50 protein-coding genes (2 of these 50 only partly in view) are annotated in these 57671 nt (G+C 57.7%); 19 read left to right on the forward strand and 31 right to left on the reverse strand.

Annotation, left to right across the window (positions count from 1 at the left end; genetic code table 11):
• The 12 genes from MHZ89_RS03340 to serC form a co-directional block, all read right to left on the reverse strand.
• A protein-coding gene (locus tag MHZ89_RS03340) for a phosphotransferase (RefSeq protein ID WP_311781846.1) crosses the window boundary here: on the reverse strand, positions 1-451 show its 5' portion. The gene continues 443 nt to the left of window position 1, outside the view; the window shows 451 of its 894 coding nt (coding positions 1-451); the start codon lies at positions 449-451; the stop codon falls past the left edge of the window.
• Between the two features lie 101 nt (positions 452-552).
• On the reverse strand, positions 553-1302 hold the full coding sequence (gene kdsB / locus MHZ89_RS03345; protein ID WP_311781847.1) for a 3-deoxy-manno-octulosonate cytidylyltransferase: 750 nt from the start codon (positions 1300-1302) through the stop codon (positions 553-555).
• Positions 1299-1481, reverse strand: coding sequence for a Trm112 family protein (locus MHZ89_RS03350; protein ID WP_033751266.1), 183 nt, complete (start codon positions 1479-1481; stop codon positions 1299-1301). The genes kdsB and MHZ89_RS03350 overlap by 4 nt, the downstream gene beginning before the upstream one ends.
• A gap of 106 nt (positions 1482-1587) precedes the next feature.
• A complete protein-coding gene (locus MHZ89_RS03355) occupies positions 1588-2805 on the reverse strand; it encodes a winged helix-turn-helix domain-containing protein (protein ID WP_311781848.1) in 1218 nt (405 codons plus the stop codon).
• Between the two features lie 24 nt (positions 2806-2829).
• Complete coding sequence (gene lpxK, locus MHZ89_RS03360) at positions 2830-3819, reverse strand: tetraacyldisaccharide 4'-kinase (protein WP_311781849.1); 990 nt, start codon at positions 3817-3819, stop codon at positions 2830-2832.
• The gene (msbA, locus tag MHZ89_RS03365; protein ID WP_311782251.1) at positions 3816-5564 is read right to left on the reverse strand and encodes a lipid A ABC transporter ATP-binding protein/permease MsbA; all 1749 of its coding nucleotides are present in this window, start codon (positions 5562-5564) and stop codon (positions 3816-3818) included. Before msbA ends, lpxK begins: the two co-directional genes overlap by 4 nt.
• 43 nt (positions 5565-5607) lie before the next feature.
• Positions 5608-7857 (reverse strand): DNA internalization-related competence protein ComEC/Rec2, encoded by a 2250-nt coding sequence (locus MHZ89_RS03370; protein ID WP_311781850.1) that lies wholly within the window; start codon positions 7855-7857, stop codon positions 5608-5610.
• Between the two features lie 197 nt (positions 7858-8054).
• Positions 8055-8339: an integration host factor subunit beta gene (gene ihfB / locus MHZ89_RS03375; protein ID WP_033751281.1), complete on the reverse strand. Its 285-nt coding sequence runs from the start codon at positions 8337-8339 to the stop codon at positions 8055-8057.
• An 87-nt stretch (positions 8340-8426) separates the two neighbouring features.
• Positions 8427-10100 carry a 30S ribosomal protein S1 gene (gene rpsA / locus MHZ89_RS03380; protein ID WP_081136357.1) on the reverse strand — a complete coding sequence of 558 codons (1674 nt, stop codon included), beginning with the start codon at positions 10098-10100 and terminating at the stop codon, positions 8427-8429.
• A gap of 122 nt (positions 10101-10222) precedes the next feature.
• The gene (gene cmk / locus MHZ89_RS03385) at positions 10223-10903 is read right to left on the reverse strand and encodes a (d)CMP kinase (protein WP_120451805.1); all 681 of its coding nucleotides are present in this window, start codon (positions 10901-10903) and stop codon (positions 10223-10225) included.
• A gap of 200 nt (positions 10904-11103) precedes the next feature.
• Positions 11104-12390, reverse strand: coding sequence for a 3-phosphoshikimate 1-carboxyvinyltransferase (gene aroA, locus MHZ89_RS03390; RefSeq protein ID WP_311781851.1), 1287 nt, complete (start codon positions 12388-12390; stop codon positions 11104-11106).
• A gap of 86 nt (positions 12391-12476) precedes the next feature.
• The gene (gene serC / locus MHZ89_RS03395; protein ID WP_311781852.1) at positions 12477-13562 is read right to left on the reverse strand and encodes a 3-phosphoserine/phosphohydroxythreonine transaminase; all 1086 of its coding nucleotides are present in this window, start codon (positions 13560-13562) and stop codon (positions 12477-12479) included.
• 310 nt (positions 13563-13872) lie between these two features.
• Here serC and ycaO point away from each other — a divergent pair, with 310 nt between their 5' ends.
• From ycaO to pflA, 4 genes are all read left to right on the forward strand, one after another.
• A complete protein-coding gene (gene ycaO / locus MHZ89_RS03400; RefSeq protein ID WP_311781853.1) occupies positions 13873-15633 on the forward strand; it encodes a 30S ribosomal protein S12 methylthiotransferase accessory factor YcaO in 1761 nt (586 codons plus the stop codon).
• Positions 15634-16002: 369 nt separating this feature from the next.
• The gene (gene focA / locus MHZ89_RS03405; RefSeq protein WP_311781854.1) at positions 16003-16863 is read left to right on the forward strand and encodes a formate transporter FocA; all 861 of its coding nucleotides are present in this window, start codon (positions 16003-16005) and stop codon (positions 16861-16863) included.
• A gap of 68 nt (positions 16864-16931) precedes the next feature.
• Positions 16932-19214 (forward strand): formate C-acetyltransferase, encoded by a 2283-nt coding sequence (gene pflB / locus MHZ89_RS03410; protein ID WP_311781855.1) that lies wholly within the window; start codon positions 16932-16934, stop codon positions 19212-19214.
• 159 nt (positions 19215-19373) lie between these two features.
• A complete protein-coding gene (gene pflA, locus MHZ89_RS03415) occupies positions 19374-20114 on the forward strand; it encodes a pyruvate formate lyase 1-activating protein (RefSeq protein WP_311781856.1) in 741 nt (246 codons plus the stop codon).
• 70 nt (positions 20115-20184) lie between these two features.
• Here pflA and MHZ89_RS03420 read toward each other — a convergent pair whose 3' ends face one another.
• The 6 genes from MHZ89_RS03420 to lrp form a co-directional block, all read right to left on the reverse strand.
• Positions 20185-21336 carry an MFS transporter gene (locus tag MHZ89_RS03420; RefSeq protein ID WP_311781857.1) on the reverse strand — a complete coding sequence of 384 codons (1152 nt, stop codon included), beginning with the start codon at positions 21334-21336 and terminating at the stop codon, positions 20185-20187.
• A gap of 304 nt (positions 21337-21640) precedes the next feature.
• Entirely contained in the window at positions 21641-22933 is a 1293-nt protein-coding gene (serS, locus tag MHZ89_RS03425; protein WP_311781858.1) for a serine--tRNA ligase, read from the reverse strand.
• Between the two features lie 98 nt (positions 22934-23031).
• A complete protein-coding gene (locus tag MHZ89_RS03430) occupies positions 23032-24375 on the reverse strand; it encodes a replication-associated recombination protein A (protein WP_311781859.1) in 1344 nt (447 codons plus the stop codon).
• A gap of 7 nt (positions 24376-24382) precedes the next feature.
• Complete coding sequence (gene lolA / locus MHZ89_RS03435; protein WP_311781860.1) at positions 24383-24994, reverse strand: outer membrane lipoprotein chaperone LolA; 612 nt, start codon at positions 24992-24994, stop codon at positions 24383-24385.
• 177 nt (positions 24995-25171) lie between these two features.
• Entirely contained in the window at positions 25172-28702 is a 3531-nt protein-coding gene (locus MHZ89_RS03440) for a DNA translocase FtsK 4TM domain-containing protein (RefSeq protein ID WP_311781861.1), read from the reverse strand.
• Positions 28703-28821: 119 nt separating this feature from the next.
• The gene (gene lrp / locus MHZ89_RS03445; protein WP_006118610.1) at positions 28822-29316 is read right to left on the reverse strand and encodes a leucine-responsive transcriptional regulator Lrp; all 495 of its coding nucleotides are present in this window, start codon (positions 29314-29316) and stop codon (positions 28822-28824) included.
• A 527-nt stretch (positions 29317-29843) separates the two neighbouring features.
• Between lrp and trxB the strand changes: the two genes are divergently transcribed.
• The 5 genes from trxB to infA all read left to right on the forward strand — a co-directional run bounded on the left by trxB (position 29844) and on the right by infA (position 35742).
• On the forward strand, positions 29844-30812 hold the full coding sequence (gene trxB / locus MHZ89_RS03450) for a thioredoxin-disulfide reductase (RefSeq protein WP_311781862.1): 969 nt from the start codon (positions 29844-29846) through the stop codon (positions 30810-30812).
• Between the two features lie 139 nt (positions 30813-30951).
• Complete coding sequence (gene cydD, locus MHZ89_RS03455) at positions 30952-32721, forward strand: heme ABC transporter permease/ATP-binding protein CydD (RefSeq protein WP_311781863.1); 1770 nt, start codon at positions 30952-30954, stop codon at positions 32719-32721.
• Positions 32721-34451 carry a heme ABC transporter ATP-binding protein/permease CydC gene (cydC, locus tag MHZ89_RS03460; RefSeq protein ID WP_311781864.1) on the forward strand — a complete coding sequence of 577 codons (1731 nt, stop codon included), beginning with the start codon at positions 32721-32723 and terminating at the stop codon, positions 34449-34451. Before cydD ends, cydC begins: the two co-directional genes overlap by 1 nt.
• A 31-nt stretch (positions 34452-34482) precedes the next feature.
• On the forward strand, positions 34483-35175 hold the full coding sequence (gene aat, locus MHZ89_RS03465; RefSeq protein WP_311781865.1) for a leucyl/phenylalanyl-tRNA--protein transferase: 693 nt from the start codon (positions 34483-34485) through the stop codon (positions 35173-35175).
• Between the two features lie 348 nt (positions 35176-35523).
• Positions 35524-35742 carry a translation initiation factor IF-1 gene (gene infA / locus MHZ89_RS03470; protein ID WP_002211347.1) on the forward strand — a complete coding sequence of 73 codons (219 nt, stop codon included), beginning with the start codon at positions 35524-35526 and terminating at the stop codon, positions 35740-35742.
• 89 nt (positions 35743-35831) lie between these two features.
• On the opposite strand, the gene clpA is transcribed toward infA, so the two are convergent.
• Positions 35832-38108, reverse strand: coding sequence for an ATP-dependent Clp protease ATP-binding subunit ClpA (clpA, locus tag MHZ89_RS03475; RefSeq protein ID WP_311781866.1), 2277 nt, complete (start codon positions 38106-38108; stop codon positions 35832-35834).
• A 58-nt stretch (positions 38109-38166) separates the two neighbouring features.
• Positions 38167-38487, reverse strand: coding sequence for an ATP-dependent Clp protease adapter ClpS (gene clpS / locus MHZ89_RS03480; RefSeq protein WP_311781867.1), 321 nt, complete (start codon positions 38485-38487; stop codon positions 38167-38169).
• A 320-nt stretch (positions 38488-38807) separates the two neighbouring features.
• Here clpS and cspD point away from each other — a divergent pair, with 320 nt between their 5' ends.
• Positions 38808-39029 carry a cold shock-like protein CspD gene (gene cspD / locus MHZ89_RS03485; RefSeq protein ID WP_103795338.1) on the forward strand — a complete coding sequence of 74 codons (222 nt, stop codon included), beginning with the start codon at positions 38808-38810 and terminating at the stop codon, positions 39027-39029.
• A gap of 81 nt (positions 39030-39110) precedes the next feature.
• Here cspD and MHZ89_RS03490 read toward each other — a convergent pair whose 3' ends face one another.
• Complete coding sequence (locus MHZ89_RS03490) at positions 39111-40760, reverse strand: ATP-dependent endonuclease (protein ID WP_311781868.1); 1650 nt, start codon at positions 40758-40760, stop codon at positions 39111-39113.
• A gap of 105 nt (positions 40761-40865) precedes the next feature.
• Here MHZ89_RS03490 and MHZ89_RS03495 point away from each other — a divergent pair, with 105 nt between their 5' ends.
• The 3 genes from MHZ89_RS03495 (at position 40866) to ltaE (ending at position 44817) form a co-directional block, all read left to right on the forward strand.
• Positions 40866-41765 (forward strand): lysine exporter LysO family protein, encoded by a 900-nt coding sequence (locus MHZ89_RS03495; protein ID WP_311781869.1) that lies wholly within the window; start codon positions 40866-40868, stop codon positions 41763-41765.
• Between the two features lie 124 nt (positions 41766-41889).
• Positions 41890-43611 carry a ubiquinone-dependent pyruvate dehydrogenase gene (poxB, locus tag MHZ89_RS03500; protein WP_311781870.1) on the forward strand — a complete coding sequence of 574 codons (1722 nt, stop codon included), beginning with the start codon at positions 41890-41892 and terminating at the stop codon, positions 43609-43611.
• A gap of 204 nt (positions 43612-43815) precedes the next feature.
• Complete coding sequence (gene ltaE / locus MHZ89_RS03505) at positions 43816-44817, forward strand: low-specificity L-threonine aldolase (RefSeq protein ID WP_311781871.1); 1002 nt, start codon at positions 43816-43818, stop codon at positions 44815-44817.
• Here ltaE and MHZ89_RS03510 read toward each other — a convergent pair.
• Both MHZ89_RS03510 and MHZ89_RS03515 read right to left on the reverse strand, forming a co-directional pair.
• On the reverse strand, positions 44814-45629 hold the full coding sequence (locus MHZ89_RS03510; RefSeq protein ID WP_311781872.1) for an N-acetylmuramoyl-L-alanine amidase: 816 nt from the start codon (positions 45627-45629) through the stop codon (positions 44814-44816). The two genes, ltaE and MHZ89_RS03510, sit on opposite strands and share 4 nt — an antisense overlap.
• The gene (locus MHZ89_RS03515; protein ID WP_120451752.1) at positions 45626-45946 is read right to left on the reverse strand and encodes a heavy metal-binding domain-containing protein; all 321 of its coding nucleotides are present in this window, start codon (positions 45944-45946) and stop codon (positions 45626-45628) included. The genes MHZ89_RS03510 and MHZ89_RS03515 overlap by 4 nt, the downstream gene beginning before the upstream one ends.
• A gap of 106 nt (positions 45947-46052) precedes the next feature.
• On the opposite strand from MHZ89_RS03515, the gene MHZ89_RS03520 reads away from it, so the two are divergent.
• The 6 genes from MHZ89_RS03520 (at position 46053) to MHZ89_RS03545 (ending at position 50522) form a co-directional block, all read left to right on the forward strand.
• Positions 46053-46598, forward strand: a complete 546-nt coding sequence (locus MHZ89_RS03520) for a lipoprotein (protein WP_311781873.1) — start codon at positions 46053-46055, stop codon at positions 46596-46598.
• Between the two features lie 207 nt (positions 46599-46805).
• The gene (gene artP, locus MHZ89_RS03525) at positions 46806-47534 is read left to right on the forward strand and encodes an arginine ABC transporter ATP-binding protein ArtP (RefSeq protein WP_311781874.1); all 729 of its coding nucleotides are present in this window, start codon (positions 46806-46808) and stop codon (positions 47532-47534) included.
• 15 nt (positions 47535-47549) lie between these two features.
• A complete protein-coding gene (gene artJ / locus MHZ89_RS03530; RefSeq protein ID WP_311781875.1) occupies positions 47550-48281 on the forward strand; it encodes an arginine ABC transporter substrate-binding protein in 732 nt (243 codons plus the stop codon).
• Positions 48282-48287: 6 nt separating this feature from the next.
• Entirely contained in the window at positions 48288-49004 is a 717-nt protein-coding gene (gene artQ / locus MHZ89_RS03535; RefSeq protein WP_311781876.1) for an arginine ABC transporter permease ArtQ, read from the forward strand.
• On the forward strand, positions 49004-49672 hold the full coding sequence (gene artM, locus MHZ89_RS03540) for an arginine ABC transporter permease ArtM (protein WP_311781877.1): 669 nt from the start codon (positions 49004-49006) through the stop codon (positions 49670-49672). The genes artQ and artM overlap by 1 nt, the downstream gene beginning before the upstream one ends.
• A 118-nt stretch (positions 49673-49790) precedes the next feature.
• Positions 49791-50522: an arginine ABC transporter substrate-binding protein gene (locus tag MHZ89_RS03545; RefSeq protein WP_311781878.1), complete on the forward strand. Its 732-nt coding sequence runs from the start codon at positions 49791-49793 to the stop codon at positions 50520-50522.
• 63 nt (positions 50523-50585) lie between these two features.
• On the opposite strand, the gene rlmC is transcribed toward MHZ89_RS03545, so the two are convergent.
• The 8 genes from rlmC to rimK all read right to left on the reverse strand — a co-directional run.
• A complete protein-coding gene (gene rlmC, locus MHZ89_RS03550) occupies positions 50586-51737 on the reverse strand; it encodes a 23S rRNA (uracil(747)-C(5))-methyltransferase RlmC (RefSeq protein ID WP_311781879.1) in 1152 nt (383 codons plus the stop codon).
• Positions 51738-51786: 49 nt separating this feature from the next.
• A complete protein-coding gene (locus tag MHZ89_RS03555) occupies positions 51787-52254 on the reverse strand; it encodes a YbjO family protein (RefSeq protein WP_311781880.1) in 468 nt (155 codons plus the stop codon).
• 73 nt (positions 52255-52327) lie between these two features.
• Positions 52328-53173 (reverse strand): putrescine ABC transporter permease PotI, encoded by an 846-nt coding sequence (potI, locus tag MHZ89_RS03560; protein ID WP_311781881.1) that lies wholly within the window; start codon positions 53171-53173, stop codon positions 52328-52330.
• On the reverse strand, positions 53170-54135 hold the full coding sequence (gene potH / locus MHZ89_RS03565; RefSeq protein WP_120451731.1) for a putrescine ABC transporter permease PotH: 966 nt from the start codon (positions 54133-54135) through the stop codon (positions 53170-53172). The genes potI and potH overlap by 4 nt, the downstream gene beginning before the upstream one ends.
• 9 nt (positions 54136-54144) lie before the next feature.
• Positions 54145-55278: a putrescine ABC transporter ATP-binding subunit PotG gene (gene potG / locus MHZ89_RS03570; RefSeq protein WP_158591212.1), complete on the reverse strand. Its 1134-nt coding sequence runs from the start codon at positions 55276-55278 to the stop codon at positions 54145-54147.
• Positions 55279-55395: 117 nt separating this feature from the next.
• Entirely contained in the window at positions 55396-56502 is a 1107-nt protein-coding gene (gene potF, locus MHZ89_RS03575) for a spermidine/putrescine ABC transporter substrate-binding protein PotF (RefSeq protein WP_311781882.1), read from the reverse strand.
• Between the two features lie 383 nt (positions 56503-56885).
• Positions 56886-57365: a YbjN domain-containing protein gene (locus MHZ89_RS03580; RefSeq protein WP_120451725.1), complete on the reverse strand. Its 480-nt coding sequence runs from the start codon at positions 57363-57365 to the stop codon at positions 56886-56888.
• A gap of 87 nt (positions 57366-57452) precedes the next feature.
• Positions 57453-57671 carry the final stretch of a 30S ribosomal protein S6--L-glutamate ligase gene (gene rimK, locus MHZ89_RS03585; protein WP_311782252.1) on the reverse strand. 684 nt of this gene lie beyond the right edge of the window, so only the last 219 of its 903 coding nucleotides appear in the window; its start codon lies off the right edge, out of view; the stop codon is at positions 57453-57455.

A 57671-nucleotide genomic window follows, 5' to 3' on the forward strand; every position in this document is an offset into this window, starting at 1 on the left:
GCTGATGGAACCAGGCTGGCCAGCTGTTTTGCTGCGTGCTGTCGACGGTGCCAACCAGCCCATGGCTGCTGATGCGGTGCCAGGCAAGCAGCCCTTCGACCACCTCTTCGCACAGCTGCCGCCAGCGTTCGGCGTCACGGGTCGGCGCTTCGGCGGAAACGCCGTTGAGACGCGCCATCAGCAGCATTTCATGCACTGGCAACTGCTGACTCAGCACCAGGCCGTAGACCGCAGGTACGGCGACCAGTCCTTCATGGCCCAGCAGCGCCAGCTTTTTTGCCTCCAGCGCGGCGCGTCCCGGATGACGAAAATATTTCGCCACCAGCGGCATCGGTTTATCCTGGCGATCGTAAAGTGCATACAACCGCGTTGGCGGCTGTTCGCTGATAGTTTCGAGTCGGCTGACCGTCTCGCCCAGCACCAGCGACAGTTCAGATTTGAGACTTTCCATGCATCCTCCTCAAGGAACCTGTCACACCATCCTGGAGGCCTCAGCGGGCAAAAATACAGAAACAGATCAATAAAAGCGTCGGGGAGAACTCCCCGACGCTGTCACCCCTGCAGCGCGGCGCGTACGCGCGCCAGATCTTCCGGCGTATCCACGCCTACGCCCGGTACGGTTTCCGCTACGGCAACGTGAATCTTTTCGCCGTACCAGAGCACCCGAAGCTGTTCCAGCAGCTCGATACGCTCCAGCGGGCAAGGCGCCCACGAAACATAACGACGAATAAAACCGGCGCGGTAGGCGTAGATACCGATATGGCGCAACAGCGTATCGCCAGCTTCCTCACGGGAGGCGGCGTAACGCTCGCGATCCCAGGGAATGGTGGCGCGCGAAAAATAGAGCGCATAGCCCTGGGCGTCCATCACTACTTTTACTGCGTTAGGATTAAACGCCTCTTCCGCGTCATGAATCGGCACTGCCAGCGTCGCCATACCCGCCTGCGCGCCTGCCAGGTTTGCCGCCACCTGACGCACGATTTCCGGCGGAATAAGCGGCTCGTCGCCCTGCACGTTGACGATAATCTCATCGTCGGCAAAGCGGCAGGTTTCGATCACTTCTGCCAGACGCTCCGTACCTGACTGATGGTCGGCGCGCGTCATGCAAACTTCGCCACCTGCGGCCTCAACCGCCGCTTTTACGTCCGGGTGATCCGTCGCGACAATCACGCGGCTGGCACCAGAGGCGCGCGCGCGCTCCATCACATGAACGATCATCGGCTTTCCGGCGATATCGACCAGCGGTTTGCCGGGCAGGCGCGTCGAGGCGTAGCGCGCAGGAATAATCGCCGTGAAACTCATGGATGGATCTCTTCAACGGCGAGGGTGCGCGCTTCGTTTTCCAGCAGTACCGGGATACCGTCGCGTACCGGAAAGGCGAGCGCGTCAGGTTTACAAATCAGCTCCTGCTGCGCGTTGTTGTAGTAAAGTTTGCCGTTGCATACCGGGCAGGCAACGATTTCAAGTAAACGGTGATCCATATGTCCTCCATCACGGACCGATTGCATAAGGCGCTAAGGATACCACAGCGCAGTGTTTCAGCGTGCGCGGAAAGCGGCCAGGAAACTGCGGCGCAAACCGCAAAGCTCAGCTATTGAGCGCCCACTCTGCGGGCCAGTGTGGCTGCAGCGCAGCGGGCATTTGCTCAAATATGACGCTCTCCGCATCCTGCCACGCCGCAAAGCGGCTAATCGCCTGGCGAATATCTTTGATAAAAGCGGCGGTCACGCGCGTATCTGGCTCCAGCCAAAAATTTTTAATCACCAGCTGCCGCGCCTGGCGCAGCATACGGGCGTCCAGCCTGGCCTTAATGACGCCGCGGTGCAGCACCGGCAACACAAAGTAGCCATACTTGCGTTTCGCCTCTGGCGTATAGCACTCAATGCGGTAGTCGAACTGGAAAAGCTCCAGCGCCCGACGACGATCCCAGACGACCGGATCAAACGGCGACAGGATAGCGCTGTGCGTGGCGTTAAGCGGCGCGTCAAGCAGCGGCAGCAGATCGTGATGCAGCCACATTTCGCCCAGCCCGGCAACCTCGACCGGAACGATTTCGCCCGCCTGCTGCGCCTTTTCCAGGAAAGGTTTCAGCGCCACCCGTCTGAGACGATAGTAATCAGGCAGCCAGGCGGCGCGGAAAATACCGAGACTGCGTGCGCTGTTGCGCAGCATTTCCCACTGCGCATCCGCTTCGCTAAGGGCATGTAGCGCATCCTGCCATTCCGGCAGCACGCGCGATCGCAGATCGTAAACCCGCTGGAAATTGCGCCGCTCGCTGACCATCAGCTCGCCCGCGCTGAAAAGGTTCTCCAGATGGCGCTTATGCGGCTTCCACGCCCACCAGCCTGGCTTGTGATCGTCGCCGCTGGCGAAGTCAGCGGCGCGCACCGGCCCCTGCTCTGCGATATGCTGCAACAGGTCAGCGATCTCCTGCTGATGATCGCGTACCCACTGGGCATTATATTTCCAGCCAAGGCGCTCAGGCTGAAGCATGCGGTGGCGCAGCAGACGGTAGTCTTCGCGCGGGATAAAGCAGGCTTCGTGCGCCCAGTATTCAAACAGCGCGCCCTGCGCCAGCGCCTCTTCCAGCCAGCGCTGCGGATAGCTGCCGAGGCGGCTAAACAGCACCAGATAAGGGCTGCGCGCGACAACGTGGATGGTATCGATTTGCAGCAGCGACATGCGCCGGACAGCGGCGAGCAGATCGGAAAAGCGCGCGCGTTTGGGTGGCGTACGCAGCAGACCCTGCGCGGCCAGATGAAGATGACGAGCCTGTTGAAGCGAAAGCGAAAGCGTTGTATTCATTCCCTTCCTGCGTTCGGCGTGAAGTTAGTCAGCGCCCTGCCGCGCCAGACGTTCGATATCATCCAGCAGCGGCGCGACCGCGCTGCCGCTCAGCTCTGCCTCGACCGGCAGATACCACCAGTTGGGCTGGGCGAAGCGTCGGCATTTCACCGCGTCTTTTTCGGTCATCAGCAGGATATGGTCCGCGGCCACCAAACCGGCGAGCTCATCTTTGCTGTAGGCATGGTGATCGGCGAAGGCGATCTCGGTTACTGGCGTGACGCCATACTGCTTAAGCGTAGCGAAGAAGCGCGGCGGATGCCCAATCCCCGCCATCGCCACCACCTTTTTCAGGGCGGAAAGCGGTACTGACTGCTGCGTTTGCAGGTTAACCGCTTCGCCAGGCCGCAGCGACATAGCAATTTCACCTGGCTCTGCAGCACCGCCGTTAACGATAACGGCATCGACCTGCCGCAGGCGAGAGGCGCGCTCGCGCATAGGCCCTGCCGGCAGCCACCAGCCGTTGCCGAATCGGCGCACGCCGTCAACCACTACGATTTCGCGATCGCGCTGGAGCGCGTAGTGCTGGAGACCATCGTCAGTAATAATAAGATCAACAGGCTGAGCGGCGAGCAGCGCCTCAACCGCGGCGCGACGTTTTGGCGCCACCGCGACCGGCGCGCCGCTGCGCTGGGCGATTAGCACAGGCTCATCGCCCGCCTGCTCCGTCGGCGTTTCGGCGTTAACCAGCAGCGGATAACGCTCCGCTTTGCCGCCGTAGCCGCGCGACACCACGCCGACCTGCACGCCCCGGCGCTGCAGCTCTTGCACCAGCCAGATCGCAACCGGCGTTTTGCCATTGCCGCCCGCAGTGAGGTTGCCGACCACCACGACCGGTACCGGCGCGCGCCAGCTTTTACGCCAGCCGCGCTGGTAGCTGAGGCGAATCAGAGAGGAGACCGCGCCATAGATCAGGCTGAGCGGCCACAACAGCAGCCACAGCGGCGAGCGTCCACTCCAAATGCGCTCAATCATTGGCCAAACTGCATCTTATGCAGTTGGGCATAGGTGCCCTGCTGAGCCAGCAGAACAGCGTGCGTGCCGCGCTCAACGATACGGCCATCTTCAACGACCACGATTTCATCGGCTTTTTCGATGGTCGACAGGCGGTGAGCAATAACCAGCGAAGTGCGGTTTTTCTGCAGCTCATCCAGCGCCGACTGAATCGCACGCTCGGACTCGGTATCCAGTGCGGAGGTCGCTTCATCCAGAATAAGGATCGGGCAGTCGCGCAGCAGCGCGCGCGCAATCGCGATACGCTGGCGCTGACCGCCGGAGAGCAGCACGCCGTTTTCGCCAATCACCGTATCCAGCCCGTTATCCATCTTGTTGATGAAGTCCATAGCGTGCGCCATGGTAGCGGCTTTCTCGATCTCGGCGCGGCTGTACTGCTCGCTGCGCGCATAGGCGATGTTATTTGCGATGGTGTCGTTGAACAGATGCACGTTCTGCGATACCAGCGCCACCTGATTACGCAGCGAACGCAGCGTATATTCGCGCAGGTCGTGGCCGTCCAGCAGGATTTCGCCCTGCTGAATATCGTAAAAGCGCGTCAGCAAACTGGCCAGCGTTGACTTCCCTGAGCCTGAACGCCCGACCAGCGCAACGGTTTTCCCTTCTGGCAGCGCCAGATTGATATCGCGCAGCGCCGGTATATCGCGTCCGGGATAGGTAAAGGTGACATTGCGGAACTCGACGTCGCCTTTGGCGCGCACTACTTCGCGCGTACCGGTATCGATCTCCTGCTCGCTATCAAGAATGGAGAAGAGGGTCTGGCACGCTGCCATGCCGCGCTGGAACTGCGCGTTGACGTTAGTCAGGGATTTAAGCGGGCGCATCAGCGCGATCATCGATGAGAAGACCACGGTGATGGTACCTGCGGTCAGCGTCTCCATCACGCTAGGGAAACTGGCAGCATAGAGCACGAACGCCAGCGCCAGCGAAGCGATCAACTGGATAACCGGATCGGAGATAGATGAAGCCGATACCAGCTTCATCCCCTGCTGACGCATACGGTTGCTGACGCGGGCGAAACGTTCGGACTCGACTTCCTGACCGCCGAAAATCAGCACTTCTTTATGCCCTTTCAGCATCTGCTCGGCGCTGGTCGTTACCTGCCCCATCGTGTTCTGCATGGTTTTGCTGATGCTGCGGAAGCGCTTAGAGACCGAGCGAATGGCCAGAGAGACAATCGGCGCCAGCACAATCAGGATGAGCGACAGCTGCCAGCTGTAATAGAACATCATGATAAACAGGCCGATAATCGAGGCCCCTTCGCGCACAACGGTAACCAGCGCGCTGGATGAGGAGGAGGCGACCTGCTCAGAATCGTAGGTGATGCGCGACAGCAGCGTGCCTGTTGACTGCTGGTCGAAGAACGAGACCGGCATGCCCATCATGTGGCTAAAGAGACGGCGACGCATATTCATCACGACGTTGCCGGAGACCCAGGAGATGCAGTAGCTGGAAATATAGCTGGTGACGCCGCGGATCAGCATCAGACCGATAACGGCCAGCGGCATCCAGATCAGTACCGATTTATCCGCTTTGCCAAACCCATCATCCAGTAAAGGCTTCAACAGGGAGAGCATGAGCGTGTCGCCCGCGGCGTTAAGTATCAGGGCCACAGCGGCCACGCATAAACCCGCTTTATGGGGCGCGATCATCGGCCAGAGTCGACGAAATGTCTGCCACGTTGAGAGATCTTTATCTTGATGCATCATTTATTCACGTTGTTTGAAATAGCCGCTCATTCTACCTGGATTAGCGTTTGACGCCAAACCACTGATGATACCAACGGGGCAAAATTTGCTCTCTTAACCCGGAAACCGCGATTTTGCGCCCGGCAACCGTGACAGTTATCTGGCCCGATTGCGCGGTGTCATACCAGGCGAAGCCCGCGCGTCGGTAGTTTTCCAGCACGCTTTTGACCGGCATACGCCAGGCGTTGTAGCGCGCCATAGAGGCGATGGCGATACGACCGTCTACGCTGCGCAGCAGCAACGGCGTTGACGAGGTGCGGCTGCCGTGATGCGGAACCTGGATGATATCGGCCTTAAGACGACTTTTTTCCAGCGCGACCAGCTGCCGCTCCGCCGATGCTTCCAGATCGCCCATCAGCAGCAAACGCGTAACGCCGTCATCAATACTCAGCACACAGGAATCATTATTGTTGCTGAGCTTCGAGCGCTTTAACGGCCACAGCGCTTCGACATTTAACGCACCCCAGCGCCAGCGCGTGCCGCGTACGCAGGGCAGATGATCGTCATCCAGCGTCGCGCTGCGTATGGGCACGTCAGGCCAGCGGGTTTTTATGGCATTAAGGCCGCCGCTGTGATCGAGATGACGATGGCTGAGGACTACCGTCTGTAGCTGCAGATGTTTCCGTGACAGCCAGGGGATAACGTGGCGCGTGCCCGCATCCCCGTTTTCCCAGCGCGGGCCGGTATCATAGAGCATTGCTTCTTTACCCTGGCGAATAACCACGCTTAGCCCCTGTCCGACATCCAGCATATCAATACGCCAGCCCGGTTCTTCGCGCGGCCAGCGCCAGACGATAAGCGCCACCACCAGCGCTGTACAGCCGATCGGCGCCGCGTAAAACAGCGCGCAGCGCCAGGCGATCAGTCCGCCCCACAGCAACAGTGCCAGGGTGCCAGCGTCATGGAATGCCCACCATCCATCAGGCAAGGCCTTTAACGCCGCCAGCAGCCAGACCACGGAGGTATCGGCCAGCCGCCACAAAGCGCAGCAGAGCGCGCCAGCCGGCGTCAGTATCGCCAGCAGAATCAGCGGAACGCTGATAAAAGTAATGGCGGGTATCGCCAGCATATTCGCCGCCAGCGCCGAGAAGCTGATTCCCTCAAACAGCATGACCTGGAGCGGAGCCATTAGCAGCGTCATGCCGAGCTGAAGATGCAGCAGCTGAACCGGCAGCCAGCGCCAGCCGTGGCGACATCGCTCAGGTAAAGGAAACCAGTGATACCACGTCAGCAAGATGGCCACCGCCAGCGCCGAGAGCCAGAAACTTTCTGACAGCACGTTCAGAGGATCGAGCAGCAGTAACCCGCCAACGCACAGGCTCCAGACCTGCCAGCCGCCGGGCTGCACCCCTTTGAGGCGAAAGATGACCCACAGCGTCAGGGCAAACAGCGTTCGCTGAGCGGGCGCATAGCTGCCCGAAAGCCAGGTATAGAGCGCCGCCGCCAGCCAGTTCATCAACAGCGGAAACAGATAGCCGATAAGACGCGTCGGCAGAAACAGCTGAACAGCGCGCGCGATAAGCCAGCCGCTGCTGGCGGCCAGCGCGATATGCATGCCTGAAATCGCCATCAGATGCGCCGTTCCGGTTTCCCGCAGCAGCTGGCGCAGCGCATCGTCCATCTCTGCTCGCTCGCCGAAAGCCAGAGCCTGGATAACCGCGCTCTGCTCAAGAGCGCTAATGATCGGCATATCACGCATAATAAGCTGCCAGCGCCAGCTGCAGGTCAGGGATTCAGGCTGTTGCTGTTGAATACGGCCCCGCAGCGCCATATGGTTAGCCAGCGCAAAACGTTGCGCATCGAACTCCCCTTCGTTGAGCTTTGCGTGGACGGGCCTGAGGTTGAGCTTCATCGACCAGCGTTGTCCCGGGCAATAATCCTGCTGGCTTTCTCCCAGCGACAGCCAGGCGAAACGCGGAGGAAAGAGGTAGCGCCCTTCTCGCCTGAGTAGCTGCACCTTGATCTGCTGTCTCTCTTGCCGGACTTCATCAATCCGTACGCTGTACGTTGCAGGCGCGCTGCTGGCTGCTTCTGTTGCGGTGACGTCTGAACGCGCCGCTCCCAGCATCCAGGCAGACATCAGCAGCGCTATCCCTGTGATACGCAGCCAGAACAGGGTTGTCCACCATAATACCAGGCCTGCAAAGGCGATCGCCGTGATGCCTGCCGCCGGTGGAAGCTGGTGAAGAAACAGCAGCGGCAGTGCGGCGAGAATAGCGATTCTGGCAAATATCGTCCCTGTCATTTTCATCTCACTCCTGTTTAACAGGCTGAGTATGCAGACAGAGCGGATCGTAATCAGGCGGGAGTTTTATCTTTTAAGCGCGGCATCGGGAAAATAAGTGAGAATTACATGCAGCATACGCAACAGGCCGGGCAGGCTCGCATAAAAACAGCAGGCAAAAAAAAACGACATCCGGGGATGTCGTTTCTGCGTTCGGTTACGGCTTAGCCGTAGATGTTTGCACGGTCTCGCAGCTCTTTGCCCGGCTTAAAGTGGGGAACGTATTTACCTTCCAGTTCCACTTTATCGCCCGTTTTCGGGTTACGACCCGTACGCGGTGCGCGGTAATGCAAAGAAAAGCTGCCGAATCCCCGGATTTCAATGCGTTCGCCCTGGGCCAGCGTTGTGGCCATGTGCTCCAGCATCTCTTTTACAGCATCCTCAACGACTTTCGCCGGAATATGAGTCTGCTGGCCAGCAAGTCTTTCAATCAGTTCTGACTTGGTCATGTAACCTCCGGTTAATCCTTGTGGGAAAGGTATGACAGCTTGCTACCGTAACCGGGCAGATTTACCTGCCCGGTTGCTTAAGGTCGATTACTCGCCTTTAGCTGCTTTGAACGCTTCAGCCATAGCATTAGAGAAGTTGCCTTCTTCCTGCTTGTTGTTCACGGTCGCGATGGCGTCTTTCTCGTCAGCTTCGTCTTTCGCACGAACAGACAGGCTAACTACGCGGTTTTTACGATCAACACCGGTGAATTTAGCTTCAACATCGTCGCCAACATTCAGAACCAGAGTTGCATCTTCAACGCGGTCACGTGAAGCTTCAGAAGCGCGCAGGTAGCCTTCAACGCCGTCTGCCAGTTCAACTGTAGCACCTTTAGCGTCAACTGCAGTTACTTTACCAGTAACGATGGCGCCTTTCTTGTTCAGGGTGATGTAGTTGTTGAACGGATCTTCAGCCAGCTGCTTCACGCCCAGAGAGATGCGCTCGCGCTCTGCGTCAACCTGCAGTACAACGGCAGCGATTTCGTCGCCTTTTTTGTACTCACGAACGGCTTCTTCGCCAGTCGCGTTCCAGGAGATGTCAGACAGGTGAACCAGACCGTCGATGCCGCCGTCCAGGCCGATGAAGATACCGAAGTCAGTGATTGACTTGATTTTACCTTCAACGCGATCGCCCTTGTTGTGGGTCTCAGCAAACTGCTGCCATGGGTTGGCTTTGCACTGCTTCAGGCCCAGGGAGATACGACGACGCTCTTCGTCGATGTCCAGAACCATAACTTCAACCACGTCGCCCACGTTAACAACTTTAGACGGGTGGATGTTTTTGTTGGTCCAGTCCATTTCAGAAACGTGTACCAGACCTTCAACGCCTTCTTCGATTTCAACGAAGCAGCCGTAATCAGTCAGGTTGGTCACGCGACCGGTCAGGCGAGTGCCTTCCGGGTAACGCTTAGCGATAGCTACCCACGGATCTTCGCCCAGCTGTTTCAGGCCCAGAGATACACGGGTACGCTCGCGGTCGAACTTCAGCACTTTAACAGTGATTTCGTCGCCCACGTTGACGATTTCGCTCGGATGCTTAACGCGTTTCCACGCCATGTCGGTGATGTGCAGCAGGCCGTCGACGCCGCCCAGATCAACGAATGCGCCGTAGTCAGTGAGGTTCTTAACGATACCTTTGACTTCCATGCCTTCCTGCAGGTTTTCCAGCAGCTGATCGCGCTCAGCGCTGTTTTCAGATTCGATAACCGCGCGGCGTGAAACCACGACGTTGTTACGTTTCTGATCAAGCTTGATTACTTTGAATTCAAGCTCTTTGCCTTCCAGGTGCAGCGTGTCGCGAACCGGACGCACGTCAACCAGTGAACCTGGCAGGAACGCACGAATACCGTTCAGCTCAACTGTGAAGCCACCTTTAACTTTGCCGTTGATAACACCGGTAACAGTTTCAGCGTCTTCGTAAGCTTTTTCCAGCGTGATCCAGGCTTCATGACGTTTAGCTTTCTCACGGGACAGCAGGGTTTCACCGAAGCCGTCTTCCACTGCATCCAGGGCAACGTCAACTTCGTCACCAACCTGAATTTCCAGTTCGCCGGCTGCGTTCTTGAACTGCTCTGCCGGAATGGCAGACTCAGATTTCAGACCCGCATCAACCAGAACGACGTCTTTGTCGATAGAGACAACAACGCCACGAACGATGGAACCCGGGCGGGTTTCGATTTCTTTCAGGGACTCTTCAAAGAGTTGAGCAAAAGATTCAGTCATATTGATAATCTTAGGATTCTTCAATTTAACGTCCACCTGACCTCATGTCGGATGGGGTTGTTTCACATGCCCTGCGCGCTTTCCCTGGCACAGGGTTACTGCAATTCGGTATGCCGAAAATATTAAATGCCCAGCTTAGTGCGGGCATATTCCAGCGCCTTATCAATGACTTGCTCAATGGATAACTGAGTAGAATCCAGAACCAGCGCATCAGCGGCGGGGACTAAAGGCGCAATGGCGCGGTTGCGATCGCGGTCATCACGTTCTTTTATCTCGGCTAAAAGGCGATCAAAGTTAACACTAAAGCCGCTCTCCTGCAACTGTAGCATACGGCGCTGGGCGCGCTCTTCCGGGCTGGCGTCGAGGAAGATTTTTACCGGCGCGTCGGGGAAAACCACAGTCCCCATATCGCGGCCGTCGGCGATTAAGCCAGGCTCATCGCGAAACGCGCGCTGGCGACGCAGCAGCGCTTCGCGCACGCGTGGAAAGGCGGCAACGCGCGAGGCGGTATTGCTGACTTCCTGGGTGCGGATTTCACCCGTAACCTCTTCGCCTTCCAGAATCACCTGCAGTTCGCCCTGCTGCGAGACAAAACGCACATCCAGATGGGCGGCCAGCGGCACCAGTGCCTCTTCGGACTCAATACTCACCTGATGATGCAGCGCAGCCAGCGCCAGAACGCGATAGATAGCGCCTGAATCAAGCAGATGCCATTGCAATGCTTCCGCCATCGCTTTGCACAACGTGCCTTTGCCTGCGCCGCTAGGCCCATCGACAGTTATAACCGGGGCAGTTGCCGTCATTATTCTCTCCTGTTGCTGCGCGAAATAGTTCAGCCTTCAGGCTGTTCAGAACAGGAAGCATTATACGCTGACCAGACTAATGACGTTACCTTTTAGCGCAGAGAACGCTGTAAATTGCAGCAGATTCAGAACATCTCTTGGCCGCTAAGGCCAGAAGCAGTGAGAATGCCGGAGACGTCCGTTCTCCGACATCCTGCCAGTCAGGCGTTCTGGCTGATTTTAGCCAGCTGATCGAAATAGTCCGGGAAGGTTTTCGCGGTACAGCCGGGATCGAGGATCGTTACCGGCGTATCAGAGAGCGCGACCAGGGAAAAGCACATCGCCATGCGGTGATCGTTATAGGTGCCGATCTCTGCATGACGCAATTTTTCCGGCGGCGTGATGCGGATAAAATCGTGTCCCTCTTCCACTTCCGCGCCGACTTTGCGCAGTTCAGTCGCCATCGCAGCCAGGCGATCGGTCTCTTTGACGCGCCAGTTGTAAATATTACGCAGCAGCGTCGTGCCTTTGGCGAACAGCGCCGCGGTCGCGATGGTCATCGCGGCGTCAGGAATATGGTTCATATCCATATCAATAGCGTGAAGCTCGCCGGCGGTACAGGCGATGTAGTCGCTGCCCCACTCAACGGTCGCGCCCATTTTTTCCAGCACGTCGGCAAAGCGGATATCGCCCTGCACGCTGTCGCGTCCGATGCCGGTAACGCGTACGGTTCCGCCTTTAATCGCGCCCGCGGCCAGGAAATAGGAGGCGGATGAGGCGTCGCCCTCCACCAGATAGTCCCCTGGCGACAGATACTGCTGTTGGCCTTTAATAATAAAGCTCTGATAATGCTGGTTCTCGACCTCGACGCCGAAACAGCGCATCAGATGCAGCGTAATATCAATATAGGGTTTCGATACCAGTTCGCCTTTGATAGCGATCCGGGTGTCGCGCTCCGCCAGCGGTGCGGCCATCAGCAGCGCGGTGAGAAACTGGCTGGAGACGCTACCGTCTACGCTGACTTCGCCGCCGGTAAATCCGCCTTTCAGGCGCAGCGGCGGATAATCGCTGTTCTCGAGATACTCAATCTGTGCGCCGCCCTGACGGAGCGCGTCTACCAGATGTCCGATTGGACGCTCTTTCATGCGCGGCTCGCCGGTCAGGACGATATCCTGTTCGCCGAGACAGAGCGCCGCCGCCAGCGGACGCATCGCCGTACCCGCGTTGCCGAGAAACAGCTCCAGCGGCTGAGATGCGCGCAGCGGGCCAGCCTGCCCCACCACTTCACACTGGGTGCGGTCGGCGGAGAGGGTAAAATCGACGCCCAACGCCTTCAGGGCATTCAGCATGTGTTTAATATCATCGCTGTCCAGCAGGTTCGTCAGGCGCGTGGTGCCTTTCGCCAGCGCAGCCAGCAGCAGCGCGCGGTTAGAAACGCTTTTTGAACCCGGCAGGTTAACGGTGCCGTCAACGCGTGCAATCGGTTGTAAGGTCAGGGAGTCCTGCATGTGAAACCAAATCTCCAGAAAAGGACAAAACCCCGCCGCAAGGCGAGGTCTGAAGTCGGCGCAAGCGCCGACGCTACAGCTCAGGCTTAACCGTGGCGGCGCGCGAAGTCAGCCATAAAGTCGGTTAGCGTTTTAACGCCTTCCAGCGGCATCGCATTGTAGATCGATGCGCGCATGCCGCCTACGACGCGATGGCCTTTGAGGGCGTGCAGTCCCGCATTAAACGACTCTTCCAGGAAGAGTTTATCCAGCGCGGCGTCCGCCAGCTGGAAAGGCACGTTCATGCGTGAACGGTTTTCCACCGCAACGTCATTGCGGTAAAAGGGGTTGTTATCGATCAGGCCGTAGAGCAGATCCGCTTTAGCCTGATTGATTTTGTCGATCTCAGCTACACCGCCCTTCTCTTTCAGCCACTTAAACACCAGGCCGGAGAGATACCAGGCAAAGGTCGGCGGCGTATTAAACATCGAGTCGTTTTCCGCCAGCACCTGATAATCGAGGATGGAAGGAACGGACTGTTGGGCTTTGCCCAGCAGATCGTCACGGACAATAACAATGGTCAAACCCGCCGGGCCGATGTTCTTTTGCGCGCCGGCATAGATTACGCCGTAGCGGTTAATGTCCAGCGGACGTGACAGGATAGTCGAGGAGAGGTCAGCAACCACGCTCTTATCGCCAAAATCGGGCTGCTCATCAATCGCGATGCCGTCAATGGTTTCGTTCGGGCAGTAGTGCACATAGGCGGCGTCGCTGCTTAGCTCCCACTGGCTCATCGGCAGGATTGCGCGCTTGCCGTCACGCGTGGTTTTGACGTCCAGGACACGCGGCGTACAATACTTTTCCGCTTCTTTAATAGCGCTGTGCGCCCAGTAGCCGCCGTCGATATAATCCGCCGTGGTGGCCTCGCCCAGCAAATTACCCGGTACAGCGGCAAACTGCGCGCGCGCGCCGCCGTGACAGAATAAAACTTTGTAGTTGGCCGGGATTTTCAGAAGATCGCGTAAGTCCTGCTCCGCCTCTTCCGCTACCTTGATAAACTCCTTGCTGCGATGGCTGATCTCCATGACGGAGGTCCCCAGACCGTGCCAGTTTGTCAGTTCTTGTTCTGCACGACGGAGCACTTCAACCGGCAGCATCGCTGGACCGGAACTAAAATTATAAATCTGCGTCATTTCCCTCACCACGATTATCCAGAACGGTTATGAATTGCTTACCGGTTTTATCACTGCCTTATGACGCCTGCAATGATAAATCCGGAAGGGATCACAATTTCTGAATCTGCCATGCCGCAGCTTATGTCACAAATGCAATACGCAGCGAAATTTTGTGAGGCGGCTCGTTTACCGGGAAAACAGGATCCTTTTCCGACGCGCTTTTCAGGTAGAACAGCGGGCAGAAATTTATGCCGTCTTCATAGCGCCACGACGGCAAAATCCGTATCATTGCGCGCTTTACGCCCACTATATATGAGAGAGCGGTCCCATGACGCAAACGTTTATTCCCGGTAAAGACGCAGCACTGGAAGATTCCATCGCGCGCTTCCAGCAAAAGCTGACCGATCTTGGCTTTAATATTGAAGAAGCCTCCTGGCTAAATCCGGTTCCCCACGTCTGGTCCGTGCATATTCGCGACCGCGATTGCCCGCTCTGCTTTACGAATGGCAAAGGCGCCAGCAAGAAAGCCGCGCTGGCCTCAGCGCTGGGCGAATACTTCGAACGTCTTTCGACCAACTACTTCTTCGCCGACTTCTGGCTGGGCAAATCGATCGCGAATGGCGATTTCGTTCACTACCCTGACGAGAAGTGGTTCCCCATCCCTGCAGACGATTCGCTGCCGGAAGGCATTCTGGATACGCGCCTGCGCGCCTTTTACGATCCAGACAACGCGCTGACCGCCTCTGAGTTAGTGGATCTGCAGTCGGGCAACGCCGAGCGCGGCATCTGCAGCCTGCCCTTTACTCGCCAGTCTGATCAGCAGACCGTCTATATTCCGATGAATATTATCGGCAACCTGTACGTTTCAAACGGCATGTCAGCAGGTAATACGCCTAATGAAGCGCGCGTACAGGGGCTTTCTGAGGTATTTGAGCGCTATATCAAAAACCGCATTATCGCAGAGTCGATCAGCCTGCCGACTATTCCTGACAGCGTGATGCAGCGCTATCCTGCCGTGGTGGAAGCTATCGCGCGTCTTGAAGCGGAAGGCTTCCCGATTTTCGCCTATGACGCCTCGCTGGGCGGCAAATATCCGGTTATCTGCGTTGTGCTGTTCAACCCGCAAAACGGCACCTGCTTCGCCTCTTTCGGTGCGCATCCCGATTTCGGCGTCGCGCTTGAGCGTACCGTTACCGAGCTGTTGCAGGGCCGCAGCCTGAAAGATCTCGATGTCTTTACGCCGCCGACCTTTGATGATGAGGAAGTGGCCGAGCACGCCAACCTGGAGACGCACTTTATCGACTCAAGCGGCCTTATCTCCTGGGATCTGTTCAAAGAAGATGCGGACTATCCCTTTGTCGACTGGTCGTTCAGCGGGACCACGCAGGAAGAGTTCGCTACCCTGATGGCCATTTTCCGCGCGGAAGATCGTGAAGTCTATATCGCCGATTACGATCACCTTGGCGTCTATGCCTGCCGCATTATCGTGCCTGGCATGTCCGATATCTATCCGGCGGAAGATCTGCTGCTGGCGAACAATAATATGGGCGCAGGCCTGCGCGAAACGCTGCTGGCGCTCCCCGCCAGCAACTGGAACCCGGAAGAGTATCTGGATTTGATCGTGCAGCTGGATGAAGAAGGTCATGACGACTTTACCCGCGTGCGCGAGCTGCTTGGCCTGGCGAGCGGCAAGGATAATGGCTGGTATACGCTGCGCATCGGCGAGCTTAAAGCCATGCTGGCGCTGGCAGGTGGCGACCTCGATCAGGCGTTGATCTGGACCGAATGGACCATGGAATTTAATGGTTCGATCTTTTCGCCGGAACGCGCCAATTACTACCGCTGCCTGCAAACGCTGCTGTTGCTGGCGATGGAAGACGATCGCGATCCGCTGCAATACCACCACGCCTTCATGCGCATGTATGGCGCGGACGCGCTGGAAGCGGCTTCGGCGGCAGTAAGCGGCGAAGCGCCCTTCTACGGTCTGCAGGCGGTTGACGAAGATCTCAACGCCTTCCCGGCACATCAGGCGCTGCTGCAGGCTTACGAAAAACTCCAGGCGGCTAAACGCCGTTACTGGAAAAATTAAGACCGAAAATCAGGCTGCTACAGGCTGAATAAAATAATAATGGCGTCAATAAAAGTGACGCCATTTTTTATGGGTAATGAACAAGCATTTAATAAAAGTTACTTATGAGCGGTTGCTTTAATTTATTTAACATTTTTGCTTCGATAAAGTAGTTTTATTAACATTCTAAATCCTGCCCTTATTTCTATTTAAAATAAACACGCAAAAATTAAAAATTATTTTTTCTTTTTTATTCAAATAATTATACCTGACAGAAAGCCTTTGCAGCCGGTTAAATCCCCTGTCTGCCGGTCAAATATGATCCAGATCAAATGCTGACCTGTACTCCTTTGTTAATATTTTTCCAGACAACTTTTGGAGAGCGTTAGTGTGAAAGCTGACAACCCTTTTAATCTGTTATTACCGGCCGCAATGGCTAAAGTGGCAGAAGATGCGGGGATCTATAAAGCGACTAAACATCCCTTAACCACCTTTTTTCTTGCCATTACCGCCGGCGTTTTTATCTCTATCGCTTTCGTTTTTTATATTACTGCGACAACCGGCAGCGCGGGCATGCCCTATGGTCTGGCGAAGCTGATCGGCGGCATCTGCTTCTCACTGGGCTTAATTCTGGTAGTGGTATGCGGCGCCGATCTTTTCACCTCCACCGTTTTGATTGTCGTCGCCAAAGCGAGCGGACGCATCACCTGGGGCCAGCTGGCGCGTAACTGGATTAATGTTTATGTCGGCAACCTTGTCGGCGCGCTGTTTTTCGTCGCGCTCATCTGGTTCGCCGGCGAGCATATGACGGCTGGCGGGGCATGGGGTTTAAATGTGCTGCAAACCGCCGATCACAAAATGCATCACACCTTTATTGAAGCCGTCTGCCTGGGCACCCTGGCGAACCTGATGGTTTGTCTGGCGGTATGGATGAGCTACTCCGGCCATAGCCTGACGGATAAAACGCTGGCGATGATTCTGCCGGTCGCCATGTTCGTTGCGAGCGGCTTCGAGCACAGTATCGCGAATATGTTTCTTATCCCGTTAGCTATCGTGATTCGTGATTTTTCCAGCCCGGCATTCTGGCAAGCCGCCGGTGCCAGCGCCGACCAGTTTCAGGCCCTTACGCCCGTCAACTTTATTATCGACAACCTGATTCCAGTCACCATCGGCAACATTATCGGCGGCGGCCTGCTGGTTGGGTTGACCTACTGGGCGATCTATTTACGCAACGGTTCTACCGCACATTAACGATTTCTGACCGACGCCGCGTAGCTGGCGGCGCCAACATAAAGCTTCTTAGATAAGGCAGGTATATCATGACCGATCTGAATGCAAAACAGGCTGCGGCCTGGGATGGATTTGCCAACGGCGAATGGCAGAACAGCGTCAACGTTCGCGATTTTATTCAAAAGAACTACACGCCGTATGAAGGCGACGAATCTTTCCTGGCAGGCGCGACTGAAGCGACCACTAAGCTGTGGAACGCCGTTCTGGAAGGGATCAAGATTGAAAACCGTACCCATGCGCCAGTCGATTTCGATACCGATCTCGCCTCAACCATTACCGCGCATGATGCTGGCTATATCAATAAATCGCTGGAAAAAATTGTCGGCTTACAAACTGAAGCGCCATTGAAACGCGCCATTATCCCGTTTGGCGGCATTAAAATGGTGGAAGGCTCCTGTAAGGTATATGGCCGCGAGCTGGATCCGACGCTGAAAAAAATCTTTACTGAGTATCGTAAAACCCACAACCAGGGCGTATTTGACGTCTACACCCAGGATATCCTGCGCTGCCGTAAATCGGGCGTGCTGACCGGTCTGCCGGACGCCTACGGCCGTGGCCGCATTATCGGCGACTATCGCCGGGTCGCTCTGTATGGCATTGACTTCCTGATGCAGGACAAACTGGCGCAGTTCAACTCACTGCAGAACGATCTGGAAAACGGCGTTAATCTGGAAGCCACTATCCGTCTGCGTGAAGAGATTGCTGAACAGCATCGCGCGCTGGCCCAGATTAAAGAGATGGCCGCTAAATATGGTTGCGACATCTCCGGCCCGGCAACAAATGCGCAGGAAGCGGTACAGTGGACCTACTTCGGCTACCTTGCTGCGGTGAAATCGCAGAACGGCGCAGCAATGTCGTTCGGCCGCGTCTCGACCTTCCTCGATATCTATATCGAACGCGATCTGCAGGCCGGTAAACTCACCGAAGAGCAGGCGCAGGAGCTGATTGACCATCTGGTTATGAAGCTGCGCATGGTGCGTTTCCTGCGTACGCCGGAATATGATGAGCTTTTCTCTGGTGACCCTATCTGGGCGACAGAATCGCTGGCGGGTATGGGCGTAGACGGCCGCACTCTGGTGACAAAAAGCACATTCCGTTTCCTGAATACCCTTTACACTATGGGACCGTCGCCGGAGCCGAATATGACCATCCTGTGGTCAGAAAATCTGCCGGTGAACTTCAAGAAATACGCGGCAAAAGTCTCCATCGATACCTCTTCTCTGCAGTATGAGAATGACGATCTGATGCGTCCTGACTTTAACAATGACGACTATGCCATCGCCTGCTGCGTCAGCCCGATGATTGTTGGTAAACAGATGCAGTTCTTCGGCGCTCGCGCCAACCTGGCGAAAACCCTGCTGTACGCAATCAACGGCGGCATGGATGAAAAAATGAAAATGCAGGTGGGTCCGAAAGAAGCCCCGGTCATGGACGATGTGCTTGATTTCGATACCGTCATGGCGCGTATGGACCACTTTATGGACTGGCTGGCGAAACAGTATGTGACCGCGCTGAATATCATCCACTATATGCATGATAAATACAGCTACGAAGCCTCGCTGATGGCGCTGCACGATCGCGATGTCTACCGCACGATGGCCTGTGGCATCGCGGGACTGTCAGTAGCCGCCGACTCACTGTCCGCTATCAAATACGCCAAAGTGAAACCGGTGCGCGACGAAGATGGCCTGGCGGTCGACTTTGAAATCGAAGGCGAATATCCGCAGTTTGGTAATAACGATGCGCGCGTCGATGACCTGGCCTGCGATCTGGTTGAACGTTTCATGAAGAAAATTCAGAAACTCACCACCTATCGCAACGCAGTACCGACTCAGTCAGTGCTGACCATTACCTCTAACGTTGTTTACGGTAAGAAAACCGGTAATACGCCGGATGGTCGCCGCGCAGGCGCGCCTTTCGGTCCTGGCGCAAACCCAATGCATGGCCGCGATCAGAAAGGTGCCGTCGCGTCACTGACTTCTGTCGCTAAACTCCCCTTCGCCTACGCGAAAGACGGTATTTCCTATACCTTCTCTATCGTGCCGAATGCGTTGGGTAAAGACGACAACGTGCGGAAAGCTAACCTTGCAGGCCTGATGGATGGTTACTTCCATCACGAAGCGAGTATTGAAGGCGGTCAGCACCTTAACGTGAACGTGATGAATCGCGAAATGCTGCTGGATGCGATGGAGCACCCGGAAAAATATCCGCAGCTAACCATCCGCGTTTCCGGCTATGCCGTCCGCTTCAATTCGCTGACGAAAGAACAGCAGCAGGATGTGATTACCCGTACTTTCACCAAATCGCTATAAACCTGGCGCGCTAAGCTGTAAAAAGGCTCCTTCGGGGGCCTTTTCTCCAAGGCCGGTTTTGTCTGCGCTCTTAATACAGAAATCAGTCAAAACCGACTTTATTACCGAGCACAACAGAGATTGTGCGCCTGCTGACAGGCTAACCTGGAGAACATCGCAATGTCTTGCAAAGGTCGTATTCACTCGTTCGAATCCTGCGGGACGGTTGACGGTCCCGGCATCCGTTTTATCGCCTTCTTTCAGGGCTGCCTGATGCGCTGCCTCTACTGCCATAACCGCGATACCTGGGACACACACGGCGGAAAAGAGATCACCGTCGAGGAGCTGATGAAAGATGTGCTTTCCTATCGCCACTTTATGAATGCGTCTGGCGGCGGCGTAACCGCCTCTGGCGGCGAGGCTATTTTACAGGCTGAGTTTGTGCGCGACTGGTTCCGCGCCTGTAAGGCGGAAGGCATTCATACCTGTCTGGATACTAACGGCTTTGTGCGTCGCTACGATCCGGTGATTGATGAGCTGCTGGAGGTGACGGATCTGGTGATGCTCGATCTCAAGCAAATCAATGACGACGTTCATCAGATCCTGGTTGGCGTCTCAAATCATCGCACCCTGGACTTCGCTCGCTACCTGCAGAAGAAAGGCAAACGGACCTGGATCCGCTATGTGGTGGTGCCCGGCTATTCTGATGATGACGATTCGGCTCACCGGCTTGGCGAGTTCACACGGGATATGGAGAACGTCGAGAAGATTGAACTGCTGCCCTACCATGAACTTGGCAAGCATAAATGGATCGCAATGGGCGAAGAGTACAAGCTCGACGGCGTGAAGCCGCCGACGAAAGAGACTATGGAGCGGGTGAAAAACATCCTCGCCAGCTACGGTCATACTGTTATGTATTAACGAAAAGGGAGCCTACGGCTCCCTTTTCGTTATGGTGCGGGCGACTGGTTTGCAGCCTCCTGCGCCGATATCAGGCGTGCGCCACCGGCGTTGCCTGCTGATCGGCCTTACGCAGCAGCATCATCAGATAGACCAGCGCCACGCCGGCAATCATCACAAACAGAATGCGGTCGGAATAGTTCTGCATCAAAACCGCCGTCATGCTGGGACCCGCCAGGCTGCCTATGGTATAGCTCAGCAGCAGCGCCTGGTTCATCGCTACCAGTTCATGATGCGCGACGGTCTCGCAGGCCCAGGACATGGCTACCGGATAGAGCGTAAAGCCCGCCAGACCCAGCACAAAGAGCGCAGGCGCCATCGCGGCGTTAGTCAGCATGGCAACCGCGCCCAGAATCACGATAAACACCTGCACGCGCAGTACCAGCAGACGACCGAAGCGATCGGCAAGGCGCCCAACCGGCCACTGTCCAACGATGCCGGCGCTCACCAGCAGCGCCATCCAGTAGCCGACATTCGCATCGCTCATGCCCTGATGAGAGAGATAGAGCGGCATCAGACCGTAGAGAGACCCCAGAACAATGCCGGAAATAATACAGCCGTTAATGCCAAGCCGCGAACTACGACGACGCAGCATCGGCCAGATTTTACCTGGCGCTGCCTCTGTCGCTTCGCTGGCGGCGGTCACCTTCACGAACATCAGCGGCAGAATGGCGCACATCATCAGCGCGGTAAGCCAGGGGACGACGTTAAACAGCCCGGTTGAGACTTTGCTCACCAGCAGTTGACCCGCAACGGTGCCAAGATAATAGACGATCATATAAGCGGCCAGCAGCTGGCCCCGGGTGCGCACCGTACCGCTACAAAGCAGCGCGCTCTCCACTATGACCCAAATCAAAGCGCAGCCGATACCTGCGCAAAAACGCAGGATCGACCAACCCCAGAAACCGTCCATCATCAACAGACCGGCGGTCGCTACGGCAAAAATCGTGGTTGCCAGATAGTAGCTGCGGTTAAACCCGTAACGTTTAATCAGCCAGCCTGCCGCCAGCGTGCCCGCCAGATTGCCGGTATAGAAAGAGGAACTCACCACGCCTACCTGCCAGGTAGCCAGCGCATCGTGAGTCAGCCACAGCGGAACCAGCGTATTGAGCACCGCAATTGCAACCGTCAGCAAAAGCAGGCCGCAAAGCAGCAGCACCACGGGACGTGACCATGTGGACATAGGAATAAAAACCAAAGAAAAGAGAGGAGGTTGCGCGCAGTTTGCCATCGACGAATTTAAAGGAAAAGCACAAAAAAATAGCGCAGCACATTTTGCTGCAAGATAATTTAATTTATTAATCTTCAGTGGGTTACAGGAGTGTTAAACGAGAGCCGCTTCGAAGCTATCTTTATGAAAAACAGGCTTTTTAGGTGCTATACCTGTCGCAATGTCGATAACGTTTATTTCTGATAACTTCAAGCCGTATACCGACGTTAAATATAAAAAAACCCGGACATGTCCGGGTTTACTGTTGAAGCGCTTATCAGCCGATAAACTCTACGCCATTCATATAGGGGCGCAACACATCCGGCACCTGAATACGTCCGTCAGCCTGCTGATAGTTCTCCAGCACCGCAACCAGCGTACGGCCGACCGCCAGGCCGGAGCCGTTCAGGGTATGCACCAGACGCGGCTTCTTATCGGTTTTGCTGCGGCAGCGTGCCTGCATGCGGCGCGCCTGGAAGTCCCACATATTGGAGCAGGAGGAGATCTCGCGATAGGTATTCTGTGCCGGCAGCCAGACTTCCAGATCGTAGGTCTTGGCTGAGCCAAAGCCCATATCACCGGTGCAGAGCAGCACTTTGCGGTACGGCAGGTTGAGCAGCTGCAGCACTTTCTCTGCGTGACCCACCAGCTCTTCCAGCGCATCCATCGAGGTTTCCGGCGCGACGATCTGCACCATCTCTACCTTGTCGAACTGATGCATACGAATTAAGCCGCGCGTATCGCGACCGTAAGAGCCGGCCTCGGAGCGGAAGCAAGGCGTATGCGCGGTCAGTTTGATCGGCAGACTCTCCTCCTCCACAATCTCGTCGCGCACCAGATTGGTCAACGGGACTTCCGCTGTCGGGATCAGCGCATAGTTGCTGCTCTCTGACTCCTCTTCCAGCGGTCGGGTATGAAACAGATCTTCGCCGAACTTCGGCAGCTGGCCGGTTCCGTACAGGGTCGCATGGTTGACCAGGTAAGGCACATAGTTTTCCAGATAGCCGTGCTGTTCAGTATGCAGGTCGAGCATAAACTGGCTCAGCGCGCGATGCAGACGAGCAATCTGGCCCTGCATCACCACAAAGCGCGAGCCGGTCAGCTTCACGGCAGAGGCGAAATCGAGGCCTTTCGCCATTTCACCCAGCTCAACGTGATCTTTTACCTGAAAATCAAACTGGCGCGGCTCGCCCCAGCGGCTGACTTCCTGGTTTTCGCTGTCGTCTTTGCCCAGCGGTACTTCATCCGCCGGCAGGTTAGGCAGCGCCAGGGTGAAATCACGGATTTCATTTTGCAGGGCATCCAGTTCCGCTTTGGCCGCATCCAGGCGTTCGCCCAGCGCGTTCACTTCCTGACGCAGCGGCTCGATATCTTCCCCACGTGCTTTGGCCTGACCGATGGACTTGGATCGGGAGTTACGCTCCGCCTGCAGATTTTCCGTTTCCACCTGCAAGACTTTACGGCGCTCTTCAAGGGAGCGCAGCGTTTCCACATCCAGTTTGAATCCTCGGCGTGCCAGTTTTTCTGCGACTGCGTCTGGCTCATTACGCAGCAGATTGGGATCGAGCATGCTTATCCTGTGTAATAAAAGGTTGAAAGAACGAATGAAGGGATGCATTCCCGCTGGAATGCATTGATATCCTTGCTCACCTTACCGTAACGTCTGTTTTAGCGGTAGCGTTTTGTCGGGCTATTTTGATCCTGTTCAGCCAGCCAGGCGAGCTTTTCGCCAATTTTACCTTCAAGCCCGCGCTGGGTTGGCGTGTAGTAGCGCGTCTGCGCCATCTCAGGCGGAAAATAGACCTCGCCAGCCGCATAGGCGTGCTCTTCATCATGGGCGTAACGATACTCTTTACCCAGGCCCATCTCTTTCATCAGCCGGGTCGGCGCGTTACGCAGATGCTCCGGCACATCATAGTCGGGATGCTCGCGCGCATCGCGCATCGCCGCCTTGAACGCGGTGTAGACGGCGTTGCTTTTTGGCGCGCAGGCGAGATAGACAATTGCCTGCGCAATAGCGCGCTCGCCTTCGGCAGGCCCGACGCGGGTAAAGCAGTCCCAGGCAGCAATCGCTACCTGCATCCCGCGCGGATCGGCGTTGCCGACATCTTCAGAAGCGATCGCCAGCAGGCGCCTCGCCACATAGAGCGGATCGCCGCCCGCGGTAATAATGCGCGCATACCAGTAAAGCGCCGCATCGGGCGCTGAGCCGCGCACCGATTTGTGCAGCGCAGAGATCAGGTCGTAAAAGCGGTCGCCCTTGTTGTCAAAGCGCGCGGCGCGCTCGCCGGAGACTTCTGTCAGCAACTGCGGCGTTAGCTCGCGCTTGCCTTGCGCGTTGCTCTCCGCCATATCCGCCATCATTTCCAGCGTATTTAACGCGCGGCGCGCGTCGCCGTTCACCAGCTCGGCGATCATGCGTCGCGTATTGTCAGGCAGGATGATGTCGCTGTCGCCATAACCGCGCGTTTTGTCCTGCATCGCCTGATCGAGCACCTGCTCGATATCTTCAGTGGTGAGCGATTTTAAAAGATAAACGCGCGCGCGTGAGAGCAGCGCAGAGTTAAGCTCAAACGAGGGGTTTTCGGTGGTCGCGCCGATAAAGGTGATGGTGCCATCTTCAATATGCGGCAAGAACGCATCCTGCTGGCTTTTGTTGAAGCGGTGCACCTCATCGACAAACAGAATGGTGCGGCGTCCGACCTGACGGCTATGGCGCGCGCGCTCGATCGCCTCGCGGATCTCTTTAACGCCTGAGGTAACGGCGGAGATACGCTCGACGTCGGCATTGCCGTAGCGCGCGATAATCTCCGCCAGCGTGGTTTTCCCTGTGCCCGGCGGTCCCCAAAGAATCATTGAGTGAAGATGGCCAGCTTCGATGGCGCGCGGCAAAGGCTTACCGGGCGCCAGCAAATGCTGCTGCCCGATATACTGCTTAAGCGTTTCCGGGCGCATACGCGCCGCCAGCGGCTTGAAATCTTCGGAGGAAAAATCCAGAGACAGATTGCCCACGCTTACCTCACTGACGCTGGTCGTCTACCGTCACCCCTTTGGGCGGCGTAAAGGTGAATTTATCCGGGCTGATCGCGCCGTTTTTCTGGCTCTTAAGCTGATAGCTGCTGCGCTGCCCGTCCTGCTCGATGGCGCTGAACTGGTTGATGGTGCCCGCAGGGGTCACAGAGATGGTGAACTGCTTCAGGTTGCCATCGCTGTTTTTCGGCGTCAGTTCGAACGCGTCGCCCTGCTGTTTAATATTGTACTGCTGCCAGTCGCTCGGCTGGTTGCGCGCTATCAGCATAAACGGCGTATTGCTAGTGGCGTTTTTCAGCAGGCTGACGCTGGCCTGTTCAACGAACGGGTTATAAAACCACAGATTCTTGCCGTCAGAGATAATGACGCTTTCGTCCGGCGCGGTCATATGCCAGTTAAATAAGCTGGGACGTTTTACCCAGAGTTCGCCTTCGCCTTCCTGCACGTTGGCGCCGCTGCTGTCGGTCACTTTTTGGCTAAAGCTGGCATGGAAGCTGTTAACCTTGTTCAGACGCTGCTGCAGATCGCTGGAGGCGTCTGCCATAACGCTGGCTGACGCAAAAACGGCCAACAGGCCAGGCACGATTACGCTTAATTTCATCCGCTTCAATTCCTTATTTATCTCTATCCAGTGAATACCGTTTTAATTCTGGCCGCCGTTTTGCCATTGAGCCAGGAGAAAAACCCGAAAGCGTATTCTGATATGAGGGGTAAATGCCGCCTGAACAATGGGCCAGTAAAAACTGGCCCATGATTGTTTGTTGCAAAGCGTTTCGCGCTACATTTCATGCGGCGGCGGAGAGAGCACCTCACGGTTACCGTTATGTCCGGGTTCCGATACGATCCCCTGCGCTTCCATCTGTTCGATAATGCGCGCGGCGCGGTTATAACCGATGCGGAACTGGCGCTGTACGCCGGAGATAGAGGCGCGACGCTTGTCGACCACGAAAGCCACCGCCTGATCGAACAGCGGATCCAGCTCCTCATCGCCCTCAAGGCCACCGCTGCCGCCCTCGCTCTCCTCGCCTGCCGTAATGCTTTCGATATACTGCGGACGCCCGCGCGCTTTCCAGTCCTGCACGACAGCATGCACTTCCTGATCGCGGACGAATGCGCCGTGTACGCGTACCGGCATTGAGGAGTTAGGCGGCATATAGAGCATGTCGCCCATACCCAGCAGCGATTCAGCGCCGCCCTGATCGAGAATGGTGCGCGAGTCGATTTTGCTGGAGACGGTAAAGGCGATGCGCGTCGGGATGTTGGCCTTAATCAGACCGGTAATCACATCCACTGACGGACGCTGCGTAGCAAGCACAAGGTGGATACCTGCCGCGCGCGCTTTCTGCGCCAGACGCGCAATCAGCTCTTCTACTTTCTTACCCACCGCCATCATCAGGTCGGCGAACTCATCCACCAGCACCACGATGTAAGGCAGTTTTTCTAGCACCGGCGGCGTCATATCCATACTGTCGCCCGGTTTCCAGAACGGATCGGGAATAGGACGGCCCATCGCTTCCGCCTGTTCAACTTTTTCGTTGTAGCCCGCCAGGTTACGCACGCCAAGCGCCGACATCAGCTTGTAGCGTCGCTCCATCTCGCCGACGCTCCAGCGCAGCGCGTTAGCCGCGTCTTTCATATCGGTGACGACTTCAGTCAACAGATGCGGAATGCCTTCGTAGACCGACAGTTCCAGCATTTTCGGGTCGATCATGATAAAGCGTACTTCTTCCGGCGTCGCCTTGTAGAGCATGCTGATAATCATGGTGTTGACGCCGACCGACTTACCGGAACCGGTCGTACCGGCCACCAGCAGATGCGGCATTTTCGCCAGATCGGCGACGACCGGCTGACCCGCAATATCTTTACCCAGCACCACGGCCAGCGGCGACGGGTTGTCGCGGAATTTGGCGCAGTCCAGCACTTCGCGCAGATAGACCGTCTGACGATGCTTGTTGGGCAGCTCCAGACCGACATAAGGCTTGCCGGGGATCACCTCAACCACGCGTACGGCAACCGCCGAGAGCGAACGCGCCAGATCGCGCGACAGGTTGGAGATGCGCGCGGCTTTCACGCCCGGCGCCAGATCCAGCTCGAAGCGGGTAATCACCGGGCCAGGCGAGATGCCGACCACTTCCGCCTTGACGCGATAGTCGCCTAAACGGGCTTCGACCAGACGCGCCGTCTGCTCAAGGGCGAACATATCGACCGGCTCCTCCTCCGCTGGCGGCGAGGTCAGCAGATCCAGCGTCGGCAGCGGCGTGGAGGGTTTCTCCAGCGGCTGGTTATGACGCATCAGGAAAGGATGGATCAGGCTGTTATCCAGCGAGCCGGGCTGCGGTGCCTGCGGCTGCGCAGCAACAGGCGTCTGCATCACAGGCGCCTGCTCTGGCTCCCGCTCGGCAGGTGCGAAAGCGGCAGAAACCGTCGGTGCGGCTACCGGCACGACAGGCTGAGCCACCGGCGCTTCCGCTGGCTGCTGCCAGGGCGTATGCGTTGCCGCAGGCGCTTCCGGCTCTGGCGTGCTGGCGATAGTAAAGAGCGGCTCACTCGGGCCTTCATCCACCAGATCGTCCAGCGGTGAGAAATTGAACGCGGAGGAGGTATCCAGGCTCAGGGCTGGCGCCTTCTGTTCCTGCTCGTCGGCACCGTAACGCTGTTGCTGCTGCGCGGCGAACTGCTGCGCCAGCGCGGCCTGTTCGGCGGCCTCTTCGTGATCTTCCTCCTGCTGCCAGCTCTCGCCGTAGCGTTGCTGCTGCTGGCTGGCGAAAGCGTCGCGCAGCTGCGCCTGTTCCTGCGCCTCCTGCTGATGCTCTGACCATTCGGACTGCGCCTCTGCGGGCTGAGACGAGACGTCAGCGCGCTGCTGCTCTTGCGCTTTGGCCTTCTCTTCCGCTATACGCTGAGAAGGCAGCTTAATGCCGTAAGAGGCTAACTCGCGGCGCGTCGGCAGTTTGACCGGCTTAGGACGCGGTAGCGTCGGCCCGATGCCCTGCTTCACCTGCGGATTGTAATTTTCTTCAGGCGCGACATCGAACAGCGGCGTAGAAGCAGCCTGCGCAGCGGCTGTTGCTGCGCCCGCCGTGGCGGCTATATCAGCCGTATCAGCATCGCGCCAGTTGCCCATTTGCGGGCCGTCATCCTCTTCCCAGCTGGTGAAAGCGGGCGCGGACGGCGTTTGCGGCATCTCAAAATGATAGCGCGGCGGCTCAGCAGGGGCCGGCGCGGCTGGCTGAGGTGGTGCTGCCGTAAAGGCGTTGACGGGCTGCTGAGACGCAGCGAACGGACTCGCTGCCGCAGAGTGCGTCGGGGCCGCCGTGACAGGCACAGCGGATGCGGCAGCTGGCGTTGCGGCCGTCTGAGAGGCGAGTGGCGCAGCAGCAGCCTGAGGCGGCATGGCAGCCACCGGCGCTGACGCGGCAGCCGCCTGCGACGGCATGGCGGCGGCAGGAGCAGCGGCACTCTGAGATACGGGCGCTGCGACGCCAGCGGCCTCGGCAGCCGAGGTCAGCGCGGCGTCTGTCGCCGCAGCGGCTTTCGCCAGAAGCGGATCGGCTGCTTCCGAGACTGAATGTTCTGCGCTGGCGCGCGGCGCAGAGAGCAGTACGTCGTCCTCATCTTGTGAGGTCGCCTCAACGCGCGGCGCGGCCGTATCGTCGAACGCCTCTTCATCCTCCTGCCAGGGCTCGTCGCGACGCGAACGGTTACTGGCGAAGGTCAGCACGCCCATCACCACGCCGCCGATGCGCTCGGCGATGGTCAGCCAGGACCAGCCGGTATAGAGCGTAATGCCCGCCGCCCAGACGCAAAGTAGCGCCAGCGTGCCGGTCATTGGACTGAGCCAGGGCGCAATGGCATTGCTTACCAGGCTGCCGATAACGCCGCCGGAGGCGAAATACCAGATGTCATCGGCGTTAAGCGCGGCCAGACCGCAGGTGGTCACCACCAGCGCCAGCACGCCGATCAGGCGCAGGCCGATAGCGAAGTAGTCGATGTAATCCTGTCGATCGCGCTGGCGAAAGGCGATCCAGCACAGCCCGATAATCACCGGTGGAATGGCGTAGGCCATCACGCCGAAAATAAACAGCAGCGTATCCGCCAGCCAGGCTCCCACGCCGCCACCAAGATTATGGATCGGCTCATGCCAGGCGGTTTGCGACCAGCTCGGATCGGAAGGATTAAAGCTGACGAGAGAGACCATCAGATAGACGGCGAAAAGTGAGACGAGAATAAGCAATGCTTCCAGCAGACGACGTCCACTGCTCAGCGGTTTTAACGAAACTTCTTTGTCTTCTGTGTATTCCTGGCTCAAGAGAACTCTCCAGGTGCCTGTAAATTATGAAGGCAACAGCGTCGGGCAAGCCCGACGCTGGTCCTGTATGAATTCACAGGAGTGTATCGAAATATCACAGGTTTTGCACCTGCGCTGCGTTAGCGGGTTTTAATCACCAGCCGATTACTCTGTTTAACCTCTTCCATCACCACGTAAGTACGGGTGTCATTGACCCCCGGCAGGCGCAGCAGGGTTTCACCAAGCAGCTTACGGTAGGCGGACATATCCGGCACGCGCGTTTTCAACAGGTAGTCGAAGTCACCGGAAACCAGGTGACACTCTTGAGTTTCCTCAAGTTTTTGCACGGCGGCGTTAAACTGTTCAAATACGTCCGGCGCGCCACGATTCAGAGTAATCTCAACGAAAACCAGCAGTGACGCATCTAGATAGTGCGGGTTAAGTTGCGCGGTATAGCCAAGAATAAAACCCTGACGCTCCAGACGACGCACACGCTCAAGACATGGCGTAGGCGATAATCCTACGCGTTTGGAAAGCTCTACGTTGGAAATACGACCATCTTTCTGAAGTTCATTCAGAATGTTTCTGTCGATTCTGTCGAGATCTTTTCCGGGGCGTTTCTTATTGTCTACCATTATTATTGTCTCTCTTAATTCCTTCCCTTTACCTGCCACGCCCTGGAAACGTTCACTGTTCAAGGCATTATTGAAGTGAAGAATCAGAGCCTGTGCGCTGTCGCGCATCCATCCGCATGACGCATGTTGTCTGTCCACATCATGCGTCATTACCCATGTCAGGCTGTAATTTATCGGGAAAAAAGGGCAAAACGAGGAACGAAACCCTGTTTTGACTCTCTCCTTCTTCTTCGCTTCTCTCATTGTTTTCGCAAAAGCGCAGGCGATTGTCAAAGTAAAAAGACCAAATTCAGGACAAGATGCCAGACAGACCGCTGGGTAACTGTTTTTAAATGAGAATTTTTATACTTTTGCACCAGCAATAACCGATTATTGCCCCCTTTTAGCGCAACCGGCGTGCAGAACCCCAACTTATCGTCTACGCCGTTTGCAGCTATCGGTAACAAAATTCCCCAGCCCTTTTTTTGCCTCGGTAAATTCCCTACAATCCCAGGTCATGTTGTCAGCCGAATGAAACTGAGGATCCTATGAGTACGGCCAAACACAGTAAATTGCTCATTCTGGGCTCCGGTCCGGCGGGTTATACCGCAGCGGTCTATGCGGCGCGCGCCAACCTGAATCCAGTGCTGATTACCGGCCTCGAAAAAGGCGGTCAGTTGACCACCACAACCGAGGTAGAGAACTGGCCCGGCGACCCGCACGATCTCACTGGTCCCTCGCTGATGGAGCGCATGCATGAGCATGCCGAGAAATTCAACACCGAAATCATTTTTGACCATATTCATACTGTCGATCTGCTGAACCGTCCGTTCCGTCTCACCGGCGACAGCGGCGAATACACTGCCGACGCGCTGATTATCGCGACCGGCGCCTCTGCGCGCTATCTGGGTCTGCCTTCTGAAGAGGCGTTTAAAGGTAAAGGCGTTTCCGCCTGCGCCACCTGCGACGGCTTCTTCTACCGGAATCAGAAAGTCGCGGTGATCGGCGGCGGCAACACGGCGGTGGAAGAGGCGCTTTACCTGGCGAACATCGCCGCGGAAGTGCATCTGATTCACCGTCGCGACAGCTTCCGCGCGGAAAAAATCCTGATTGACCGCCTGATGGAGAAAGTGCGCAATGGCAATATCGTGCTGCATACCGATCGCACGCTGGAAGAAGTAGTCGGCGATCAGATGGGCGTTACCGGTCTGACGCTGCGCTCAACGCTTAACGAGGCGGAAACCGAGTCGCTGGAAGTGGCAGGCCTGTTCGTCGCTATCGGACACAGCCCGAATACGGCGATCTTCGAGGGGCAGCTGGCGCTGGAAAACGGCTATATCAAAGTGCAGTCCGGCCTGCATGGCAACGCAACGCAGACCAGCATTCCCGGCGTGTTCGCTGCGGGCGACGTTATGGATCATATCTATCGTCAGGCAATCACCTCGGCGGGCACAGGCTGTATGGCTGCGCTGGACGCCGAGCGTTATCTGGATGGCCTGGTTAAAAACGATCGGTAACTTGTTAATTATCTGATCTTATTTATGCGAGGCGGCTGTTTTTCAGTCGCCTTTTTTTATGCCGTCGTGCTAGATTCGTCAGCCTGAAGAGCAATCCCCCTCTTTTTTCGTGGGTTATCGACAACGCTTACGGTCTCGCATGAATAAAACCCGGCAACAGGAACTGATTCGCTGGCTGCGCCAGCAACGCGCTTTTGGCGGCCGCTGGCTGCGGTTGACGTCACTGTTTGGGCTGGCCAGCGCGCTGGTTATCATCGCCCAGGCCTGGCTGCTGGCTTTCTTGCTACAGGCGCTGATTGTTGAACAGCGACTGCGCAGCGAGCTTCTTCTCCCCTTTTCCCTTCTGCTGCTCTGCTTCGCACTGCGCGCCTTGCTTAACTATGCGCGCGAGGCCGCAGGCTTTCGCGCTGGTCAGGCGATTCGTCAGGCGCTGCGTCAGCAGGTGCTGGATCGCCTTTCCGATCTTGGCCCCGCCTGGATCCGCGGCAAACCGGCGGGCAGCTGGGCGACGCTGCTGCTGGAGCAGATTGAGGAGATGCAGGAGTATTACGCGCGCTATCTGCCGCAGATGACGCTGGCGGCGCTGATCCCCTTATGCATTCTGCTGACCGTTTTCCCGCTAAACTGGGCAGCCGGTCTGATCTTGCTCGCCACGGCGCCGCTGATCCCGCTGTTTATGGCGCTGGTTGGCATGGGCGCGGCCGACGCCAACCGCCGCAACTTTGTTGCGCTGGCGCGCCTCAGCGGCGACTTCCTTGACCGTCTGCGCGGACGCGAGACTCTGCGTCTGTTTCACCGCGCCGAAGCGGAAACCGCCGTTATCGCCTCCTCCACCGCGGATTTTCGCCTGCGCACCATGGAAGTGCTGCGCCTCGCCTTTCTCTCCTCTGCCGTACTGGAGTTTTTCGCTTCGCTGGCCATCGCGGTCGTTGCGGTCTACTTCGGCTTTTCCTACCTCGGCGAGCTTCATTTCGGCGCGTATGGACAAGGCGTAACGCTGTTTGCTGGTTTCGTCGCGCTGATCCTGGCGCCGGAATTCTTCCAGCCGCTGCGCGATCTCGGCGCTTTTTATCATGCGAAAGCGCAGGCGGTCGGCGGCGCGGACGCCCTTGAGCGCTTTATGCACGAGAGTCCCCAGCCTGAACGCCCTGACGGCTCGGCGCAGCTGGCAGACAACGCGGCGCTCGCTATCGTCGCGCAGGATCTGGTTGCGCTGAGCGTGGATAACCAACGCCTGTGCGGCCCGCTCAGCTTTAGCCTGCAAGCTGGCCAGCGCATCGCGCTGGTGGGCCAGAGCGGCGCGGGAAAAACCGTACTGATGAACGTGCTCCTCGGCTTTCTGCCTTATCAGGGATCGCTTCGCATTAACGGCGTTGAGCTGCGTGAAATGGGTCGCGCATACTGGCACCGGCAGATCGCCTGGCTTGGGCAAAATCCCCAGTTGCCCGCCGACACGCTGCGCGACAATATTGTGATGGGCAGCGCACGTCGCGATGACGATTTGGACACCTTGCTGGATGAGTGCGGCGTCAGCGAATTTCTGCCGCGACTCTCTGCTGGCGTACAGACGCCTGTCGGCGACGATGGTGCCGGGCTTTCAGTAGGACAGGCGCAGCGCATCGCGCTGGCGCGTGCGCTCTATAAGCCCGCCCGTCTGCTGCTGCTGGACGAGCCCGCCGCCAGCCTCGACAGCCGCAGCGAACAGCATGTGATGCGCGCGCTTGATAAAGCGTCGCGTCGGCAGACCACGTTGATGATCACCCACCAGCTCGATCAGCTGCAGCACTGGGAAGCCATCTGGGTGATGCAGGATGGCAGGCTGGTACAGCAAGGCAGCTGGCAGGCGCTGCTCGCCGAACCTGGCCCGTTTAGTCAGATGGTCTCGCATCGTCAGAGGGAGATTTGCTGATGTCCGCACTGCGTCCTTTCCTGCGCCTGTTTTTGCGTCACCCTTACCGACTGTCGCTGGGCGTGCTGCTCGCTATCGTTACGCTGCTCGCCAGTATCGGCCTGCTGGCGCTCTCAGGCTGGTTTCTGGCTGCCTCCTCGCTGGCGGGTATCGCCGGGCTTTACAGCTTTAACTATATGCTGCCGGCTGCAGGCGTACGCGGCGCGGCTATCACGCGCACTGCTGCCCGCTATTTTGAGCGGCTGGTTAGCCATGACGCGACCTTCCGCGTTCTGCAGCATCTGCGCGTCTTTACCTTCAGCCGCCTTATTGCGCTGGCACCGGGCCAGCTGGCGGCGTTCCGTCAGGGCGATCTGCTCAACCGTTTCGTTGGCGACGTTGATATGCTCGATCACCTCTATCTGCGGGTGATCGCACCGCTGGCAGGCGCATTCGTGGTGATTGTAGTGGTGACGCTGGGCATCAGCCTGGTGGACGCGCGGCTGGCGCTGGTGCTGGGCGGCATTATGCTGACGACGCTGCTGGTGATGCCGCCGCTGTTTTACCGTCTGGGCGCGCCAGCCGGTCGCGCCATTACGCAACAGCGTGCGCGCTGGCGTCTGCAGTTAATGTACTGGCTGAGCGGGCAGGCTGAACTGGCAATTTATGGCCTTTCCGAACGCTGGCGTCAGCAGCTTGATCAGGATGAAGGCCGCTGGCAGGCTGCGCAGCGTCAGCAGCAGCGCTTACAGGCGCTGTCGCAAAGCCTGCTGCTGCTGATAAGCGGCGCGACCGTGACGCTGCTGCTGTGGATGAGCGCGGATGGCGTGACGCAGGCTTCCTCGCCCGGCGCGCTTATCGCGCTGGTGGTATTTTGCGCGCTCGCCGCGTTTGAAGCGCTGGCCCCGGTTGCCGGCGCTTTTCTGCCGCTGTCGCAGGTTATCGCCGCCGCTGAGCGCGTTAACGGCATCATCGATCAGGCGCCCGCGATTCGTTTTCCCGATAAGTCGACAAGTGAGCCCGGCAGCCTTTCGGTAGCGATTGATAAGGTCAGCTTCCACTATCCGCATCGTCCCGAAGCGGTGCTGGATAATTTTTCGCTGCAGGTGCGAGCAGGTGAACGCATAGCCCTGCTCGGCCCCACCGGCTGCGGTAAATCCACGCTGCTGGCGTTGCTGACGCGCGCATGGGAGGTGGAAACTGGCTCCGTTGCGCTACAAAACGTCGATCTGCGCAGCTGGGATGAAAAATCGCTGCGTCAGCGCATTAGCGTAGTGACGCAGCGCGTGCACCTGTTTAACCAGACGCTGCGCGAGAACCTGCGGGTAGCGCGCCCCGACGCCAGCGATGCGCAGCTCAGCCGCGTTCTGCACCAGACAGGCCTGTCGCGCCTGCTGGAAAGCGAAGAAGGACTCAACGCCTGGCTCGGCGAAGGAGGCCGTTCGCTGTCGGGCGGCGAACTGCGCCGCCTGGCAATTGCGCGGGCGCTGCTGCACGACGGCGATCTCTGGCTGCTGGATGAACCCACTGAAGGGCTCGATGCCGCCACGGAGTACCAGATTTTAGCGCTGCTGCAGCAGGTTACAGCCGGTAAAACCCTGATTATGGTGACGCACCGGCTGAGCGGTCTGGACACGCTGGATCGCATCTGCGTAATGGAAAACGGCCAGATCGCTGAAGAAGGCCCGCATCACGAATTAATCTCAAAAGAGGGACGCTACTGGCATTTTCAGCAGCGCTTTGCGCTATAGTCTTAGCGAAAAACCGACGAGTAGAGATGCGATGAGACTGGTGCAACTGTCACGGGAATCCCTTCATTTTCCTCCGCCAGAGATGGCGCTGCGTGAGCCAAACGGCCTGCTGGCGATGGGCGGCGATCTCTCCCCTGCTCGCCTGCTCAGTGCCTACCAGCGCGGCATTTTCCCCTGGTTTTCGCCTGGCGATCCCATTTTGTGGTGGTCGCCCGATCCGCGTGCGGTACTGCTGCCGGAATCTTTTCACCTCAGCCGCAGCATGGCGCGTTTTCATCGCCGCTCGCCGTTTCGCGTGACCATGAATCAGGCGTTTTTCGACGTAGTCGAAGGCTGCGCCGCCGGCCGTCAGGAAGGAACATGGATCACCTTTGAGGTGAAGCGCGCCTGGCAGCGTCTCTATGAACTGGGGCATGCGCACTCTATAGAAGTGTGGCTGGACCGGCAGCTGGTAGGCGGCATGTACGGCCTCGCGCTGGGACAGATTTTCTGCGGCGAGTCGATGTTCAGCCGGAGCGAGAACGCCTCGAAAACCGCCCTTCTGGTATTTTGCCAGCATTTCATTAAACATCAGGGCCGGCTGGTGGATTGCCAGGTTTTAAATCCGCACACGGCCTCGCTGGGCGCGCGCGAGATACCGCGCGCTGACTATCTGCAGTATGTTCAGTCTCTTGCCTGGCAGCCTGTCAACGCCGGTTGCTGGCGCACTCAGACCCTTTTTTAAGCCTGCGCAGATGTTTTGCACACAAACAGACGTAAAAGTGGTATAATAGCCGCGTTTGGTATGTCGTCCGCGCTTCGCAACGGCGAGCCGGAATTGCTAGGCTGGGAATCACAACGCACTCCCGGAACTGTTTCAGATGAGCGCGTGTTACCGCCTACTGATGCAAATTCTTAGCCCGTTAATCCCCCGCAGACGTCACATAAACACCCGAATTTAACCGAGATGCTCGCGCCCCTCGCGCGAAGCACGGCGAAGCGTTGGCTTTACCGCCAACGTTTCTTTACATAAATCGTGGAATTCGGCATTATCTTGCCGGTTCACTGAAAGCTAGTCCACCCAGAGGATTCGATGGCTAAAGAAGACAATATTGAAATGCAAGGTACCGTACTTGATACGTTACCTAACACCATGTTCCGTGTAGAACTCGAAAACGGTCACGTGGTTACCGCTCATATCTCCGGTAAAATGCGCAAAAACTATATCCGCATCCTGACGGGCGACAAAGTGACTGTTGAGCTGACCCCGTACGACCTGAGCAAAGGCCGCATTGTCTTCCGTAGTCGCTAAGCGGCTCCGTTTCGCTTTCGCCGCCTGAACGGCGGTGAAAAAAAAGGCCAGATTCGCATCTGGCCTTTTCTATTTCTACCTTACGGCGCTTAGTGAACCGTACCTTCCGTTTTGCGTTTTTCCGCGCTGAGGAAGTGATAAGTCAACTGGTTCTTCTCTTTGTCGAGCGCCACCGAGACCGATCCCCCATCCACCAGCGAGCCAAACAGCAATTCGTTGGCCAGCGGTTTCTTGAGGTTTTCCTGCACCGTACGCGCCATAGGACGGGCACCCATCGCCTTGTCGTAGCCTTTCTCCGCCAGCCAGTCGCGCGCTTCGTCGCTGACTTCCAGCGAAACGCCCTTCGCATCCAGCTGCGCCTGCAGTTCGACAATAAACTTGTCCACAACCTGATGAATCACTTCCTGTGACAGGTGACGGAACCAGATAATATTGTCGAGACGGTTGCGGAACTCTGGCGTAAAGATCTTTTTGATCTCTTCCATCGCATCAGTGCTGTTGTCCTGATGGATCAGACCAATCGATTTACGCTCGGTTTCACGTACGCCCGCGTTGGTGGTCATGACCAGCACCACGTTGCGGAAGTCCGCTTTACGGCCGTTGTTATCCGTCAGCATGCCGTTGTCCATCACCTGCAGCAGCAGGTTAAAGACATCCGGATGTGCCTTCTCGATTTCATCGAGCAGCACCACCGCATGCGGATGTTTAATCACCGCATCGGTCAGCAGACCGCCCTGATCGAAGCCGACATAGCCCGGAGGCGCACCAATCAGGCGGCTGACCGTATGACGTTCCATATACTCAGACATATCGAAACGCAGCAGCTCAATGCCCAGCGCTTTCGCCAGCTGTACCGTTACCTCGGTTTTCCCTACGCCAGTCGGGCCGGCGAACAGGAAGGAACCGACAGGTTTACGCTCCTGGCCCAGCCCGGCGCGGCTCATTTTGATCGCTTCAGTCAGCGCTTCAATGGCGTTATCCTGGCCGAACACCAGCATTTTCAGGCGATCGCCGAGATTTTTCAGCGTGTCGCGGTCGGTTGCCGAAACGCTCTTCTCAGGAATACGCGCGATCCGCGCCACCACGGACTCAATATCCGCCACGTTGATGGTTTTCTTGCGCTTGCTGGCCGGCATCAGGCGCGCCCGCGCGCCAGCCTCGTCGATCACATCGATCGCCTTATCTGGCAGATGACGGTCGTTGATATATTTCACCGCCAGCTCAACCGCTGCGCGCACCGCTTTCGCGGTATAACGCACATCGTGGTGCGCTTCATATTTTGGCTTCAGCCCGTTCAGAATCTGAACGGTTTCGTCCATCGTCGGCTCAGTGATATCGATCTTCTGGAAGCGGCGCGCCAGAGCGCGATCTTTTTCGAAGATATTGCTGAACTCCTGATAGGTGGTGGAGCCCATCACGCGGATTTTACCGCTGGAGAGCAGCGGCTTAATCAGGTTAGCCGCATCCACCTGGCCGCCGGAAGCCGCGCCTGCGCCGATGATGGTGTGAATCTCATCGATAAACAGGATGCTGCTGTTGTCCTGCTCCAGCTGTTTCAGCAAGGCTTTGAAGCGCTTCTCAAAGTCGCCGCGATATTTCGTGCCCGCCAGCAGCGAACCGATATCGAGCGAATAGATGGTGCAATCCTTCATCACTTCCGGCACGTCGCCCTGCACGATACGCCAGGCGAGACCTTCTGCAATGGCGGTTTTACCAACGCCCGATTCGCCCACCAGCAGCGGGTTGTTTTTACGACGACGGCACAGTACCTGAATGGTGCGCTCCAGCTCTTTGTCGCGACCAATCAGCGGATCGATTCCGCCGACGCGAGCAAGCTGATTGAGATTGGTGGTGAAGTTTTCCATACGATCCTCCCCGCCTGCTTGCTCTTCGTTAACCGGATTCTCACTGTGCGGCGCCTGACCAGGTTCATCTTTGCGCGTACCGTGAGAAATGAAGTTCACCACGTCGAGACGGCTGACTTCATGTTTGCGCAGCAGATAAGCCGCTTGCGACTCCTGCTCGCTGAAGATGGCGACCAGCACATTGGCGCCAGCGACTTCGCTGCGACCCGATGACTGGACATGGAATACCGCGCGCTGCAGTACGCGCTGGAAGCTGAGCGTGGGTTGGGTATCGCGCTCTCCTTCACTGGCGGGCAGCACCGGTGTGGTTTGTTCGATGAAAGCTTCGAGTTCTTGCCGCAGCGCGACAAGATCGACGGTACAGGCTTCCAGTGCCTCTCTGGCCGACGGGTTGCTGAGCAGTGCCAGCAACAAATGCTCGACGGTCATAAACTCATGACGGTGCTCACGCGCTCTGGCGAAAGCCATGTTTAAACTGAGTTCCAGTTCTTGATTGAGCATTAGGCACCTCCCCCAATTATCGCTCTGACAACCTCACCTTCACTATATGAGGGCGAGTTCAGGCTTTTTCCAGCGTACACAGCAATGGATGCTGATTCTCCCGTGCGTAATTGTTCACCATAGCGACTTTGGTCTCCGCCACTTCGGCGGTAAAAACACCGCAGATCGCTTTCCCGTGGTAGTGAACTTTCAGCATCAGTTGCGTTGCACGTTCAACATCATAAGAAAAGAACTTTTGCAGAACGTCAATAACAAATTCCATAGGTGTATAATCGTCATTATTCAGAATGACTTTATACATAGAGGGCGGCTGCAGCCCCTCTTTCGCTTTGTCTTCGGCCAGGTGTTCAAAGTTAAGCCAGTCGTTAGTATTTGCCATAATGTTCCGTTGAAATTCTGCACATCGGTACGGACGGTTAACTGTCCATACGTAGAGTTTAACACGCTTGTCAAGCACCCCTCCGCCACCGTGATTTTTTGCGAAAAAAACCGCGCGCGACCTGTATCACAAAATTCGCAATAGCGTTAACCGCTTCAAATTTTAATGATTTTATCCCCGCGCTCTCTGGTGGTTTGCTTGACGCCAGGGTCTCTTTCTCTACATTCTACAGACACAAGCTGATTGAGTTTTAAACAAACTCGACCCCAGCTTCAATTTACTCACCTGGTTATCAAATGTCTTGCGAGGGAAGTAAAAGCATGGAGACGGGTACTGTTAAATGGTTCAATAACGCTAAGGGCTTCGGCTTTATCTGTCCGATCGGTGGCGGAGAAGATATCTTCGCGCACTACTCTACGATTCAGATGGATGGTTACAGAACATTAAAAGCCGGCCAACAAGTTCAGTTTGATGTTCATCAAGGCCCGAAAGGCAATCATGCCAGCCTGATCGTGCCGGTGGACGCTGTACAGCACGCCTGAACTGCTATCACCCCATTCTGAACGCTCCCCCAAAAAATGCCAGCCGTGTCGCTGGCATTTTATTTTCTTGCGCACGTGCGGTTAATCCGCCTTGCCGCGCGCCAGCCACATTACGCGGGAAAACATCTGGCGCATCAGCGGCGGCATCGCCTCCTCTCCGCGTTCGGCGGCGGCCGTCGCCACGGCGATTGCCAGCTCCGGCTTGGAGGCGTGCTGGAGAGCTTTGGTAATGATACGCCTGGGACTCATGGCAACATTTAACGGCAGGTGCGCCATCTGCAGATAAACTTCCTGGAAACCCGCTTTGAAAAGAAAGTGCTCCATATCCAGCGCCGGCAGTTGGGTCAGATAGTGCTCGCTTTCATCATGCGGCTGAAGCTGGCTGCGCGTCGTGGCGGCATATTTATTGCCGGCGTCGTCTCCATCGGTCAGCACATGCCAGGCGATGCCCATGCGCGCGGCGAATTTCAGCAGCGGCTTCAGGCCGGATTGCGCAAACTCAATCACTTTTACGCCTTCCGCCGCGAAGTGATAGCCGCACTGACGCGCCAGCTCATTGATAATCCACACTTCGGTTTCCCCTTCCACCAGCAGCCAGCAACGGGCGAACAGGGCCGACGGACGGTTAACGCGAATATGAAAGCCGATACGGCGGCTCTCTTCCGCGCTAAGCCCCTGCGGGCCAATACGCCAGGCGGCGACGCGCGTCGGCTCGCGCACCAGACGGCAGACGTTTTCTACCGGTGTCAGCGACAGCAATTCGCCGGAGTTGGTGGTCGCAATTTTCTGCAGCGGAATAAGATCGAGCAGATTCCAGGTCACCGACAGCATAATTGGATGCAGCCGGGTTTCCGGATCTTCAATCAGCAACAGGGGACGCGCCTGAGGCGAGAGCGTCGCCGCGCCGCGCGCCTGCGCCAGCAGAACGAACATGCGCAGCAGAACGATCTGACGGCTGCGCGAATCCGTTTCGCCGATAAGCCGGTTGAGCCTATCCAGCGCGCGCCAGCCGTGTGCCCCGTCGCGCCTATGCGGATCGCTGCGCCGGGCGCGGCCGTCAGCGGGTTGCAGCACCAGAAAGTAGTGCTCCATCAGCTGCTGCATGGTCGCTACGCCCTGCCGCAGCGTTTCATCGCTGAGCTGATGCGGCTGCGACGCCAGCTGGCGCGTCAGGCTGTCGATATCCCCCGCCAGGGCGCTCAGCTGCGCGCTGTGCGCCTGCGCATCGCTTTCATCATGGCGCGAGCGTCGGCTAAAGCGGGCATCGCGCAGACGCAGCACCGGATGCAGCCGCACCAGCTGCCTTATCGCCTCCTCGCTGCCCGCCAGCGGCAACACCTCGCCGTCGGCGCGCAAAAAGCGGCGCGAGGCGGTGACTTCCGTTTCGCGTAGCCGCGCGCGGGTGCTGAAGTAGAGCCGCCGCACCCCCTGCGTGTCGCGCTGCCAGAACGGCGAGAAAACTGCATCCTGCTCCTCGTCGTTGTCGTCGCGAAAATGGAACACGACCTGCAGCCGCCGCATCCGCGTCTCGCTGTTGCCTGGCGTAAAGTGAAAATCGTGCCGGGTGAACGAATAAAAGGTTTCCTGCGGGGCAAGCAGCAGGCTCATCGCGTCCAGCAAACTCGATTTACCCCAGGCGTTCTCTCCAATAAGTACGTTAGTCTGGGTGAGCGGCAGCGATAAATGATTAATGCCGCGAAACCCGGTAATTTCGATTTGTTCCAGAATCATCGGCGTCCATCCTCAGGTTCATTCAGGCTGCTGTTATGCAAGGGTTTACTCTATCAGCCTTTTTCGCTAGCGTGTCGGCACTCTCTGCAAGGAAAAGCATCTGTTATGTATTCTGGACTCCTTATCATCCTGCTGCCGCTGGTGGTGGGCTGGCTGCTGCCGCTGCATCAGCCCGTTTTTTTACGACTGGTGAATCGCCTGCTGGGCTGGATGGTCTATATCATCCTGTTTTTTATGGGTATCAGTCTCGCCTTTCTTGATAATCTCAGCAGCAACCTCTTGAGCGTGTTTCATATCGCGCTGGTAAGCGCGCTGGCGATCCTGCTGTGCAACCTGCTGGCGCTGCGCCTGCTGGAAAAAAATCGCCCCTGGCAGCATAAGCATAAACAGGAAACCCTGCCGTCGCGGCTGCGAATGGCGCTCGATTCGCTCACGCTGTGCGGCGTAGTGGTGGTGGGCTTTCTCACCGGACTGACGCAGCTTGCCTTTTTGCGCCACGCCTCAACCGCCAGCGAGTACGCGCTGATCTTTTTGCTGTTTCTTGTCGGCATACAGCTGCGCGGCAGCGGCATGACGCTGCGTCAGATCCTGCTTAATCGCCGCGGCATGCTGGTATCGGTCGTGGTGCTGTTGAGCGCGCTGCTGGGCGGCGTGATTGCCGCCGCGCTGCTGGGGCTGCCGCTGAAAACCGGCCTGGCGCTGGCCAGCGGTTTCGGCTGGTACTCCCTCTCCGGCATTCTGATGACCGAGGCGTTCGGCCCGGTGATCGGCAGTGCCGCATTTTTTAACGATCTGCTGCGCGAGCTGACCGCTATTATGCTGATCCCGGCCTTGATCGCCCGGCATCGCTCCTGCGCGCTGGGCCTGTGCGGCGCGACAGCGATGGATTTCACCCTGCCAGTGCTGCAGCGTGCGGGCGGCAATGAGATTGTCCCGGCAGCCATAGTACACGGTTTTGTGATGAGCCTGCTGGCACCGCTGCTGATCGCCTTTTTCTCTGCCTGACGTACAGCGCACTGTTTCACGGCTAATGCAGCGCACTTTTTCACGGCTGGAAATGTGAAAGCTTGTCTAGTCTTTTTCTTTTGTCCGCCATCGGGAAGATGGCTTACCGCCAGAGGAGAACACGATGAAACAGACCGTTGCGGCGCTGATCGCGAAAACGCTGGAAAACGCAGGTGTAAAACGTATCTGGGGGGTGACCGGAGACTCCCTGAATGGGCTGAGCGACAGCCTGAACCGCATGGGCACTATCGAATGGATGCCGACGCGCCATGAAGAAGTTGCCGCCTTTGCCGCTGGCGCAGAAGCCCACGTCAGCGGCGAGCTGGCGGTGTGCGCCGGTTCCTGTGGGCCTGGCAACCTGCATCTGATTAATGGCCTGTTCGACTGCCACCGCAACCGCGTGCCGGTGCTGGCAATCGCCGCGCATATTCCTTCCAGCGAGATTGGCAGCGGCTATTTTCAGGAGACCCATCCGCAGGAGCTATTCCGCGAGTGCAGCCACTACTGCGAGCTGGTGTCCAGCCCGGAGCAGCTGCCGCAGGTGCTGGGCATCGCCATGCGCAAGGCGATCCTGAATCGCGGCGTATCCGTCGTGGTCCTGCCGGGCGATGTGGCATTGAAGCCTGCGCCGGAGAGCGCCTCCGCTGAGTGGTATCCCCCGCAGCTGCCGCAGGTTGTGCCGCAGGAGAGCGAGCTGGCGCTGCTGGCGCAAACCCTGAACGACGCCGGCAATATCACGTTACTGTGCGGCAGTGGCTGCGCCGGCGCGCATGACGAAGTGGTGCGGCTGGCGGAGACGCTCAAGGCGCCGATAGTCCATGCGCTGCGCGGCAAAGAGCATCTGGAGTATGACAACCCGTATGATGTCGGCATGACCGGGCTGATCGGCTTCTCCTCCGGCTATCACGCCATGATGAATGCCGATACGCTGCTGCTGCTCGGCACCAAATTCCCCTATCGCGCCTTCTATCCGGAACACGCGAAAATCATTCAGATTGATATCAATCCCGGCAGTCTCGGCGCGCACTGCCATCTCGATCAGGCGTATGTCGGCGCGGTGAAGCCGACGCTGCAGGCGCTGCTGCCGCGACTGGTGAAGAAAAGCGATCGTCATCATCTCGACAGCGCGCTGGAACATTACGCCGATGCGCGCAAAGGGCTGGATGAGCTGGCTAACGCCAACGACAAACAGGCGATTCATCCGCAGTATCTGGCGCAGCAGATTAGCCACTACGCCAGTGATAACGCGATTTTCACCTGCGACGTCGGCACGCCCACCGTCTGGGCCGCGCGCTATCTGAAGATGAACGGACGTCGCCGCCTGCTGGGCTCTTTCAACCACGGTTCGATGGCCAATGCTATGCCGCAGGCGCTTGGCGCTCAGGCGCTGAACCGCGATCGTCAGGTGGTGGCGCTGTGCGGCGACGGCGGCTTCAGCATGCTGATGGGCGACTTTATCACCCTGGCGCAGCTCAAGCTGCCGGTGAAGCTGGTGATCTTTAACAACAGCGTGCTGGGCTTTGTCGCCATGGAGATGAAGGCGGGCGGCTACCTCACCGACGGCACCGAGCTGGATAACCCTGACTTCGCCGCCATTGCCGAAGCCTGCGGTATTAAGGGCATCCGCGTGGAAAAAGCCTCTGAGCTTAACGGCGCGCTGGAGCAGGCCTTTGCCCATCCCGGCCCGGTGTTGGTAGATGTCATCACCGCCAAAGAGGAGCTGGCGATGCCGCCGCAAATCAAGATGGAGCAGGCGAAAGGCTTCAGTATCTATATGCTGCGTGCGATTCTGAATGGTCGCGGCGATGAAGTAGTGGAGCTGGCGAAAACCAACTGGCTGCGGTAAAAGAGAAAGAGAACGGCGGGCGCTGATGCTCTTTTCAGCGCGCTGGAAGTCTGAAAAGTGGGTGTCATGGGCAGAAGAGCAAAGCGTCCCGCGTCAGGGATGTGCCTTGCGCCTCCTTGCGAACGGCTCATGTCACCCGCTTCGGCACCTGTTGTTAATCTTAACGGGCGTTTACGCCCGTTTTTCTTTTCTCAGGAGAGCAACGTGATCGATTTACGCAGTGATACCGTGACCCGGCCCAGCGCCGCGATGTTGCAGGCGATGATGGCCGCCGAAACCGGCGACGACGTCTATCGCGACGACCCGACCGTGAATGCGCTTGAGGCGGAAGCCGCGCGCCTCAGCGACAAAGAGGCCGCGCTATTCTTCCCTACCGGCACCCAGGCGAATCTGGTGGCGCTGCTGAGCCACTGCGAACGCGGCGATGAATATATCGTTGGCCAGCAGGCGCATAACTACAAATATGAAGCGGGCGGCGCGGCGGTGCTGGGCAGCATTCAGCCGCAGCCGATCCTCGCCGCCGACGATGGCACGCTGCCGCTCGATTTAGTCGCGGCCGCCATCAAGCCGGATGATATTCACTTTGCGCGGACTCGCCTGCTCAGCCTGGAAAATACCCACCACGGCAAGGTGCTGCCGCTCGACTATCTTGCCCGCGCCTTTGACTTCAGCCGCGAACGCAAACTGGCGCTGCATATCGACGGCGCGCGCATCTTTAACGCGGTGGTGGCGCAAAACGTTACGCTGGAAGCGATCGCGCGCTACTGCGATACCCTGACTATCTGCCTGTCGAAAGGACTGGGCACGTCGGTGGGATCGCTGCTGTGCGGTGATAAGGCCTATATCGAACGCGCCCGCCGCTGGCGCAAAATGGCGGGCGGCGGTATGCGCCAGGCGGGCATTCTGGCGGCGGCCGGTCTCTATGCGCTGCAGCACAATGTGGCGCGTCTGAAAGAGGATCACGACAACGCCGCGTGGCTCGGCCAGCAGCTGCAGCAGGCGGGCGTTGAGGTGGTAGATCAGCAGACTAATATGCTGTTCGTGCGCGTGCCCGCAGAGCAGGTCCATGCGCTGCAAAGCTGGTTTGCCCAGCGCGACGTACTGATAAGCGTCGGGCCGGTGACGCGCATCGTGACGCATCTTGATGTCGATCGTCATGCGCTGGAGCAGCTGGTAGCGCACTGGAAAGCGTTTCTGCAGCGTTAACCGCCATACTTCTCCAGCAGCGCTTCGGCTATCGCCAGGGTTTCCGCATCCGGCAGGCCGCGATAGTCCGCCGGACGAAAATGCATCTGGAACGCCGCGATCAGCTGCTGTTGCTGGCGCGGCGTAGTCGCGCCGCTGACGTCATAGCCGTAGCGCGACAGCGCCGACAGCAGCGTTTCTGCTTCTACCGGCGCTGTTGCCGCCCTTCCCGCTAAATAGCGCTGTACGCGAGCCGCCTCCGGCCAGGCACCGATGCCCTGCTGCGCCAGCTGACGCCAGGGAAACAGCGGGCCGGGGTCCTGCTTGCGCTGCGGCGCGACATCGCTGTGGCCGACAATATTCTCCGGCGCAATGGCGTAGCGTTGAGCAATATCCTTCAGCAAGGGTATCAGCGCGGCGATCTGCGCATCAGTAAAGGGCTGCCAGTCGCGCCCGGTTAACGTGCGCGTGTAGCCGCGATTCACCAGCTCAATGCCGATCGAGGTATCGTTAATGCGCGTTGCGCCGCGCCAGAAGCTAGGGCCAGCATGCCAGGCGAGCTGGCTCTCCGGCACCAGCTGCCAGACCACATGTTTTCCGGCGCGCTGCGGCGGCTGGCGAGGAATAAGGTAGTGGGCGCTGACGTCGCGATCGGTCAGCGTCGCCAGCGAAGAGGGAAAATCTTCGGCGGTATAGTGAATGACAACCACTTTAATACGCGGCCTGGCGCCGTAAGCGGGATGCTGCGTATCAACCCAGTAGCCCTGCCGCGATTCCACTCCGCTCTGGCATCCCGCCAGCAGCAGCGTCAGCGCCGCCAGCCAAAGCCTCAACGCAGGATCACCGCCGTACCGGTCACGCTGACCATCAGCATGCTGCCGTCCTTGCCCACGGTTTCATAATCGATATCAATACCGACCACCGCGTTGGCGCCCAGCGATTTCGCCTGCGCTTCCAGCTCTTCAAAGGCGATCTCACGCGCCTTGCGCAGCTCTTTCTCATAGGCGCCGGAACGTCCGCCGACCACATCGCGGATACCAGCGAAAAAGTCGCGGAAAATGTTCGCGCCGAGGATAGCTTCGCCGGTAACGACGCCGCAGTAATCGCTGATGCTGTGTCCTTCCAGGGTGGGCGTGGTGGAAAATTTCATCGCTCTCTCCTTATATGAAATGGCGTGCAAGGCTCTTTCGACTAAAAAGCACGGCTATACTCTATGCTAAAAATGACGCTTTGCCAGAGACAATAAGGAAATCGAGATGAGAAACAAAGCCTTTGCGCTGCTGCTTCCCGCCGCACTGCTGCTCTCCGCCTGTACGACGGTCGAGCCGGTGATTAAGGACAATGGCCCACGCACCGCACCCTGCGTCGACGGCGGCCCTGACAGCGTCGCGCAGCAGTTTTACGATCTGCGCATCCAGCAGCCGACGCAAGGCCTGCCCGGCAGCGATCAGCTGGCGAAGTACCGCCCTTACCTGAGCGAACGCCTCTATCAGGCGCTGCAGCAGGCGAACGCGCAAGGCAGCAAGGCTACGGCGCAGTGGCGCAGCGGCGATCTCTTCTCCAGCCTGCCGCAAGGGCCAACCGCCGCCAGCGTGGCGGACAGCTCTACCATCCCGAACCGCGACGCGCGCAATATTCCGCTGCGCGTCGAGCTGAGCCGCGACGGCAAAAGCTGGCAGGATGAGGTATTGATGATTCGCGAAGGCACCTGCTGGGTCGTGGATGACGTGCGCTACGTCGCCGACTGGCCGCATCCGGGCGGCGGTACCCTGAGCCAGGCGCTGGAGCAGGCAAAGAAATAACCGTTCTTTTATGACGCGCGCCGCTAATCAGCGGCGCATTTTTTTACACCATCGTCGCCTGCCTGGCCTGACTACGCTGAGTGGCGCGATATTGTGCTACGCTTTAACTGTTTCCCTGCGGTTTAATAAATTTTAACCCACTTCATTTGCATAACTATTCTGGTGCGGTTAAGATTCGCGGCACTAATGGCTATTCAAAATTTGCGCATGAGTATTCAACTAAACGGGATTAACTGCTTTTACGGCGCCCACCAGGCGCTGTTTGACATCAATCTGGATTGCCCGCAAGGCGAAACGCTGGTGCTGCTCGGCCCAAGCGGCGCGGGGAAAAGTTCACTCCTGCGCGTGCTTAATCTGCTGGAGCAGCCTCGCTCGGGCAGCCTGAAAATCGCCGGTAATCATTTTGACTTCAGCAAAACGCCCTCTGACGCCGCCATCCGCGAACTGCGTCAGAATGTCGGTATGGTCTTCCAGCAATATAATCTCTGGCCGCATCTGACCGTGGTGCAGAACCTGATCGAAGCGCCGTGTCGCGTGCTGGGCCTCAGCAAAGCGGACGCCCGCGCGCGCGCCGACAAGCTGCTGGATCGCCTGCGCCTGACATCCTACGCCGAACGTTTTCCGCTGCACCTCTCCGGCGGCCAGCAGCAGCGTGTTGCCATCGCGCGCGCCCTGATGATGGAGCCGCAGGTGCTGCTGTTCGATGAGCCGACCGCCGCGCTCGATCCGGAAATTACCGCGCAGATTGTCAGCATTATCCGCGAACTCGCCCAGACGCACATTACCCAGGTTATCGTCACGCACGAAGTAGAAGTCGCCCGTAAAACCGCCAGCCGCGTGGTCTATATGGAGAACGGCCATATCGTGGAACAGGGTGACGCCAGCCGATTTACACAGCCGCAAACCGAGGCGTTTGCACATTATCTTTCGCACTAAGTCAGGAAGCTCTAAATGAAAAAAATCGTCCTTGCTGCACTGCTTGCTGGTCTGAGCCTGAGCGCGTCTGCTGCCCAGACTATTCGCTTCGCCACCGAAGCCTCCTATCCTCCGTTTGAGTTTGTCGATTCCAGCAACAAGATTCAGGGCTTTGACGTCGACCTGGCGAATGCGCTCTGTAAAGAGATGAACGCGACCTGCACCTTTACCAACCAGGCGTTCGACAGCCTGATCCCGAGCCTGAAGTTCCGCCGTTTCGATGCGGTAATGGCCGGTATGGATATCACCCCGGAGCGTGAAAAGCAGGTGCTGTTCAGCAAGCCTTACTATGACAACTCCGCGCTGTTTATCGCGCAGAAAGGCAAAGTGGCCGATGTGGCCGCGCTGAAAGGCAAGCGCGTCGGCGTACAGAACGGCACGACGCACCAGAAATACCTCAACGATCAGCATGCCGACATCACTACTGTGCCTTACGACAGCTACCAGAACGCGGTGCTGGACCTGAAAAACGGCCGTATCGACGCGGTATTTGGCGACACGGCGGTCGTTAACGAGTGGCTGAAGCAGAACGCAAACCTGGCGGCGGTCGGTGACAAAGTGACTGACAAAGCTTACTTCGGTACAGGTCTCGGCATCGCCGTACGTCAGGGCAATACCGATCTGCAGGCGAAGTTTAACGCCGCGCTGGATAAGGTGAAGGCCGACGGCACCTACAAAACCATCTACAGCAAATGGTTCCAGCAGTAATTACCGATGAGTGAGCTCTATCCTCTCGCCAGCGCCGCCGGCATGACCGTCGGCCTCGCTGTTTGCGCCCTGATCGCCGGCCTTGCGCTGGCGATGATTTTTGCCGGCTGGGAATCGCTGCGGTTTAAGCCGCTGGCGTGGATCGGCACAGCGCTGGTTACGCTGATCCGCGGCCTGCCGGAGATTCTGGTGGTGCTGTTTATCTACTTCGGCGCTTCGCAGCTGCTGCTGGTGCTTTCCGACGGCTTTACCCTGAATTTTGGCCTGTTTAAGCTGCCGGTGCAGGTGGCGATCGAAAACTTCGACGTCAGTCCTTTCCTGTGTGGAGTCATCGCGCTGGCGATCCTCTACTCCGCCTACGCCTCGCAAACTCTGCGCGGCGCGCTGAAGGCGGTGCCGCAGGGTCAATGGGAGTCGGGTCAGGCGCTGGGCATGAAAAAGTCCGCTATTTTTCTGCGCCTGATTATGCCGCAGATGTGGCGTCACGCGCTGCCGGGCCTCGGCAACCAGTGGCTGGTGCTGCTGAAAGATACTGCGCTGGTATCGCTGATCAGCGTTAACGATCTGATGCTGCAAACCAAAAGCATTGCGACCCGCACCCAGGAGCCTTTTACCTGGTTTCTGATTGCGGCGGCCATCTATCTGGTGATTACGCTGCTGAGCCAGGCGGTGCTGCGCCGTATCGAGCTGCGCACTACCCGCTTCGAGCGAGGAAATAGCTGATGCTGAGCTACCTGCCTGAGATCCTGAAAGGGCTGCATACCAGCCTGACGCTGACGCTGGCGTCGCTGCTGGTGGCGCTGGCGCTGGCGCTGCTTTTTACCGTCGTGCTGTCGCTGAAAACGCCGCTGCTGAATCCGCTGGTGAAAATATATATCACCCTGTTTACCGGCACGCCGCTGCTGGTGCAGATCTTCCTGATCTACTACGGCCCCGGCCAGTTCCCCAGCCTGCAAAGCATTCCCTGGCTGTGGCATCTGCTGTCGCAGCCGTGGCTCTGCGCCATGCTGGCGCTGTCGCTCAACAGCGCCGCCTATACCACGCAGCTGTTTTACGGCGCGATGCGCGCCATTCCGGCAGGTCAGTGGCAATCCTGCGCCGCGCTGGGAATGAGCCGTAAAGATACGCTGCGCATTCTGCTGCCCTATGCGTTTAAACGCGCCCTCTCCTCCTACTCCAACGAGGTGGTGCTGGTGTTTAAAGGCACGTCGCTTGCCTACACCATTACGCTGATGGAAGTGATGGGCCACGGTCAGCTGCTTTATGGCCGAACCTATGACGTGATGGTGTTCGCCGCCGCCGGGCTGGTTTATCTGGTGGTGAATGGACTGCTGACGCTGATGATGCGGCTGATTGAGCGGCGCGCGCTGGCCTTTGAGCGCAGAAGTTAATATCCAGGCGAGCGATGCTCGCCTTTTTAATTTTTTACGCACGAATATTGCATAAAGATTCATTTACTGGCATCGTGTCAACCGTTCCGCCTCTGGTATGGCTTTCAGGAGTTACACGATGAAAAAATGGATCCTTGCCGCCGCGCTGGCGACTCTGGCAATGAGCGCCCACGCGGCAGAAACAATTCGCTTCGCCTCTTCCGCTACCTATCCCCCGTTTGAATCGCTGGATCGCGACAACCAGATCGTAGGATACGATATCGATCTGGCGAAGGCGCTCTGCCAGCAGTTAAAGGCGGAGTGCACCTTTACCAATAATGCGTTCGATAGCCTGATCCCGTCGCTGAAGTTCCGCCGCTTTGACGCGGTCATCTCCGGCATGGATATTACCGACGAGCGCAGCAAGCAGGTGGATTTCACCCAGCCCTACTACGCCAACTCCGCTATCGTTATCGCGCGCAAAGGCAAGTTCAGCGATTTCGCCTCGCTGAAGGGCAAACGTATCGGCGTTGAGAACGGCACGACGCACCAGAAATATCTGCAGGAGAAGCATCCTGAGATCGCCGCCGTCGCCTACGACAGCTATCAGAACGCCATTCTCGATATGAAAAACGGCCGTATAGACGGTGTCTTCGGCGATACGGCGGTCGTGAATCAGTGGCTGAAAACCAACGCAGATTTAGCCCCGGTTGGCGAGCACGTAACGGATAAGGCTTACTTCGGCACCGGTCTGGGCATTGCGGTGCGTAAAGGCAACGACGCGCTGCGCGACAGGCTGAACGGCGCGCTGGCGACGCTGAAGAGCAACGGCGTCCTGCAGCAGCTCAATCAGAAGTGGTTCCCCGAGTAACTCGCCGCTTTGGGCCAGCGGGCTGAAGCCTGACCGGTTCTGCATCGTCCTCAGTACAGGCTGTCAGGACGCTGGCCCACCCTCTTGCGCATCCTGGCGCGTCAGCAGGCTCAGCACCTCAAAATGCGCGGTATGCGGAAACATATCGAACAGCTGCACGCGCGTCACGCGATAGTCCGCCAGACGCGCAATATCCTGCGCCATGCTTTCGGGATTGCAGCTGGAGTAGAGAATATAGCCGGGCGCCATGCGGCTCAGATAGTCGCACAGCGCTTTGCCGATGCCGCGACGCGGCGGATTGACCAGCACCAGATCGGGCACCGCGTCGCGTCCGGTAGCGAAAGCGGTTGAGTCGAGCGCGGCGAAGCTGACCTTTTCCAGTCCCAGCATCTCCGCCGAACGCTGCGCGCAGGCGATCGCCTCGGCGCTGATCTCGATGCCGGTCAGCTGCATCTGCGGCGTGGCGCAGTGCAGGCCAAAACCACCGACGCCGCAGAAGAGATCCCACATGCTGCCGATCTGCAGCTCGCGCACCCAGTCGCGCGCCGTGGCGTAGAGCGCGGCGGCAACCTGCGGGTTAGTCTGGAAAAAGCTCTGCGGTCGGATCCAGAGCGGCACCTGATTAAAGCTCTCCGCCAGCGACTGAGACGGCGTGAGCGCAATCTCCTCATCCCCTTCCAGGATCGCCATATGCACCGGCTGTATATTTGCAGAGATCACCTTAAGCTGCGGCAGCTGTTGCTGCAGCCACGGCAGCGCGGCGCGCAGCTGATCCAGTTTTTCCCTGGAGCGCAGCACAAAGCGCAGCATCATGCCGCCCTGCGTGCTTTCGGTCAGCAGCAGAAATTTCAGCTCGCCGCGCCTGCGCGCCACGTTATAAGGCGTTAAGCCCGCTCGGGCGATAAAGGGCTTCAGCGCGGCAAAAACCGGCGCAAAGCTCTCTGGATAGAGTGGGCAGGCGCTGAGATCCACCGCGCTGCCGTCGCGCTGCACCAAGCCCAGCACCGGACGCTCCACGCTGCCGCTGACCACCATCTTCGCCTTGTTGCGAAACGCCTGCTGCGCCGAGGTCACCGGCGGCAGCCACTGCGCTACCGGCTGCTGCGCCAGCAGCGCTTCCAGCCGCGCCTGCTTGTCGCTGAGCTGTTGCGAATAGGGTTTTTCCAGCCACTGACATGAACGGCAGCGGTCGGCGTCATAGAGCGCGCATTGCATCGGGTAAGGCCTGTGTTACTCCCAGGGGGTCGGGCGGAGCGCGATTGTATCACCGCTTACGGAAAAATGCGCGGCTGCTGGCCGGCACAAACAGCAGCCCCAGCACCAGCAGATCGGGCAGCTTTTGCATCAGCGTATGGTGAATAATTTGCGCATTGTTCGCGCCGCTGATGCTAAAAATTTCCGGGTAGACAGCGCCGGTCGACGCCAGCAGCATATAGAGCAGCACCACGATCTGGGTGGCGAGAAAACCCCAGCGGCCGCGGTTGCTGCCGCGCAACAGCAGAAAGGCGCAGCGCAGCTCATAAAAAAAGATCAGCTGGCTGGCGATAAAGATAAGGGTGGAATCCCAGGCCTGCGCGCTGCGGTGAACAAAGTTCACTGTCTCCTCAAAGCCCAGCTCGTTCGCCAGCATCAGCACGCTCAGGCAGCGCGTGGCGATAATGGCAATACCCGCGACCGTCACCGATACGGGGGCGGGAGAGATAAAATCGCTGTTTTTCAGGGTTTCCGACATGGCAAGGCTCCGTCACGACACGCAAGCGGGCGAAAACTTCCGCCCGCTTTTATAGTGGCAAAAGTTCCGGATTTCAGCCACGTCTGGCTTTCTGAATATCGCGAACACGCTGCTTTTCTTCGTGCGCCATCCAGCGCCAGGCGATAAACCCAACCAGCCCGACCACAAACAGGATGAGCGAGGCCAGCGCGTTAATCTCCGGGTTTACGCCGCGCCGTACGGTGGCGAAGATCGCCATCGGCAAGGTCGTCGCGCCAGGCCCGGTGACGAAGCTGGCGATCACCAGATCGTCCAGCGACAGCGTAAAGGCCAGCAGCCAGCCGGTAACGATCGCCGGCGCGATCATCGGTACGGTAATCACGAAGAAAACCTTCAGCGGCGTCGCGCCCAGATCCATCGCCGCCTCTTCGATGGAGCGATCCAGCTCGCGCAGGCGCGAATTGATCACCACCGCCACATAGGCGGTACAGAAGGTGACGTGCGCCAGCCAGATGGTCAGCATGCCGCGATCGCTCGGCCAGCCAAAAGCGTTGCCCATGGCAACGAACAGCAGCAGCAGCGACAGCCCGGTGATCACGTCAGGCATCACCAGTGGCGCGGTCAGCATAAAGGCGAAGCCGGTATGGCCGCGGAAACGGCCAAAGCGCACCACCACCACCGCAGCTATCGTGCCAAGCACCACCGCCATGGTAGCGCTCAGCGCGGCGATGGTCAGGCTCAGCCCTACCGCGTCAAGCATGGCGTCGTCCTGAAACAGCACGCGATACCAGTGGAAAGAAAAGCTCTCCCATACCGTCACCAGCTGCGAGCTGTTAAAGGAGTAGACCACCAGCAGCAGCATTGGCGCATAAAGAAACAGGAAACCGCAGAGCAGAATGGCGGTGCGCCACGGCGAGCGGATCGCAGGCAGCTGGTTCATTCCTTCTCTCCCATTTCACGGTTTTGATGCTTATGGAACCAGACGATAGGCAAAATCAAAATCAGCAGGATAATCACCGCCAGCGCCGAGGCGACCGGCCAGTCGCGGTTGTTGAAAAATTCCTGCCACAGGATACGGCCAATCATAATGCTGTCCGGCCCGCCCAGCAGTTCCGGAATAACGTATTCGCCCACCGCCGGGATAAAGACCAGCATCGAACCGGCGATAATGCCGCCTTTGGTCAGCGGCACAATCACGCTGAAAAAGGTTTTCAGCGGTTTCGCGCCGAGATCGAGCGAAGCTTCCACCAGCGAATAGTCGATGCGCGTCAGAGCGGTATAGATCGGCAGCACCATAAACGGCAGGTAGCAGTAGACGATACCGATATAGACCGCCGTATTGGTATAGAGGATCACCAGCGGGTGGTCGATAACGCCCAGCCACATCAGGAAGCGGTTCAGGATGCCGTTATTATTCAGCAGCCCCATCCAGGCGTAGACGCGCACCAGGAAAGAGGTCCACGACGGCAGGATCACCAGCAGCAGCAGGATGGTGCGCATCGAAGGCTTGCTGTGCGCGACCGCCCAGGCGAGCGGATAGCCCACCAGCAGACAGATGAGAGTCGAGATCGCCGCCACCTTCAGCGACTGCAGATAGGCGTCCACATAGAGCGGATCGTCGGTCAGCGTCAGGTAGTTGCCAAGATTAAGCACGATATTGAGCTGATCGTCAGCCCAGCTAATCAGCTCGGTATAGGGCGGAATAGCGCGCGCGATATCGGCGAAGCTGATCTTCAGCACAATCAAAAACGGCAGCAGGAAAAAAAGCACCAGCCAGACGTAAGGCAGCGCGATCGCCAGCTTGCGGCCGTGACGCATTTTCATGCGCGTCGCCCAGCGCTGCAGCGGCGTACCGGCCAGCCGGGCGCGGACCGGTTTGCTGGAGTGAAAAAGTTGGCTCATTACGTCTCCTTAAGCCGTCAGCACCACACAGCTGTCGACATCCCAGCAGAGGCGAACTTCATCGCCCCAGGTCGGCAGACCTTTGCGGAAACGGTGGGCATTCTGCAGCTGGGCGCTGATCATCTGCCCGCTTTTCAGCCGCACATGATAGATAGAGAGATCGCCGAGATAGGCGATATGCACCACTTCGCCGACGGCGAAGTTATAGCCATCTTCCGGCACCTCTTCGCACAGCATCACTTTTTCCGGGCGCAGCGCGACATGCACCGGCACGTTATCCGGCACTGATACGTCGGAGTCCACCTTCAGCGGATGCACCAGCCCTGGGCTGTCGATGACCAGACCATCTTCCTGACGTTCACGCAGCATGCCGTTAAAGACATTAACCGAGCCGATAAACTCGGCGCTGTAAACGGTAGTGGGATGTTCGTAAATCTCTTCCGGCTCGCCGATCTGCACGAATTTGCCGCGGTTCATAATGGCGATGCGGCCCGCCATAGTCATCGCCTCTTCCTGGTCGTGGGTGACCATCACGCAGGTCGCGCCGACGCGCTCAAGGATGTCTACCACTTCCAGCTGCATCCGGTCGCGCAATTTTTTATCGAGCGCCCCCATCGGCTCGTCGAGCAGCAGCAGCTTGGGACGCTTCGCCAGGCTGCGCGCCAGCGCCACGCGCTGACGCTGGCCGCCGGAGAGCTGGTGCGGCTTGCGCTTCGCGAACTCCTGCATATGCACCAGCGCCAGCATCTCCTGCACGCGCGCCGTGATTTCGCCCTTCGGCAGCCTGTCCTGCTTGAGTCCGAACGCGATGTTCTGCTCCACCGTCATATGCGGGAAGAGCGCGTAGGACTGAAACATCATATTTACCGGGCGCTGGTAAGGCGGAACGTGGGAGAGATCCTGTCCGTCCAGCACGATCTGCCCGCTGGTCGGCGGCTCAAACCCTGCCAGCATACGCAGCAGCGTCGATTTTCCGCAGCCGGAGGCGCCGAGCAGCGCGAAAATTTCACCTTTATAGATGGTCAGGCTGACGTCATCGACGGCGTGCTGCCCGTCGAAGGATTTGGTCAGGTTGTGGATCTCCAGCAGCGGCGTTAACGCCTTTGCGGTTTTATGGGGGGGACGAGGGATCGCGTCGTTCACTAACAGTTCACTCCGGTCTACGCGGAACGGCTGAGCCAGCCGCTAAAAAAGAGAAAACAGAGGCCAGCGCAGCGCCTCTGTTCCAGGTTGTAAGCTTGCGAATGCGCAAAAAGCCGTTTATTTCCCGCTTTTCACTCGCGTCCACGCACGGGTGCGCGCGCGATCCAGCTTCGGATCCTGCACTTTCAGCACGAACAGCTTCGACATCGCTTCTGGCGTCGGGAAGATGCCCGGATTGTTGCGGACGTCAGCATTGATGAGCGGCAGCGACGCCTTGTTACCGTTAGCGTAGGACATCTTGTTGGAAACGTCGGCAATGACTTTCGGATCCATGATGTAGTTCAGCCACTGGTAGGCGGCATCAAGATTTTTCGCGTCCTTCGGAATCGCCATCATATCGAAGAAGGCGAGCGCGCCCTCTTTCGGCACGCTGTAGGCGATCTGCACGCCATTTTTCGCCTGTTCAGCACGCTTTTTCGCCTGCAGGATATCGCCGGACCAGCCAATAGCGACGCAGGTATTGCCGTTTGCCAGGTCGTTGATGTACTGCGACGAGTGGAAATAGCGAATGCTGGGGCGCAGCTTCAGCAGCAGATCGGTCGCCGCGCCGGAGTAATCTTTGGCGTCGGAGCTGTTGGGATCTTTGCCGAGATAATTCAGTACGGTGGCGAAAATCTCTTCCGGCGCGTCAAGGAAAGAGACGCCGCAGCTCTTCAGCTTCTCCAGGTTTTCCGGCTTCAGCACCAGATCCCAGCTGTTGACCGGCGCATCAGCGCCCAGCGCCGCTTTCACCTTCTCGACGTTATAGCCGATACCGGTGGTGCCCCACAGATAAGGAATCGCATATTTATTATCAGGATCGTGCTGGGCGACTTTCTTCATCAGCTCAGGATCGAGATTTTTGTAGTTTGGCAGTTTGCTCTTATCCAGCGGCTGGAATACGCCGGACTGCAGCTGGCGCGCCAGGAAGCTGGAGGATGGCACAACCACGTCATAGCCGGTGCTGCCCGCCATCAGTTTGCCTTCCAGCACTTCGTTGGAATCGAAGACGTCGTAGACCACTTTAATGCCAGACTGCTTTTCAAAATTCGGAACGGTGTCCGCCGAGATATAATCTGACCAGTTATAGACATGCAGCGTTTTATCTTCCGCCATCGATCCTGCTGAGGCGACCATCAGTACGCCGGTAACCGCAGCTGACAACCATTTTTTCTGATTGAACATCTTCTTACTTCCTCCTGAGCGGATCGTCACAACCTGGCCAGACCTGATCCCAGCGCTGCGAGCTGTGCGTCAATTCACAGACACAATGAATCAATATTCATTGAGAGTTTAATAGTAAAAACTGATACCTGCGCTGCGAATCCACGTACCATGCAGCCCCGCAAGAATAGCCCCCTGTCCTTTGCTCTACCATACCCCAGCGTAAAAAACGCCTTTTAGCGACAGGTTATGCATGTTTGTGCTATGTGGTCTGGCAGGAATGGCATAAAGCACGAGAAATATCTGGCATTAAAGGGCAAAATGCAGAATAAAAAATGGTGAAGCCAGAAATGAAAACTGCCGCATAAAGCGGCAGTTAAAACGAGACGGGAAAAGCAGCTGGCCTAGTGCAGCAGCGAATGGCTGAAGCTGGCAGGCGTGCGCTCTTCCTCTTCGCCCATCATCAGCAAATTATTAGCGAAAGCCTCCATAATCACCATGGAGACCTGCTCTTCGCTCTGCTTCATAAAGCTGGCGAACTGGCCGAAGGTCAAGCCGGCGGTAGTACCAAGAGACTGGCAGACAATCAGCTTCGGCAGGTTGTCGTCCTGAATGTCGATAAAGGCTTTTACCGTGAGCGAACTGGCATTGATCTGCGACAGATCGCCGACCAGCGGGATCAGCGCCGTCGGCTTCACTTCCGCCAGCGCGGAGAAGAGAATAACGTTGTCGACCAGATCGATTTTGGCGTCAAACACCCCATCGAAATTTTGCATGTGCGGCAGATGGAGTGCCTGACAGGCATCACATTCGAACCAGGTGATATTTTGCTGATCCAGCCAGCGACGCAACAGGTCGATATCCGGAACGACAAGAGAATCCATCGTAGTGTCCCAAGGGGTGAATAAACAGGCGACTAAGCTTACGGAAAAAAAACGCATGACGCTACGAAAACCGCTGAAAAGCGCGCGTCAGCCGCCGGTTTTAAGACTGAAACCGGGCAAAGCGTTGCGCTCTGTCCAGCTAATCATCATCCCGGCGATATCCATGCCGGTGGCGGTTTCGATCCCCTCCAGCCCAGGCGAGGCGTTAACCTCCATCACCAGCGGGCCGCGACGAGCGCGCAAAATATCCACACCCGCCACCTCCAGCCCCAGCGTCGCGGCCGCCTTAACCGCCATGGCACGCTC

Origin of the sequence: Pantoea sp. ACRSB (genome assembly GCF_022346905.1) — a bacterium.
Taxonomy (GTDB): domain Bacteria; phylum Pseudomonadota; class Gammaproteobacteria; order Enterobacterales; family Enterobacteriaceae; genus Pantoea; species Pantoea piersonii.

Bases quoted from the DNA above. Each gene is read 5' to 3' on its own strand.
- kdsB (WP_311781847.1), bottom strand. From the start codon at position 1,302: ATGAGTTTCACGGCGATTATTCCTGCGCGCTACGCCTCGACGCGCCTG.
- MHZ89_RS03350 (WP_033751266.1), bottom strand. From the start codon at position 1,481: ATGGATCACCGTTTACTTGAAATCGTTGCCTGCCCGGTATGCAACGGC.
- MHZ89_RS03355 (WP_311781848.1), bottom strand. From the start codon at position 2,805: ATGAATACAACGCTTTCGCTTTCGCTTCAACAGGCTCGTCATCTTCAT.
- lpxK (WP_311781849.1), bottom strand. From the start codon at position 3,819: ATGATTGAGCGCATTTGGAGTGGACGCTCGCCGCTGTGGCTGCTGTTG.
- msbA (WP_311782251.1), bottom strand. From the start codon at position 5,564: ATGCATCAAGATAAAGATCTCTCAACGTGGCAGACATTTCGTCGACTC.
- MHZ89_RS03370 (WP_311781850.1), bottom strand. From the start codon at position 7,857: ATGAAAATGACAGGGACGATATTTGCCAGAATCGCTATTCTCGCCGCA.
- ihfB (WP_033751281.1), bottom strand. From the start codon at position 8,339: ATGACCAAGTCAGAACTGATTGAAAGACTTGCTGGCCAGCAGACTCAT.
- rpsA (WP_081136357.1), bottom strand. From the start codon at position 10,100: ATGACTGAATCTTTTGCTCAACTCTTTGAAGAGTCCCTGAAAGAAATC.
- cmk (WP_120451805.1), bottom strand. From the start codon at position 10,903: ATGACGGCAACTGCCCCGGTTATAACTGTCGATGGGCCTAGCGGCGCA.
- aroA (WP_311781851.1), bottom strand. From the start codon at position 12,390: ATGCAGGACTCCCTGACCTTACAACCGATTGCACGCGTTGACGGCACC.
- serC (WP_311781852.1), bottom strand. From the start codon at position 13,562: ATGACGCAGATTTATAATTTTAGTTCCGGTCCAGCGATGCTGCCGGTT.
- ycaO (WP_311781853.1), top strand. From the start codon at position 13,873: ATGACGCAAACGTTTATTCCCGGTAAAGACGCAGCACTGGAAGATTCC.
- pflB (WP_311781855.1), top strand. From the start codon at position 16,932: ATGACCGATCTGAATGCAAAACAGGCTGCGGCCTGGGATGGATTTGCC.
- pflA (WP_311781856.1), top strand. From the start codon at position 19,374: ATGTCTTGCAAAGGTCGTATTCACTCGTTCGAATCCTGCGGGACGGTT.
- MHZ89_RS03420 (WP_311781857.1), bottom strand. From the start codon at position 21,336: ATGTCCACATGGTCACGTCCCGTGGTGCTGCTGCTTTGCGGCCTGCTT.
- serS (WP_311781858.1), bottom strand. From the start codon at position 22,933: ATGCTCGATCCCAATCTGCTGCGTAATGAGCCAGACGCAGTCGCAGAA.
- lolA (WP_311781860.1), bottom strand. From the start codon at position 24,994: ATGAAATTAAGCGTAATCGTGCCTGGCCTGTTGGCCGTTTTTGCGTCA.
- lrp (WP_006118610.1), bottom strand. From the start codon at position 29,316: ATGGTAGACAATAAGAAACGCCCCGGAAAAGATCTCGACAGAATCGAC.
- trxB (WP_311781862.1), top strand. From the start codon at position 29,844: ATGAGTACGGCCAAACACAGTAAATTGCTCATTCTGGGCTCCGGTCCG.
- cydD (WP_311781863.1), top strand. From the start codon at position 30,952: ATGAATAAAACCCGGCAACAGGAACTGATTCGCTGGCTGCGCCAGCAA.
- cydC (WP_311781864.1), top strand. From the start codon at position 32,721: ATGTCCGCACTGCGTCCTTTCCTGCGCCTGTTTTTGCGTCACCCTTAC.
- aat (WP_311781865.1), top strand. From the start codon at position 34,483: ATGAGACTGGTGCAACTGTCACGGGAATCCCTTCATTTTCCTCCGCCA.
- infA (WP_002211347.1), top strand. From the start codon at position 35,524: ATGGCTAAAGAAGACAATATTGAAATGCAAGGTACCGTACTTGATACG.
- clpA (WP_311781866.1), bottom strand. From the start codon at position 38,108: ATGCTCAATCAAGAACTGGAACTCAGTTTAAACATGGCTTTCGCCAGA.
- clpS (WP_311781867.1), bottom strand. From the start codon at position 38,487: ATGGCAAATACTAACGACTGGCTTAACTTTGAACACCTGGCCGAAGAC.
- cspD (WP_103795338.1), top strand. From the start codon at position 38,808: ATGGAGACGGGTACTGTTAAATGGTTCAATAACGCTAAGGGCTTCGGC.
- MHZ89_RS03490 (WP_311781868.1), bottom strand. From the start codon at position 40,760: ATGATTCTGGAACAAATCGAAATTACCGGGTTTCGCGGCATTAATCAT.
- MHZ89_RS03495 (WP_311781869.1), top strand. From the start codon at position 40,866: ATGTATTCTGGACTCCTTATCATCCTGCTGCCGCTGGTGGTGGGCTGG.
- poxB (WP_311781870.1), top strand. From the start codon at position 41,890: ATGAAACAGACCGTTGCGGCGCTGATCGCGAAAACGCTGGAAAACGCA.
- MHZ89_RS03515 (WP_120451752.1), bottom strand. From the start codon at position 45,946: ATGAAATTTTCCACCACGCCCACCCTGGAAGGACACAGCATCAGCGAT.
- MHZ89_RS03520 (WP_311781873.1), top strand. From the start codon at position 46,053: ATGAGAAACAAAGCCTTTGCGCTGCTGCTTCCCGCCGCACTGCTGCTC.
- artP (WP_311781874.1), top strand. From the start codon at position 46,806: ATGAGTATTCAACTAAACGGGATTAACTGCTTTTACGGCGCCCACCAG.
- artJ (WP_311781875.1), top strand. From the start codon at position 47,550: ATGAAAAAAATCGTCCTTGCTGCACTGCTTGCTGGTCTGAGCCTGAGC.
- artQ (WP_311781876.1), top strand. From the start codon at position 48,288: ATGAGTGAGCTCTATCCTCTCGCCAGCGCCGCCGGCATGACCGTCGGC.
- artM (WP_311781877.1), top strand. From the start codon at position 49,004: ATGCTGAGCTACCTGCCTGAGATCCTGAAAGGGCTGCATACCAGCCTG.
- MHZ89_RS03545 (WP_311781878.1), top strand. From the start codon at position 49,791: ATGAAAAAATGGATCCTTGCCGCCGCGCTGGCGACTCTGGCAATGAGC.
- rlmC (WP_311781879.1), bottom strand. From the start codon at position 51,737: ATGCAATGCGCGCTCTATGACGCCGACCGCTGCCGTTCATGTCAGTGG.
- MHZ89_RS03555 (WP_311781880.1), bottom strand. From the start codon at position 52,254: ATGTCGGAAACCCTGAAAAACAGCGATTTTATCTCTCCCGCCCCCGTA.
- potI (WP_311781881.1), bottom strand. From the start codon at position 53,173: ATGAACCAGCTGCCTGCGATCCGCTCGCCGTGGCGCACCGCCATTCTG.
- potH (WP_120451731.1), bottom strand. From the start codon at position 54,135: ATGAGCCAACTTTTTCACTCCAGCAAACCGGTCCGCGCCCGGCTGGCC.
- potF (WP_311781882.1), bottom strand. From the start codon at position 56,502: ATGTTCAATCAGAAAAAATGGTTGTCAGCTGCGGTTACCGGCGTACTG.
- MHZ89_RS03580 (WP_120451725.1), bottom strand. From the start codon at position 57,365: ATGGATTCTCTTGTCGTTCCGGATATCGACCTGTTGCGTCGCTGGCTG.